This window comes from Arthrobacter sp. E70 (assembly GCF_058266945.1).
This window is the reverse complement of sequence record NZ_JBYQFR010000002.1, coordinates 227,701-283,180: the sequence shown is the minus strand read 5'-3', so window position 1 is coordinate 283,180 and position 55,480 is coordinate 227,701. Positions and strand designations below refer to the sequence as shown.

The window sequence follows — 55,480 nt, the reverse complement described above, 5'->3', positions numbered from 1 at the left end:
AAACGACATCCCCGGCGGCGGCCGACCGGTTGTCACCCTCTCAGCAGGGCAGGACTTCAACTCAACCCGCTGCGGCAAATGGGAAAGACAGTAGCCACTGCTACTTCGCATCATCTAATCGAATCACTTGAAAGGCACCATCATGACCGACCAGAACTTCGCCCCTGTCCCGCCGGCTGCCCAGGCACCTGCCGCCCGGCCGTTCTACAAGAAGAAGCGCTTCGTTGTCCCCGCAGGCATCCTGCTGGTGGGCATTCTCATGGGCTCATGCTCCGGCGGAAGCAAGCAGGCTTCCGACTCCAGTTCGGTCGCCTCCGCCACAGCGTCCGTTGAAGCGGCTGCGCCGGCTGCAACTGCGCCTGCTGCCCCTGCGCCTGCCGCCCCGGCGGCGGCAGCACCGCCGTCGTCCGCTCCTGCCGCTCCCGCGGCGCCTGCGGTGGGCGTTCCCTTTTCCGCGAAGATGCGCAACGGCAATGTCGCCAGGATCACTGTCGTGTCCGCCGTACGCACCGACTCAGTCACCACCGGTGCGTTTGCTACACCGCCCAAGAACGGCACCTACCTGCTCCTGGATGTGCTCTGGGAAACGGAATCCGGCAAGACGAGCTCCAACCCGCTCTACTTCTCGGCGAAGGATGCCAACGGGCGTAAGGCAGACATGAGCATGTTCGCCGATAACCAGCTGGGCTCAGGCGAGGTTCTGCCCGGCGACAAGGCGCGGGGCAACGTTGCCTTCGATATTGCTCCGGGTGCTGCCACCGTCATGATTTCTGATCCGCTGCTCCAGGAAGCTGCACGGATACAAATTCCGGGATAAGTTCACTTCCGCCCGTGCGGTCTGATCGGCGGAGGTCCGTGCAGCGTGGCGAGCAGGATCCTGCCGGGTCATGCGGGACACTGATGACGGCGCGGTTGGGGAGCCCTGGGCTCCTCTGCCGCGAACCGAATTGCAGCGTTTATAGAAAGGCTCAGGGTTGAGCCTGTGGTTTAGAGGGGGACAACGTAAATGACCGAAAGCGAAGCTGTCACGCTGGAGACCCAGTTGGATGATGAGGAAGCCAACGCAGACATCGCGAAGGCGGTCAGTGCGCGTCACTCAATCGCACGCAAGTACGTCATGCGGATTCGGCGCCGGCGTCCTGAGGCGACCCCCGCAGAAGTTATCAGGCTGCTCGAACGTCACTACAGCACGTCAATTACGGCTGCAGGGGCTGCGATCACCGCCGGGTCGATCGCGGCTGAGGTAGGAATCTCGTTGATCCCGGGTGGCAGCGTCGCGGCAACCGGTCTGAAGACAGCTGGGAAACAGGCGGCTAAGAAGACCGTCCAGGTAACGGCCAAGGAGGCGGCCAAAGTGGCCGCGAAGAACATGGCCATGGGGGCTGCGAAAACGGGTGCCCACCGAGTGGCCGCCCTCCTCCCTGCCGGTGATCAGCAGCTCCAGTTCGAGCTCACGGCAATTTTTGGGCTTGCCTTGGCCGACATCCACGGGAAGGCCCTTGACCAGGACCAGGCCCACGCGTTGGTCTACGGGCTGACCAATGAGCGGGTAAGCCAGGAGCAAATTGCCATCATGGCCAAGGATGTCGCGGAGACTTCCCCCGACGGTGTGGTGGGCGTTGGCCACAAATTTGCCGCCGCGAGCGGGGACTGGTCCCATTGGGCGACTACCCTGGCTGATACCCTGCCCAGCGGTGCCGCGCAAAGCCTCGTCCGGACAATGCAAACGGGTCAGCTGGACACCGTGCGGGAGACCTTGAACGGAAAACATCAGACGGCGATCGAATACGGCGTGGGTGCGTTGACTGGAGGCGTGAGCCGTTTCGTGTTTGGTCGGGACGTCGTTGAGTCCGCCCGTAAAGCATTCCCTGAGGCTCCGGCGGAGTTCCCGGCCCACCTTGCCCTGCAGATCGAATTGTCCGACGCCAACGACCAGGAATCCGAACCCAACCGGGCGCTTGCAGCCTTAGAGGATGCCGCGAAGTCCACGGGAAGCTGGATCACTGGGACGGCCAGCACAGTTGGAGAAGGGGTGGCAACCGGTGCCTCCGCCGTGGGCTCGGGGGTGGCAAGCGCTGCCGCTGCGGTGTCCCGCCCGTTCCGTGCCGTGGATGTTGACGGCGACGGGATCCCGGATGAGCCCCAGGCACTCGCCGCGGTCAAGGGCCTCGGCGGTGCCCTTGCTGGCGCCACTGGCGCAGCGAGTGGAAAAGTGGCAGGTTTGTTCAAGTCCCGGAAGCGGGATACGGCTGATGCACCGGAGAAGGCGCCTGAGGAATGAACTCAGAGGCTTACAGTGCCGAACTCGCTGCGGCCATGGAGGCTGGCTTTATAAAGAACCCCAACACAGGCGAGCACTGCCACAGCCTTGCCGACGCCTACATGGCTTCCCTGGCCGGGAGTTCCCTCCCAGAGGACATAGAGGGGCGCAAAGAGTACGACCAGCTCGTTGCGTGGTCCCTTGAGAGGAGCAACGCGTCGCCCGGAGAAGTTGTAAGGACGTTCAACTACATCCGGGTTAAAGCGGTTCGAGTGGCCATGAAGGTCGCCCAGCGGCGCGGCGAGGTCGGTCACCACGAGGACCTTTACTGAGCCTGAGGTCCTCAAGAAGTATGTACTGTGACAATTCAGTCCGTGTACAGGCGACTGCCTGGCAGCTCAACCAGCGGGCGCCTGCGCCGCAAACTTCCAAATGAGCTGGACGTGGTCGCCCCCTCGGGAGCTATCGCCTCGGCCTGATCGGGTCGTTCCATGCGGCAAGTTCTTCCAAATCGACCTGCAACTCACATTTCCTTGTGCGACCGGAAGCTCCTTGGCGTTACCACCAGGAGGCAGATTCAGGGCAGATCGACTCGTCATTCGGTGGGATTCGATGGACAAGCGCTATCTAGTTGCTGGACGCGCTACCAACTAGATGGTGCTTGTTCAGGAACTCTGTCCTCGGTCAGCCTCGGTACGATCTTCTTCAAGGACGGAGACCCTGCCGCAGCAGTCCCACGGGGGCAGTTGACCGGATCATCGAGGTCGTCAAGGTCTCCGCGTCCTGCCGGGCCTGACACGCCCCGGCGCCTCCCTCAGGATGTCGGTGCCCGGGAGCACCATGGAGGTATGACGGCTCCAACAGTGGAGGCGGCGATCCACGAACTGATGGATCTCGCCTGGAATGTTGTCTACGACCTGCTTCAGGAGCGGGGACTGCTCGGCGACGGGTTGTTCGTCGAGGAGTACACCGGCAGTCACTCCTGGCTGGACGGGCCCACCCGCTACACCGTCGTCCACTCCCGCGAGGTTGCCGTGCTGTTCCTGGACACCCGGCCGGTGGACGCCATCCCGTTCCACCACGATCTGCTGGGCGCCGACGACCCGGCCAGTTTCTTCACCGTCCCGGGCTGAAGCGCCAGTAATAGCTGGTTTCGCCGTGCCTGGACGAGGGCGAGAATTGAATGGCCGAGTGGCTGCTGCAGCGATTGGAGAAGGCCATGCGCAAGGCACTGCTGTGCAAGCTGAACATTCAACACGACTGGCATGTCGAACACGCGGAAGACGGCAGCCCCTATAGCCGCTGCTGGCGGTCCGGCAAGGACGACGATGGCCGCGCCGGTGGGCGTCGGGGTGAGTTCAGTAGATGGCTGGGGTTCAGTGGATGGCTGGGGCCGACCGGAGGAGGCGGACTGGGCTAGCCAATGCTTTCCTCAGTGATCGGGCGTGCAGAGTCTGTCGAGGGTCTCGTTGAGCGTTGACTCAATTTGGCCGTTGAGGAGATCACGCTTGTCCGCGGTGGACGGGTCCTCGAATTCGGTGGGCATTGGTGGAGTTGTGACTGTCATTGCTGCCTGGTACCGCCCGTCTGCGCTGCTCACTGCTACCGTCTGGTAGTCATCGAACGAGCCCCGGCCCTCGTGTCTTGACTCTTTCGAGCATCCGTCCGCGTGCTCCCAGACGCCCAGCCCGTACGGGCCAAAGCCGGGGCTGGTTTTCATCTCCTTTAGCGAGGTCGGGGAGACCGCGCGCCCCTGGAAGATGCCGGCCATGAGGAGGTTCAGGTCTTCCATGGTCGATACCGCGCCGGCGGCCGGGTTGCCGACTGTGAAGGTGTTATCTGTGGTGTCGACGCGTTCTCCGCGGAGGGTCACGTAGCCATGCACCAGCCCGGTCTCGTGCGGGTCGAGGTGGTCGAGGCTGGTGTGCTTGAGGCCGAGGGGGTCAAAAACCTCCTCTTGCATGACCTTGACGAAGGGTTTGTGCCGTAGGGTCTGGACGAGGAGGCCAAGGGCGAGGTAATTGGTGTTCGAATACTTGAAGGTCCCGACACTGGTCGGGGTCCAGGGGAGGGTGCCTGCCAGTTGCAGGCCCCGTTCCATCGTGAGTGTCTGGGAAACCAGGGGGCGGAAGTCGACGTCCTTGGGCAAGGCATCGTTGACCTCGGGGATCCCGGATGTGTGGCTGAGCAGTTGCTTCAGGGTGATGAGCCTCGGGGGCTTGAGTGCGGATGTGAACCCGGGAATGATGTCGTTGACGGGATCGTCGAGGCCGATGAGGTGGTCGTCTACGAGTTTCAGCACGGTCACGGCTGTCATCGTTTTGGTGAGACTGGCGACCTGCGCGCGGTCCGTGGGTTGCGCCGGGGTCCTGGATTCGAGGTCGCGCACGCCGTAGGCCCTGGACCACTCGCCCTCGGGCCAGCGGACCTGTACGAGGGTGGCCACGGCGCCCTCATCCATGAACAGCTGGACCTGATTTTCCAGGGAAGCGAAGGGACTGGGCGAGCTTGGTGACGGCGCGGGCTCATCAGGTGGATAGGTGCAGGTGGAGAGAGCGAGGACCAGTCCGAGGGCCGCTGGCATCCAAACGTGATTCTTCTTGCGCATTTTCCGCATCCGGTCGGGACGAGGTCAGAGGTCGGGGCCGGCTGCGGCACCGCGTCCGGCCAGACCCACGAAGGCACCGCCGTTCCAGCACCCTCATTTTAGGACTGGCCGTCATCGTGGGGAAGTCACCACCATGCCGGCTAAGGCTGTCTTTTGCTGATCCTCGCTGCTGAGAAGCGCGAGCGTTTGTTGGTTTCACTCCGGCTGCGCGAGGGCCACTGTTGGATTGCCGGAGTGGCTGCTGCAGCGATTGGAGAAGGCCATGCTCAAGGCACTGCTATGCAAGCTGAACATTCGGCACCAATGGCACGTCGAACACACCCAAGACGGCAGCCTGTACAAGCGCTGTCTTCGCTGCGGCAAAGACGACGATGAGCGCCAGAGGGGAGGAGGAGAGTTCAGCGGCTGGGCAGGACCAGTCGGAGGAGGCCGAATCTGAGCCGCCCTGCGAACCTGGCCTGCCGGCAAGCGCTGTGGTTATAGTGCTCTCTTGCCCATTTTCAGGAGGAGACTGCGATGGCCGCTGAGGACTACTTCGTGCACCGGCACCGGGACACGGTCATTCCCGAAGACCACCTCGATGTGTGGCGGCCCATCCACACCTCGGATGCTTCCATCCAGATCGTCCAGGCCAACGGCGTCAGCGCATCGGTGGAGTACCGGGCCGAGCACGCGCCGGCCCTGGCACGGGCGATTCTTGAAGCGGTCGGCTTGGACCCGCGGACCGTCTTCAACGGAAATATGCCCGAGTTGACGACGCCCTATGCTTCGGGCTCATGAACACTGCTTCCGCGGCCCCGTGCGCTGACTGCCAGGGCCGGCATATGAGCTGACTCCACCATGAAGGGTCTTCCGCGGCACGGCCGGCCGGGGGTGGGCGGCAGGTCCTAGCTCAGGGCCTCACAGACGTCTATAGAAGTGCCCGAGACACTCTGCACTTCGAACACGCCCTCCGGGTCGATGGTAAAGACGACGGTCCCTATGTATTGAGTTGTGGACGGTCCGGCAGGGATGTCGGAGGGAAAGAGAATCAGGCCGGTGTGGCCGCTGATTCTGACGGTTGCTACGCCAGATTCGGGGTCAATATTGGTCTTTGAAACACTCCCGTTGGACCTAAAGGTCACAGATTCCTCTGTGTCCAGATTGGTGTACGTCAGGGTGTATCCCTTGCCGGCTTCGATGACGAGGGCGACTTCGCCGTCAGGGCCCTTGATTTTATGTGTTTGGGCCATGGATCCCGTTCCTTCAACACCAAGCGGAAAAGCGCAGGCGACTCCTGCATCAAATTCCATGGACAGATCCGCGGCGGCTGTTGCTGCGGGGGCCGCAACAACAGCCAGCGGTGCGGCACCGAAGAGAGACATAAGGGCGGGAACAAAGCGTTTCATTGCAGTATCTCCAAATCTCGGGAAGCAGAACTTCCGGTGAAGGGCACAGTCGTCGTGCGGGGTGGTCAGTGACGTACGGGGCGGAAAAATAAACGTGACCAGGTAGCTAGGTGAAACCGGAATTCATGATCCTCGCGACGGCCGTGAAGAGCGCGTCGAGGTGGGTGTACAGCAGGAAGGCAACGAGCACCACGGCGAGGATTATCACCCCGAACCACAAGAGGACGCTGAGAGTATGAGGCCGGCTCAGGATTTCGGGATGAGTGTCAGCTCTGCGCATTGCCCTCAGCCGCATTCGTAACAGCGCCGTTTTCAGTCATCGAGAACCTCAAGCGCGTACGGTTCATTGCGCATAGTGCGCCAATTCCGGGTAGAGCTTGGGCGAGTGTAACGTTCTGTTGCTGCTACGGGAATCGGAATACTGCTCGGGAATCCAGAAAGGCGCACGAGCCCCTGCCCCTGTGAGGTTGTCGCAGCGCACTAACTGGTCGCCGATACGTTCAAGAGGACAGTCAACGTAGGTGGTGATGGCGGTGTCGGAAATGTCTGAGCCTGATTCAGCAGGGCCTCCGGTAAGGAGAATAGTGACGACAGCCGCAGCGAGAATAGTGGAGATTTGCTGGAGCACTTTGTCTCCTGAATCGAGACGAAAAAGCTGAAGCGCCGTTCCTAAGATGGCGCTGTAGGCGGGTCCCAGCGAGCCCTCACAAAGAGACGTTGCCCAATGCCTATACGCTTGGGAGGCCGAGCTTACCCTCCATATCCCGGGCCGAAAAAGGTGATCGCCTACCCAATCGGAAGCAGGACCTGCAATCAGGGAATAGGGGTTTTAACCAATGTGATTGAGTACCTGCGTATCCGGATGGAGAACGGCAAGGCCAGGCCCGCAGCCGTTCGACAAAAGCCTTTACGCGGGGCGTCGATCAAGGGCAAGCTTTCCTCTACGTGGAAAGCTTCAGGGCGGCACGTGGGGGTTGGGGCTTACGCATGAAGCGTGAAAAGAAAGGACGGTCAGTCTGCGCCGCAGCAACCCAACCATCTGCGACCCGAGGTAGGCAACCACATGCTTGGCATCACGAAGAAGCCCCTTGCTGCACTTTCCGCACTCATCCCATTACTGATCTTCCCTGCAGTACCAGCCACCGCCGCCAGCCCAGGCCCAGCCAGTAGCGGCGCCGAATTGGCGTCCTACAGCGAGTGCTACCCGAGCGGTTCCGGGTCGCTCTGCTGGGAGCAGGTCTGGTTCGAGAATTCAGCGCAGACTCCCACAGGGGGAGTGGCTGTCACCTGGTCCATCACAACGACTTCCACGACCTACGACTCATCGGGGGCCATCACTGATGATCGGTCGAGCGTGGACAGGTACGTGGCCGTCATTCAACAGGGTCACCGGACCGACAAGCTTCGCGAGACCCGCACGATCACCGATGCCACAGGAATGACCTGCACCTATTCCTACGATTGGCTCGTGACCAACTACGAAGTCCGGGTCGACAATATCGTCAGCCACTGCACCCTCTGAACTGCCGGATCAAATACATCCGGCCGTCTTGGACTAGCGATGCGGTCACCGCGGAATCTCCACGTCGCTGCTCCTTGCCTAAGGTTGGCGCGCTTGCTGTTCGCCCCGCGTCGCGGCCGGCCCCGCCGCCACCCGGGAACGACGTAGTTCAGCTGCTTCTCTTTGCCTGCGCTGAGTTTTCCGGCCCGGTAGTCGATCCGCTGCGTGAGCAGCCACGCACCGAGGGTGCGTTCCTCCTGGTCGTCGGTCTTGTTGTGCCGGGGCAGCTCGTTGCCGGCCGCCAGATATGCCGCCACCTCGCCCAGGCGCTGGCTCGACCGGGCAGCGTCAACATCCCGCTTCGACGGCTGCTCCCGCCAGCCGGGGACGGCTTCAAGTGCCTGGGCGTAGGCGGGGGAGAGGGTGCCGTCGGCTGCCTGGCTCCTGCGCCGGGCCAGCCACCCGGCGAGGGCGGACTCGCGGGCGGACCGGCCGTGGACCGGCAGCCGGCCTTCAGCCTCGTAGAACGCCAGGAGATCGTCCAGGTTGCGCTGGCCGGCAGGGGTGGCCGGCAGGGGTGGCTCGCGGTGTAGTCGGCGGCAAGGCGGCCCGGTGCCGGGCCCGAAGCTCGGGGTCCTGTCTGGCGGCTGGGGCCACATGATAACGGACCGTAGTCTCGGGCACGCGGGCGACTGCCGCGATCTTCGTCGCGGGGATGCCCTGCCTGTACATCTGCACCCACTCGGGGTGCGGGGCCCTGCGCTTCGTCTGCGTCATCCGCTACCCCCAGGAGTCAAGCCGTTGCTCCAGCCTTGGTCAATAATCGGCATCGGCGAACTGTTTCACGCTACCCGTTGCTCTCCAACAGTTTGCCGTTAACCTCTGATCAATCTCGCGGGCACCTGAGCGTTGTCCACGGCTTTCCTTGTCTCCCTAGGCTCTCACCGGTGCCTCCCCAGCACCATTCACACGCACCTGGGAGAACTTCCACATGAAACGCACTCTTTCCGTGTCGGCATCCGCGACGCTGCTGGCAGTGGCCGCCGTAGCGGGCCTGGTCAGCGCCGGCACCCCGGCTACGGCGGCTGACACCAACGGCAGTAACGGCCGCGTCAAGAACGTCATCTACCTTTTGGGCGACGGCATGGGCCGAACCCATGTCACCGCCGGCCGGGAGCGCTTTTACGGCGCTGACGGCAAGCTGAACATGGAGACCCTGCCCTCGCAGGGTTATGTCAGCACCTACTCGGTGGAGAAGAATTCCGGCCAGCCGGGTCAGGCCGATTTCCACCCCAACTACGTCACGGATTCCGCTTCGTCCGCGACTGCGTGGGCTTCAGGGGTCAAGACCTATAACGCCGCTCTCGGCGTGGACGCCAAAGGCAATGCGGTTCCGACCATCATGGAGCAGGCCAAGCAGGCAGGCTACCGCACCGGAAACGTCTCCACGGCTGAAATTACCGACGCCACCCCGGCCGGTCAGATCAGCCACGCGCTCCTGCGCGGTTGCCAGGGACCGGTGTACTCCGCCAGTGCCTGCCAGGACACCTCCATCACCGGCACCACGCTGCCAACCAGCGATGTCCGCGTGACCCCGATCGCAGACCAGATTGCACGCAACGGCACCGCGGACGTCATCCTCGGCGGTGGACTCGCCCGCTTCGACACCGAGGACGAAAAAGCCCTGCGCGACCAGGGCTACAGTGTCCTCGGCTCCCCGGCCAGCCAGACCGTCGCCACCAAGACTGATCTTGCAAAGGCCGACGGCGAGAAGGTCTTCGGCCTGTTCAACAAGGGCAACCTGACGATCGAGAAGGCCAAGCAGGCCAACCCGTCCGCGCCCCAGGCGCAGGAGCCCACCCTGGCCGAAATGACGAAGAAGTCCATCGAATTGCTCGGCTCCGGCACCAAGGGCAACGGCTTCTACCTCCAGATTGAAGGTGCTCTGATCGACAAGCGCTCCCATGCGAACGACGCGGCCCAGACCCTTGAGGAAATCAAGGCCTTCGATGACGCCGTCGCCGCCGCCATGGACTTCGCCAAGAAAGACGGCAACACCTTGGTCATCGTCACCGCCGACCACGAATGTGCCGGGTTCAACATCATCGAAAAGGGCTCCTTCACCAACGCCGAAGCCACTAACCCGCCTGTGAACGTTGACTCGGGCAACACTGCCAACAACTCCGCCCCCACCCGGCCGGGCGGCAATACCAAGGACGCCTCCCGCTCCACCGGGCTGGTTAACGGCGCCGGGTCGACCGACCCGCACAACTTCGCACCGGCCAGCTTCCGCACCCCTGATGACGCCCCCGGTGTCCTGGACGGGACCCCTGAGGCGAGCCTGTGGCTGACCTACCTTTCCGGGAACCACACCGGAGCCGACGTTCCGATCTACTCCTATGGCGCAGGTTCGGAAAAGATGCAGGGCAGCATCGATAACACCGACCTGTTCGACATCGTCGGCGACGCCCTGCGTCTTCACTGACACCATCCCAAGGGTGGCCGGGAAGCAATGACAAGCTTCCCGGCCACCCACTCATCCCTTACAAGCACAGGACTATCCTGATGAAATTCAGCATGAAAGCAGCCGTCCTCAGTGGAGCAGCCCTTGTTGCTGCCGCCGCCATGGGCGCCGGCACACTAGGCCAGGCGACCGTCCCGAACGCCGCAGAAACTCCCCGCCCTGCCGCTACCGTGCAGACATCCTTCCCCGGTCTCGCCGCCGCACACGGTGAGCCCGTCCTTCCGGGGCTGCAGGAAGCTCACCCCGCACCGGGGCAGGTCATCCAGGCCAAGGGCCCCTTTGACGACCGCTTCGTCCTCGAAAACACCGCCTTCACGGGAACTGCCGCCACCGGAACCATCCGCATCACCAGTGATGTCAGCGACCTGCTCGAGCTGCAGATCCTCGCCGGCTTCTACGACGACAAGGGCGCGCTTCTCGGCACCGGCCGGTTCGAACACCACGCCGGGGCAGAAGGTCACAACCACGAAGGCCCTCCCTCCGAGACCGAGGAGTTCACCATCGACGTTCCCGCCGACATGGCCGGCAAGGCCGTATCAGCCGCCTTGGGTGTTCCCGTCCTCGTCAACGAGTAGACAGGGTCGGCCCGGCCGGCCGGAGATGAGCACGCTACGTCCCCTGCCAAGGCTTGACCCCTTGGCGGCGGCAGGTCACGATGGGCCGATGGGAATCAGTGAAGAGTTGCGGGCCCTGGATGGCGTTGTTGACCGGCGCACCGCGCGGTGCGCTCAACCTGCGCGAACAGAACATCCCGTAGACACCTCCCAGTAACCTTGTGGTGCGACGCTTGCAGCATGGACAACCCTGACCTGATCGATTCCCGCCACGGCGGCACTGTCAGCACCAACAGCGAGCTCGCCTCGGGCGACTGGATCGAGGCCTATTACAAGGGCACGCTCGTTCACCGCGGTGAGGTGACCGAGATTGCGCCGAACCACGAGCTCTTCTGGATCCACGATGTCCTCACCGGCGTCCGACGGCTCCTGGACACCACAGAGTTCGAGATCCGTAAAAGGTCCCGGGTGCAGTCCCCTTCCCAGTTCAACTGAGCCGGCGCCCTGGCAGGAACGAGATCTAGACAAGCGGGTGGGCGGCGCTTATCTTCAGACCAGCAACAGCAGGTGCCTTTCCAACCTACCCCTGGAGCACAAGTTGTGGACTTTTGGACGACGACAGAATGCGCGGAATCACCTCCATTTCGATGCGTTCCTGCGCGAGGCCGTCAACGCCGACCCGGGCAGTGACACCGGTCTAGACCGTGAGGAACTGTTCGGGCTTTACACCAGCTTGTGCCTGCTCGCGGAGCGCCAACCGCGGGCCCCGAAGGAGCTATGGCATGCTCTCCGGGACAGGGGCATCAGTCCGGGAAAGAACACTCTGGCGATGGCGGGAGCCGCAGCGCGCGACTATATCGTCTCCAGCGCCCCGAGCCTGACCTGAAGCAACGGCAGGATCCAGTTTCCTGCGGCCTCCACCTGGGCAACTGCCGCATCCGTGTCCCCGCCGCGCGTAAGGGGCCGCCTTCGGTCAACTTAGTCAGGGCAGCCAGCAGGGGCAAACCGGTGCCCTCCCAGCCAACCCCAGTCAGGAACGCCAAGCCGATGGCCGCTAAGGGGTGCATGGCTAAAGTGCAGGACGCACTGGGGGAGGCCAGGAAGCAACCACGGGCTGAGCCCTCTTGTCGTCTAAATGTCATCGGAAAATTGTCCTTAGGACACGTTGAGGCAACCCGGTGCGGCAAAACTTGATCCGAGGGGAGAGTCCGGGATTGGAAGGGCGTAGCCATGACAATCAGCGACCGCAGTCTTGTCGGATCCTGCCACGAACTCGCCCCAGGCGATGCCATCGAAGCGTTCCAGAAGAACAGACTCCTCCACCGCGGTCCCGTCACGGAGGTAGCCCCGGAACACGGACTTTTCTGGATCCTTGACACTTTGACAGGGAGCCGCCGTCTGCTCGACCTCTCTGAACTCGAGGTCATGCGTATGCCGCCGCGTTACCGGGAAGTTCACGTGGGGACCACAAGTCGTTGACCTTCCCGGCGCCCCGGTCACGCTGTAAGAGATCTGAGCCTGGCCGTCGAAAAAAGTCAGCCCGCTCCGTTCGACAGAACGCACAGGGGGGCCTTCGAATTTGAAAGGAAAGGCATATGAGCAGTGAAATCCTCACGCAGACCACCGCGGCAGCCCTGATCGCCGTCTTAGTCGCTGTACCGCCAATGGTTGTCATGTTTCTCGCGGCAATCCGCGCCACCCCACACCAGCTGGTGGACATGATCACGCGAATGGACTGCGACTGACGGTACAGCCGTCTCGTCCCCTGCTGTCGGGCTCCGCCCCACGACCAGCACCACAAGGACGCGAAAGGGCGCGCCCGTCTGAGCGCGCCCTCCCCGTGATGCTTTCATGGCTCTCCAGAGTTGATGGGCTTGTGGCGACGGCCGCGATCTCCGGCGCCCGGACGCGGGAAAGGGTGCGCCCCGTTCGCTGAGCGCACCCTTTTCGCATTCCCATGCACCGGATCCCCATCCGTTTGAAACCCATAATAAGCATACTTAGTAGTAGGCGGTCAAGGCGTATCGGCCGATGTAGCGAAAGCGCTACGGGGGCGAGAGTAAGTCCACCACATCTGTACCAATACCTACTGCCGCTGCTCTGCGCCAGCGTCCTCTTGAGGTATCCCGCGCCTGAACAACAGAGCAAGGAGAGTGCCGGCGGCGATGAGCGTCACCCAGACAATGCTGATGATGATGACCTCAAAAATGTCTTCCCGGTATATTCCGCGCAGGGCCACGACGACGGCGAGGGAAATAGCCGCTGCAGCGAAGCTGAGCAGGAACAGCCATCGGATAGCCCTCTCAAGGCCGGTTCTCCTGGAGAACACAGGGACAAGGCAGAGGAATGCCAGGGTCATCAACAAATACCCGAGCTCCTCGAGTGCGAGAAAGACGCCGTTCGGGTTGTACTGCGTGAGCATGGCCCAGCCATCAAGTTGTCCCTTCTCGAGGCTGGGCTGCATGACCATGGCCTGGATGTAGTAATTGATCAGGAGGACAGCTGCCGCCAGGACCGCGAAGCAAAGCGCCAGCAAGCTGTACGTCTTCCTTGCTTGGGGGGCAGACTCATGGAGCGCTGCAACCAACGCCACGAAGAGCACCATCAGAACCATGGCCGGGAACAACCAGTAGTAGTCTCCGGGCCACTGGTCAGAAATGAGTTGCTCCGTGAACGGGTACGGAACCTTGTCCGGGAGTGCCGTCAGGGCAAGTGCAAAAGACACTACCGTCATGGCAGCGGTTGCAACGGCAGCCCAGAACCCGAACCGGTTAACTGCCAAGTCGGTACGCGCTGGATTTATCGGATAGCTGTCAGGCCTGGCTTCCCTTTTTGTTCGCATGGCACGCCTCCTTGCTTCAGCCCGGCCGTTCTGTCTGCAGGAGGTAGCTCCTGCGCCGGCGGTACTCCCACGACCGAGGGGAGCAAGTCGCCTTACTGATAACGATCCGTTTTGCTTATGAGGAAGAACTAGGGGCCAATGTCCCGGCTCTCTGCGGCATCAAAGCGGCAGGACCGCATACCCCGCAAGCCTTCGCGCGTTCCGGGGCCGGTTATAACGGGCGTGGGGGCGTCAGGACTAGACGATGGCCCCGTTGTTGACTTCCGTGAATCGGGAGCGGCGGGGGAGGCCCCTGGCCCAGTACGCGATCATGAGGCCGGCGGTGGCGGCGCCGCCGGCAAGGGTCCAGGGCGAGGACCAGGATCCTTCCGGGGTCGGAATCGCGAAAGCGAGGGGGACTGTGGCGACGCCCAGGAGAACCTCCACGACGGCCTGGAGCGGCCGGGCCCGGTACTCCGGGTAGCCCAGCCGGATGAAGGGGATGATGGGCAGCACGAACAAGCCCAGGCTGGGGATCGGGTAGACGGCGTTGAAGGTGAAGATCGCCAAGCCGAGGACCAGCAGGCCGAGGAACTTCAGGACCAGCAGCACACGGAGAGGATCCTCCGGCGTCCACCGGCCCAGCAGCAGTCCCCACGCCGGCAGGCCGAGCAGCCAGCCGCCGGCCCAGAAGCCCAGATGCAGCAGCGCGAAGGGGGCGAGCAGAATCCCGGGCAGCAGGAACGCTGCGGCCTGCCGCAGCGACACCTTCCCGATTGGGCCAAAGATGCAGGCCCCGACCAGCAGGTAGGCAGCCGCATAGCCTGGCAGCAGCTGGATCGGCGGAACCTGGGACAGGCCGTAGAGCAGTAGGGCCATCGCGACGACCATGACGCACACGGCCGCGAACGTCCATGGATGGCGGCTTTGCCCGCTCATCGTCCCTGCCGGCGTTCCAACCATCGTCGGTACAGCTGGCTGCTGTTCCGGAAGAGCCACCCTGAGCGGGCCATGCCCGCGGCGAGGCTGAGGATTGCCGCGGCGACCAGACCGGTGTAGGGAAGAGTTTCGGGGGAGGTGCCGCGGGGCGTCAAGACGATCATGGCGGCGGCGATCAGCACCGTGGCGATCACGAGGAACCTGACCACGCCGGGGTTGATCCGGATGCCCTGCTCCACCCGCGGCACATCCTTGGCCGGTTTCGGCAGCTTCTTCGAAAACCGGGCTCCCAGAGTCAGGAGCCAGCCGAGGGCGGAAATCGGTGCACCCAGGAGGACCATCCCAACGCCCCGGCTAGTGTCCTGCCCGACCAGACCGGAAAGGATTGCATCGACAGCTCCCGTTATCGCCAGTGCCACCCCGTACCACCAGGCCCAAAAGATCCAGGACCGGCGCTGCGCGTAGCCAAGTTCCAGAGCCCGTTCGTCAGCAGCCACCGCAGTGGCATCCCCCAATGTCATGAACCGCACTCTACCGGGATTAGGGCGGTGTGCCGGCCAGAAGCGAAGAGGGGCACGGCATACTGCCCCGTTTCCCCCTGCCACACCTTCATTACTCGGCAAAGCTTCGCCGAGAGTGGGATGGATCAGTACCCCTTCAGGCGTAGGCAGTCCGCCACAGCTATGCCTTGTCTAGTTGACACGAACGAAGTGAGGGTGGATGCGCAGTGGCGGGCTGCCGGTACCGACAAGGACTGTGTTGCCGTCTCGGGATCCTTCCATGTTCAAAACGTCTACGCGGGTAGAGCGGCCGTTGGGGTGTTGGATGAGATGAGTGACTCTTTGATGCCAGTGTCCGCAGAAGACATGGGGTGGCTGGAGAGTGTCCACGACATGACGAAGTAGTGACCTTGTGCGCTCTGCTTCTTCTGTCAGTTCGTGTGGCAATTTGAATTCGCTTCGCAACGGCACGCCGGCTGGGGCGTCATGGCTGATCAGGACGTCGATGGGCCCTCCAGCGATGAGTTGTTCGGCCTCGGCAACTGTTGGTTCTTCATTGCCCACCAGTCTTTGAGTTCTGTCCGCCACGCTTTGTCGACGGACAGGGCTCCGCCCAGTCCTCCGAGCTTTAAGTCGCCAATTTGCGTTCGCCCGCCCTTCGGCAAGATCTTGATATTGGATTGGAAAGTGGCCAGGCCGTCCTGGCCGATTCTTAGCTTGCCGATGGTCTCATGGTTGTCGTGGTTCCCGGGCGAAACGATAAGGGCCATTCCCGCCTCCGCCAGGAACCTGTTCGGTCGTGTTTCGTAGCGGTTGCGCTCGGCTCCGGGCCAGTCGAAGCCGAAGTCACCAACGTGTATGACGCGGCTGATGCCCTCCTGAGCGAGTGACCGCAGCACGTTGAGAGCGCATCCTTGGTGTCCGTGCCAGTCGCCCACGACGGCGAGGGTCATTCCGCAGTTTTCCTCGTTCATACGTTTGCCTCGGGCAGGGCTTGGATGCATACGACGGGGGAGGTGGTCCGCAGGGTCGGTAGGTTATCCTCGCGGACGTTAATCCAGAAGGATGCACTCGTACCGACGTCGCACGTCTCAAGGACCAGTAGCTTCAGCCCTTCGCCATCACGGCGCAACCGGGAGATCGCTGCTGCACCCCGGCGGCAAAGTTAGCCCCCGAATGCCGCTGTTGCATTCGGGGGCCATTTTGTTGGGGGCGGCCACGGCCACTATTGAGGTAGCTGCATGTCCGGCGACGGATCGTCCTGCCACAGGTACGCTGAATCAATGACGTTGGGGGACTCGGCCTGGATGTCTGCAGCGGCGCGCCGGCGTGCTGGAACCATCGCCTGGGTCCTGCTCGTCCTCGCATCTATGGCCCTGATCGCGTACGGCATCTTCCGCGCCGGTTGGTCGGTCTGGCTGCCGGTCCCCTCCGAGATGGAACGGTCCAGGGTGGGCAACCTATACGTCTACGGTGGCTGCGCGCTGTCCCTTGCGGCCGCCGTGTGGTCGCATACCCGGGGCAACCCGGTGTGGGTGAGTGTCTGCGTAGGGCTGCCGGGGATCCTCTTGGCATGGGCGACAATGAACGACCCCTACCACCTGACGCGCCACCTGGCCGCGGTAGTGACGTTCCCGCTGGCGTTGGGCGGTGTTGCAGAGGTTATCTGGGCGCGCGGGTACCGGCAGCGGCGCTAGGCCCGATACACCCTCCGCCACCTCGGCCCGGTCAGGCAATTCTTTCGGGATTGTCCTTCCACAGCAGCGGTCCTAGCATGAATGCACCGTTTTCTCCCTGCACCCCTGCAGGGACGGCTCTGAAGGTCGCGAGTGCCATGGCGAACAATCCTTTCAGGCATCGGAGGCACGATCAGCGCGAACCTGAGCCCCCGGAGAAAGCGCACCACGCCCCACATTTGGGGGAGTGGCTGAAGCACGAGGACAAACGGATGGAAGACGCGTACAGCAGTATCTTCCTGCACCAACATGGGAGACCGCTCCCGCCCGAGCGCACCTGCATTCAGGGGCACGAGATCCTGCCTGGAGCGGATCACTGCTCGCACGGGCATCCCGTGGGATAAGGCGGCTCCCGCTCCCGGACTGTTCGTTCCCGGGCAACTGAGGGCTGCGGCAGCAGGAACGGGAGATTGGGGTCCCCTAATACCGGTCAGTAACGGCTCCGGCCGGTGGCGTGGGATTTAAAATACCGGCGTGGGGCGCCGTCTTGACGCGGCGTGAACCTTGGCGCAGGGGCCTGGCTGGGGAACCCAGTCTCCATCCGCCCGAACCCATCAGGCGGTTTAGCTAAACCTCGTGTCCTTTCCAGGAGACAACAATGTTCAAGCGCATCCTCATCATTTTTGCTGCCGTTTTCACGGCGTTCTTTGTCATGAGCAGCCCTGCCCAGGCAGCACCACCAAACGGAAATCCGCACTTCATCAAGAACGCGACCAGTGCTTCGCTGTCCGGCTCCAACCTTGTCGTTTCGTTCAAGGAGACCGGGCTGCCTTCAGGGCAGACTGAGTTCGTCACTGCCTCGGCTGACTTCAGTGGGACCTACCAGTGCCTCACCAAGTCCGGGCACAACCCGTCTGACATCAAGAAGACGGTCACGGATGTTCCCGTTTACGCGTCCGGGTATTTCACGGCCGACAAGAACGGCAACATCGTCGGTTCGCTGACGTTGACTCCCCAGGACCCTGCTGCCGCTCTGGATTGCCCCTCAGGACAGACGGCAACCCTCACGGCATGGTCCTACACGGACGTTGTCGTCACTGATAACACCAGCGGCGCGACCCTGGCCATCCCGGGCACCTACAGCGGTGGAACCCGCGTAGTCCGCTAGCGGTAACAGGAGAAGTTATTCGAAAAGGTCCGGGCCTCACACCGGGCCTTTTCGTTGCTTATGTCGTCGGCACCCAAGATGGCTGTAAGTGCGAGGGGCATAGGTCTTGGGCGCCGTTCGCCGATGCCACCTGCGCAGCCCCGGCACAGGCACCCGAAAGCAGCCAAGAGTTGATCAAGAAGTTTGTACAGGCCCGTTCCGAGCTGGAACCCGACGGACCCGAAGAAGACGACCAGCGAGACGCCTGTCCAACGGCGGCGAATTCCCCTCGGACAAGAACGGCAACGCCGTGGGGTCGCTGACGCTCTTTCTTGATGTCCCTTCCCGCCTCGTCCTGCTTGCGGTTTGCTGTATCAGGGGACGAACCCCGAGGTCCTGGCAACGCCGTCATATCCGCCCCTGGGTGCCTCGAGGCCATAGAGTGCACCGATGGTGGGAGCCACATCCACTGTGCGTGCCGGTTCGGAGGACGTGCGGCCGCGGGCTACCTTGGGGCTGCCCCCGGAGATGAAGAACGGGATGGGCTCGGTGGCCGGATGGCCGTGGTTGCCCGGAATGGGGTTCGAGACGACGTACGGGTCCGAGAACCGCCAGCCGGCGCGGCAAAAGACCACCATGTCCCCGGCCTCCACCCCCAGCCGCAGTTCGGCAGGATCGTGAATTGACAGCACACCAGGGTGTGACTGGACCAGGGAGCGCACGGACTCGAGCCCGGCAGCCTTCTGGTCAGAAGGTCCGGTCCAGTACAAGAGGTCGGCACCACCGTTTTGTGCGAGGGTGACCGAGTTCTGCAGATCCGGCCGGCCCTGGAGGATCAGGTCTATCGAAATTACATTGCTGGGCAATGACCAGTCCATGGAATGGTCCGCCAGCACCATCAGGACGCTGGAGTCCCACTTGCCGGTGTCCACAAGATGGTCCACGAGCCGGCCCACCTCCAGGTCAGTATCGGCAAGGGCGGCGTTGCGGGCCGCCTGCAGGGTGGTGCCGGTCAGGTCGGAGTGACCCAGGCGGTCCACATCGCCAAGATTGGTGAACGTAAAGTCCGGGTCGGGGCCGCTGATGATGGCCAGCAGGGCATCCATCGTGGCGGCGTCCGGCGCATGGCCCGTCACCGGCAGCAAGGGGGAGGGCTCCCAGCGGTAGCTCGCCCGGGTCCCGAAGATTCCGTACAGATACTTCTTGCTGAGCACGGAGGCCGTGGTGAGGCCGGACGTACCCAGGCGCTCCAGCAGCGTGGGAAAGCGAAGATCGGTGCTGCGGTCCATGTCCCGGACTGCCCCCTCGGCAGGGTCGAAGACCGAGTTGGCCGGAACCCCGGACCGGTCCGGCCGCACGCCGGTCATCATCATGACGTGATTCGGAATAGTCTCCATCACCGGCAGTGACCGTGCGGCAGGAAAGTTGGTGCCCTCCGCCCGGAGGGCGGCGAGCCGCGGGGTCAGCGCCGGGGTGATCTCGTCGGGCCGGCAGCCGTCAACGACCAGGACATACGTGCGGGTCCGCCCGGTGCCCGGATTCGTTGCTTGGCCGGCCCAGGCGGTTCCCGGCGCTGCTGAAAGGACGACGGCGGCACTTCCGGCGCCAGCCAGGCGCAGGAACTGGCGGCGGTCCGGGTTCACAGCACGCCGCCGGTTGCCGGGACTGCCTTGCCGGTGCCGGCACCGACTGTGAAGGACGTGGCCAGCGTGGCCGCTGACGCTTGCACGGTCCGGTCGGCAAGGACGTACCAGTCCATCCGCACTCCTGCCGGGGTGACGTCCAGGACGGAGTAGCCGTGCGAGTCGAAGTCGAGGTACTTCACGTGCGGGTTGGCCGTCCTGATGGATGCCTCCACCGCCAGGGAGGATGTCCGCGGCGGAGCATTCAAGATGTCGTCCAGGTTGTCGCTGGTCACCGACGTGCAGACCAGTTCCGCCGCCACCGAATCGCCGGTTGTGGGATAGGTCAGCGGGTCGGCGGGGAGGTCGCAGGCCCACCCGGAGTGGATGTCGCCGGTGAGGAAGACGGTGTCCTTGATTCCCTGGTCCCGCAGGTGCCGGACCACCCGGCTCCGGTCCGCCTCGTAGCCGTCCCACTGGTCCACGTTGTAGGGGACTCCGTCGATGGTGGTGCCGCCCATGAGCTTCTGGACCCCCGCGACTTCGGCCAGGCTGAGTGTGGATGGAATGCGGACGGGGGCAATCATCACGGGGTTGCCCACCAGCTTCCATTGGGGGCCGCCGGAGGTGAGGTTGCCAAGCAGCCAGTCCATTTGTGCCGCTCCCGTGATGGTCCGTTCCGGGCTGTCCACCGCGGGGTCGACCCCGTTTGCCGCCTGCTGGCTCCGATAGGAGCGCAGATCCAGCATGGACAGGCTGGCCAAGGCGCCGAAATCCAGCCGGCGGTACAGCGGCGCACCGGGCTCGTAGCGCACGGGCATCCACTCCGCATAGGCCTGATTGGCAGCTGCCCGGCGTTCGCTCCAAAGGCCCTCTGCGCCCTCGGTATGGTTCTCTGCACCTCCGCTCCACGCGTCATTGGCCGCCTCATGGTCGTCCCAGGTGACGATGAACGGGGCAGCCAAGTGCAGGGCCTGCAGGTCAGGATCGGTCTTGTACTGGGCGTGCCGGCGACGGTAATGGGCCAGGGTGGTCATTTCGACGGCGGGATCGTGCGGACGTACGACGACGTCCCTCGCCTGGTATTCCCCGGGTGCGTACTCGTACAGGTAATCGCCCAGGTGGAGCACGGCGTCGAGGTCCCCGCGTTCTGCCAGGTGGCGGTAAGAGCTGAAGTAGCCGGCCTGGTAGTTGGTGCAGGAGACGACGCCGAAGCGGAGGTGATCCACCGGAGCGCCGGTGGCCGGCGCGGTCCTGGTCCGGCCGACGCCGGACACCGCGCGTCCCACGGAGAAGCGGTACCAGTAAGGCGTGCCCGGCGCCAACCGGCCGGCGATCACCTTCACGGTATGGTCACGTTCCGGACCGGTCTTCGCAGAGCCCTTTGAGACAACTCTGCTGAAGGCGGGGTCAGTCGCCACCTCCCAATTCACTGTCACCGCCGGGCCGAGTCCGGAGCCGGGCGTGGCTTCAGCGCTCGGGGTCACACGGGTCCAGAGCAGCACACTGTCCGGATAGGGATCACCGGAGGCAACGCCGTGGGCAAACACTGGATCTGCTGCGTGCGCCGGATAGGCGGCAAGAGTTGCGGCCCCAGTGGCAACAGCGGCAATTCCGGCAGATCGAAGGACTTGGCGCCTCGTGGGCGAGGAAACGTACTGGTGGGTAACAAAACGCATGCTTTCCAGTATCCGCACCGTCCAGCCTCGACAGGCGCGAGTTTGCCGAACATTCACGCGCTGGGCGGTGAATGTTTCCACTGGACCTGGTTCTGCCGAAATGTCCCTGCACTGGTGTTCCTGTTGATACGGCAGTGCTCCGGCAAGGTTCGGGGTCCGTTCACGTCAGGTTCATCCCTCCCACGGTTTCCCTTGGCTGAATGGCCGGTGACATCACACCTACCTTCAGGAGACACCATGTCACGTTCCCCCGGCACATCCCGCCGCAGCTTCCTCGCGCTGACCGGAGGTGCAGCCGCCACCGCTGCCATCTACGGCTTCTCCGCTGCACCCGCGTGGGCAGAACCCCGTTTTCCCCGGAACCCGTTCACCTTGGGCGTTGCGTCTGGTGATCCCACCGGGGATGGCGTCGTGTTGTGGACGCGCCTCGCGCCGGAACCCCAGGCAGCGGACGGACTCGGTGGCATGCCGCCCTACCAGGTCCAGGTCGTCTGGCAGGTCGCCACCGACCCCGATTTCCGCACCGTCGTCAAGGCTGGAACGGAGACCGCGGCACCTGAGCTCGCCCACTCCGTGCACGCAGAAGTCGCAGGGCTCAACCCCTCCTCGGACTACTGGTACCGATTCCGGGTCGGGAGCGAGGAAAGCCCCGCCGGACACACCCGGACCGCGCCGGCCCCCGGATCGGATCCCGGGAAGATCACCTTCGGCCTGGCGTCCTGCCAGTCATGGGCAGGTGGCCGATACGCCGCCTACCGCACCATGGCGCAGGAAGACCTCGACCTTGTTGTGCACGTCGGCGACTACATCTACGAGGGCCGGAACCACGAAACCCTCGCCGACTTCCGCAACAACCACGCCAAATACAAGAGCTCACCCGACCTGCAGGCAGCGCATGCCCGGTTCCCTTTCGTCGTGACGTTCGACGACCACGAAATCGAAAACAACTGGGCGGGCGGTATATCCCAGCCCGACAACGAGGCTTCCAACGAACCCCAGCGGTTCCTGCAGTTGCGCGCCAATGCGTTCCAGGCCTACTACGAGCACCTTCCGCTGCGCCGGCCGCAGCGCCCCACCGGTCCCGACATGGTCCTGTACCGCGGACTGGACTACGGCAGCCTGGCAAAGTTCCATGTCCTGGACACCCGCCAGTACCGTTCCGACCAGCTGACCGAGAACTTTCCCGGCGGTCCGCAGCATCCCGATGTTTATGACCCTTCGCGCACCCTCATGGGCGACGCGCAGGAACAATGGCTCTTCAACGGTCTCTCATCCTCGACTGCACGCTGGAACGTCATCGCCCAGCAGACGATGATGGCCCAGTACGACTACGATCCCACGGAGACTCTCTCCGTGAACCACGACCAGTGGGACGGCTACGTCGTGTCCCGCAACCGCCTGACCAACTTCATCAACCAGCAGAACCCTGCCAATCCCGTGATCTTGAGCGGAGATTGGCACGCAGCCTTCGTCAACGATGTCCTGCTCGACCACTCAGATCCGGCATCGAGGGTCGTCACCACTGAATTCGTTGGGACCTCCATCAGTTCCGGCTGCGGCTGGGCCCAGGCCATCAAGGATGGGCTGCCAGCGAACCCACACACCCGCTACATCAACCCCGATAAGCGCGGCTGGACCCGCTGCACCGTGACCGCTGACGAGTTCCGCAGCGACTACCTCGTCGTGCCCTCAGCTGCAGACACCACTTCACCGGCCGTCGTGGATGCTTCCTTCGCCGTCAAGAACGGGCGACCGGGGGCCGTGCGCGTCTGACCCCCAGCCGAAGGGGCGTTGGCCGCGCGTGGAGGGGCCGGGCCGGCGGCGGTTGGGGGGCGGCATCCGGTCTCACGGGGATGCCACGGCCGCCGGCCCTGTCCCTTCTTCCAGGCCCCTCCCACCAGCAGTGGGGCCATGCGTCTACGCTAGGGGCTCATCCTGAACGCCAGCCCACGTTCCCCGCAGGTTTTCCTCAAGAGTTCCGCCGAGGCCTTTGCCGAGGTGAAGTGGCTTGCAACGGTTGGTTCCGGCCGCGGTTTCAGCGGTGCAGGTGCTCACGCCAGTCCGCCGGTACCTTGTCCTCCGGTGCCGGTGAGGGTTGCTCCGGTGGCCTGGACTGCGGATCGGGAAGCAGCGGACCGTGGAAGAACTTCTGCGTGGTGATGTCGTAGAACCATTCCTCGCCGGGTTCAAAGGACCTCATGACGGGGTGCCCCGCCGTTCGCGAGTGGGCGCTGGCATGTTGGGATGGCGATGAATCGCAGCACCCAATGTGGCCGCACTCCGCGCAGCGGCGGAGATGGAACCACCATCCGGGGCCGTCTCCGCTGAGGCACTCCTGGCACCCGGTTCCACTGGGGGTGGCGGAGAGATTGATACCCGGAGTAGGTCGCTCGTCCATGCGTCCTCGATTCACACTGCTCAGGCCATCCCGCTTGCCCACGTCGGGAGTTATTGTGGCAGAATCTTCACGCCCGGGCACCCCTTGTCCCCGATGTTCCAGCGCGAGTATCGTGAGCGCCACCGAACCCTTGATCCGGAAAGACGGCGGCCATGGATGACTCGGTTCCGGTCATGCTGATTGCTACCACAGACCCGACCTCCCGGCGCGTTCTCGGAGACGAGTTACGCCGGCGGTACGGCGCCGACTACGAAGTGGTGGTGTGCTCCGGCCACGCCCATGGCCGGGCGGTGTTGGAAGGGCTGCGGCGATGGGACCGCCCGGTAGCACTCATCCTTGGCTGTTATGGGCCTGCCGACCGCGGGGGACTCGATTTCCTGCGGCGCGCCTACGGCTTCCACCCGGCCGCCAAGCGCGCTGTTGTGGTGACCTGGGGTGACTTCGCCAGCGCTCCCACAGTATTCCGGGCGATCGCGCAGGGATACGCCGAACTGCTGATCATACGTCCCGAACGCCCGCGGGACGAGGAATTCCACGGAGCGATCACCGACGCCCTGGACGACTGGCACCTGGCCCAGGGGGTCGGTTTCGAAGCGGTCCGGCTGATCGGGGACGTCGGCGACGAAAGGACCCATTCCCTGCGTGACTCCCTGAGCCGCAACCACATCCCTGTGGGCTTTTACGCTGTTGGTTCCGAAACGGCGGACCGGACGCTTCAGAGCCTGGGCCTGCGCGGCCCCAGGCTGCCGGTCATGGTGCTGCAATTCACCGCCCCACCCATTGTCCTCGAGAACCCCAGCGACCTGGACATCGCCGAAGCGATAGGGGTGACGCGGCCTCCACCGGTGGACAAAATCTTCGATGTGCTCGTCGTGGGAGCCGGTCCGTCCGGTCTGGCGACGGCCGTCTATGCCTCCTCCGAAGGCCTCTCCACGATGGTGGTGGAGGGGGAAGCCGTGGGAGGCCAGGCCGGCACCAGTTCGTTGATCCGCAACTACCCTGGCTTCTCCCGCGGTGTAAGCGGCGCCCACCTGGCCTACCGCTCATTCCACCAGGCCTGGACTTTGGGGACCGATTTCCTGTTCCTGCGGAAGGTGAACGGCCTCGAAGTGGATGGGGACCTGTATGCTGCATCGATCTCCGACGGCAGTATCGTACGGTGCCGCACAGTAGTGGTGGCCACCGGCGTGGACTACCGGCGCCTCGACATACCTCAACTGGAGGCCCTGGTGGGCAGGGGCGTCTTCTACGGTGCCACGGTGTCCGAGGCGCCATCGATGGCCGGAAAGCAGGTCTGCGTGGTAGGTGGCGGAAACTCGGCCGGCCAAGCTGTTCTCCACCTTGCGAAGTACTCGAAGAAAGTGACGCTGCTGGTGCGCGGCCGAACACTGTCGGCCAGCATGTCGGATTACCTTATCTCCCAACTCGAGGCCACCCGGAACGTTGCGATCCGCTGCAGCACCACCATAGTGGGAGCCCGCGACCGGGATGGGTTCCTTGCCGCCGTCACGGTCGCGGCATCCGACGCGTCAGGGCCGTCCTCCAGCGAGGAGATCGAAGCGGGCGGCCTGTTCGTGCTGATCGGCTCCGTGCCGCGGACCTCCTGGCTGCCGGGGACGGTAGAGCGTGACCCCGCCGGGTTTCTGCGCACGGGCACCAGCCGGGACGCTGACGGGCCGGGATCCATGAGGGCGGGCAGGCCGCCATTGGCACTGGAAACCAGCATGCCGGGCATCTTCGCGATCGGCGACGTGCGGGCCGGTTCGATCAAGAGAGTGGCGACCGCTGTGGGGGACGGCGCCACCGTGGTCTCGATGCTGCACACCTACCTGGCCGAGAACCCACTGCCTCAACCGGCCCCTGCTGCTGGTGAGGCAGCCGTACCCGAGGAGCTGTCCCGGGATGTCCGCTTCAACTGAGGCCGCACCCTTGATACCGCCGATGCGGTGGCTGCTCTACTTGGCTGCCTTCCTCGTGTTCCTTGCCGGGCTCGTGCTGTTCGTGTTTCCGCTCCGGACCGCGGAATGGTTCGCGTGGACAGTCAATCCGCCCACGACCGCGGTCTTCCTCGGGGCAGCATACTGGGCCAGTGCCGGCCTGGAGGTGACGGGAGCCCGCTCGACAAGCTGGGGTTCAGCGAGGCTGGCGGTCATCCCGGTGTTCATCTTCACGACGCTGACCCTGGCAGTCACCCTGGTCCATCTCGATCGCTTCCACCTGTCGCCGGCCAACGGTCCCGTTGCCCGGGCAGCCACCTGGGCGTGGCTGGCAATCTATGCTGTGGTGCCCATCGCCATGCTCCTCATCAGCTGGATGCAGATACGGTCCCCGCATCATGTTCCCACGTCCGTGGCGCGTGGGGCACCGGTGCTGCCCCCTGCCCTCCGGCTGCTCTTGCTGGGCATCGCCGCGGTCCTGCTGCTGTACGGCGCCGCGCTCCTGGCAATACCCATGACTGCCGCGACGTGGTGGCCGTGGCCACTCTCCGAGCTCACGGCGAGGGCCGTGGGAGCGTGGCTGGTGGGTCTTGGGTGGTCGGCCGCGCAGGGCCAGTACAGCCGCGACGCCCATACCGTCCGCCCCGTGGCACTGACCTCCGTCGCTTTCTTCGTTCTGCAGGCGCTTGCCCTGCTGCGGTATGGCGACGCGCTGGCTTGGCCAAGTGCACCGGCCATCGGCTTCGTAATCGTCCTCCTCGCCATTGGTGTGGCCGGGGGCTGGGCGCTCGCACTTTCACGGGAGGCCCGGGCTACAACTGCCTGAGCTCGCCGTCCTGCCGCTCTCCCTGGCCGAGCGCGTAGGAGGAGCCCGAGGGCGTCCGCTCAAGGAGCCCGAAGTCCACCATGTAACGGCGCAGGAGCACCACGTCGTCCGTGTAGCTGAGGAGCCGCTCGTTGACCTGCCGTTCGGAGAGCCGCTCACCGGGTGCGGCGATCTCACCGGCAATCCTGGCAAGGAGCTCGCGACGTTCGGCCTGGTTCGCCGGGTAGCTCTCAATCCGCCCCAGGTGCAGGAACCTGTCCAGCCCGGTCTTGGGCCGCCGCGGCTGCTGTTCGAGCAGATCCCGGAAGACCAGGTCAGATGCCGCCAGTCCACCGGAGGGTCGCTGTTCCACCAGCCCGGACTTCAGGAGGTTGGAGATTGCCCGGTTGCGCCGTTGTTCCTTTACGCCGGGAAGCACATCGGGCAGATCCGTGCCGAGCACGATCTGCGCATAGGCCGTGCGGGCGTCGCTGTTCCCCAGTGCCGCAATGACGCGCCGCCAGTGCAGGCCGCCCATCCCTCTGTCTCCAGCCACGTCAACCGCCTTTCCGCCGCTGCCCCGGCTTCCTGCCCAACATCTGCTGGCTGATCGTAGCCCCGCCCCTGCCTTCCGCCTACCCCACGTGGATGCCGGGCCGGCGCTCCGGGTCGGGCTCGTTTTCGCGGATGATTTCGCGGACCACCGGGGCGGTATCACCGCGCCCGAGGAGCAGGTACCGCATGAGGTGCGCCACGGGGTTGCCCTCGGACCATTCGAAATAGGCGTGCGGCTTGACGCCGGTGGCATCGCGCAGCCCCAGCAGGATGGCTGCAATGGCGTTCGGCGCGGCGGGGCTTTCGGCGCGCAGGACACGGTGCCGCCCCACTTCGACCCCATTCACGTGCAGCACATCGCTGAATCCGGAAGGATCGGTGACATCGATTTCAAGGAAGATGACGTCTGCCGTGCCGGGCACGGGGTTGTTTTCCCGCTGGTCAACCTCCTTGCCAAGGTATTCTGCCTCGTCACGTGCCTGGGGCCGGTTGGCGATGAGGTTCAGCCGCCCGTCGTAGGCGAGGGAATCGCTGATGAACTGGCGCGCGGCGTCGTCGAACTCGATGCTGTGGACGCGCAGCTCAGTGGTCCGGCTTACCCGGGACACGAGGGAGATGGCGATGATGCCGAGGACAAAGAAGCCGGAGATCGTGATGCCGTCCGGTTTTTCGACGACGTTCGCCACCAGGGCGTAAAGGATGACCAGTGACAGGACCGTGAAACCGATGGCCGCCCCGCGCTGTTTCTTGGCAATCGCGGAAATGGTGACTGCGATGGCGCCGGAAACCATCATCGCCAGGATCCCCGTAGCGTAGGCGCCGGCCTGGGCGTTCACGTCCGCCCTGAACGCGATGGTGATCAGGACGCTGATGGCCGTATACACCAGGACCACCGGCCGGACCGCGCGAGCCCAGTCCGGGGCCATGCCGTAGGACGGCAGGTACCGTGGCACGATGTTGATCAGCCCCGCCATGGCTGATGCGCCGGCAAACCACAGGATCAGGATGCTGCTGATGTCGTAGACGGAACCGAAGGCGCTGCCAAGGTGTTCGTGGGCCAGGTACGCCAGGGCCCGCCCGTTGGCCTGGCCGCCTTCCTGGAATTCCTCGCCAGGAATCAAAACGGTGGTGACAAAACTGCTGCCCATGAGATACACGCTCATGATCAGCGCGGCAACGGTGAGGAGTTTGCGGGTGTTTCGGATCTTGTTCTCCAGCTTTTCCTCCGGCGTATTGCCGTTGGCGGCGACCAGCGGCATCATGCTGACGCCCGTCTCGAATCCGGACAGGCCCAACACCAGCAGCGGGAAGGCGATGAGCGCCGGTCCGACAATGCCGCCCAGGCCCGCTCCCGGACTTACCAGGGCCGAGGTCCAATGGGTGATCAGGTCCGGGGAGGAAAACGCCTCCACGAGTCCGGCCCCGATGATGATGGCGTTCAGGACCAGGAACACCGCCACCAGCGGAATGGCAACGGCCACCGCTTCGGAGAAGCCGAGGAGGAACACTCCGCCCAGGATCAGCAGCAGGACCACGGTGATGGGCACCGCTTGTCCGCTCAAAGCCGGCGGAAGGTAGGGGTTTTCGAGCAGGTGCACTGTGGCGTCCGCGGCAGAGAGCGTGATGGTGATGATCCAGGAGGTGGCGACGAAGCCCAGCAGGACCAGGACGAAGACCTTGCCCCGCCAGAACGGGAGCAACCGTTCCAGCATGGCCACCGAGCCCTGCCCGTGCGGGCTTTCGCGGGCCACGCGGCGGTACATCGGCAGCATACCCAGGAGCGTCAGGGCGACGATCAGCAGCGTGGCCAGCGGTGACAGGGCCCCCGCGGCCAGGGCGGCGATACCTGGCAGATAGGACAGAGTGGAGAAGTAGTCCACACCTGTCAGGCACATGACCTTCCACCAGCTCTGCTGCGGGCCATGGTCCTCCACCGTCTCCGGCCCCACGGGTTGGTGGACGCGGTGTTCGAGCAGCCAACGGACGAAGGCGTTGTGCGGCGGCGCCTCCTTCTCGGGGTTGGGGACGATGGTGGGGACCGGGAATTGTTCGGAAGCCGTCAAGGACGCTCCTTCTCTGGCGGGCCGCGCCGGTGCGTTGGCTTCACATCCGGGCCGGTATCTTTTCGGAGCGTACCACCGGGCCACCCCTGCGAGGGCGATTTGCGCACCCATTCATCTGGCAAGGCCGTCCGGGTGCGTGGCCGCACCCTCATGGTCGCCGGGAAGGAGACCCGGCACCTCTGACGGGCGCCTCAGGTCATTCGCCACTGGCCGGGGCGGGTCGCGGGCCGCCACACTGTGGGGATGCCTTTACGTCCGATTCTGCTCTTCGTCCCCGTCGTTGCCATTGCGGCGGAGACCAGGTTTCGCCGAATGAATAGTTGCCCCTAGAAGCTGGTCACCAGTTCCCCGAGCACCTCTTCGAGCCTGCTCGGATCGGTGGCGTCATAGTAGTGCGCACCGCTGGCCTTGGCGATCTCCACCAGGGTGGGGACATCGGCGTCCGGCCCGTAGGCGAGCGTGAAGACGAGTACCGGCGTCGAGTGGTTCTGGTGGCTCAACTGTCCCGACAGCCCGCCGAGGTCTCCCGGGTGCCTTGTATCGTTCTTGCCGTCACTCAAAAGCACGATGGTGTTGATGAACGAGTCTTTGTAGTCCTTGGCCTGGTCCGCCGCGAAGCGGCTCACCGCCTCGAACAGCGGGGTGGCTTCCACGGCCTGAAGCCCGTTGAGCTTGCCAATAAGGTCCTCCTTGTTGCTTTTCAGTGGAGCCACCGGACTGACGATGCCCGGCTGCAATGGACCGTCGCCGACGTGGGAGAAAGCGGCAAGCCCGATCTCGTCGTCACCGACAAAATGGTCCAGCGCTTTGACCACCGCATCCTTTGCCCGCTGCAGCTTGGTGACACCCGGTTCCTGGACCATCGATTCCGAGACGTCCAGCAGGAACAAGGCCCGGGCGCGCTTTCGAACATCCGGGAAGCTGTTCCGCACTGCAGCAAGTGACTCCGCCTTTGGCAGCGGCAGCGCCTGGAGCGTTTCGGCATACCGCCCCGTTTCCGCCACCCCCGGATCCAATGCGCCTTGGATGGACCGGTATCCGGAGGCCTTGACGACGTCCTGGCCCTGTTCGGTCACCGCGAACCCGATGAAATCCTGGGCCGCAGAGCGCTGCCCGCTGTCCACTCAGTCGCCGTCGAGGACCACCGCAGGGTTGTCCGCAACGTGTACCCCGTCGCTCGGATAGATGGCCCTGAGCGGCTCCCGGGGCGGGGGACCGGAGTGCTTCGTCCTGCCATCCTCGCTGACAACTCCGCGGTTGTAGTCCCACACGGATTTCTCATCGACGATGACGGCGGACAGGAACTCCGAGACCTTCCCGGCGTCGTCAGCCTGCCTGGCGTGCCACAGGAAATGTTCCGGGGTGGCCATGTAGTGGCTGGTGCCCAACTCCACGGCTCGCACTTTCTCCACCAGGGACGGTGCGCCCAGGTCCATCCCGTCCAAACCGCCCGGGCTCCCGCCGGCGGCACCATAGGAAGCGGCGAGAGCCATCAGGCCCGACGTCGAGACGAGCGGACTCGCCTTGCCGAACTTGAACTTTCCCCAGTCACCATGGCCGAGGCGTTCCCAGACGTCCTGCTTCCCGGCCAAGCCAAAAACTTCGGACCACGACGGCGGCTTGCTGTCCCAGCCGAGGGCGGCCGTCATGGTTTCCGGCATGGCCACGACGATCGCGCTGCGGGCCACGCTGGTCCCCTCCTGACCGACCGGGGAACCATCGGCACCCGCCCCGCCAATCCGATACCACGCGGAGGAGTCCGGCAACCAGATGGTGGGTTTCTCTGCGGCGGCAACGCCGGGGAACCGCGCAGCGACCTTGGCGGCGGCGACTCCCGACTTTTCCTGAGTGACTTTCGGGGTCACGCATTTACCGTCCACGCTGCGCGGTTTGGCCACGTACGCGTCTGCCAGTGCCCGGACCATCTCCGCGTTCTCCAGTGATGTGAGGATGTTCAATGAAACGCAGGGTGGGCTCCCGGCGGCTGCGGCAGGAGTGTCCTGCGGCAGCGGCCCGCCCGCAGCAGCAGTGTTGCCGCCGCCCCCCGTGCCCCCGCCTCCTCCAGAAGCGGCCGGGAAGATCAGCATCCTTAGCACGAACGCTCCGCCCACAATGAGCAGCGCCACCGTGGCTGCCGCCGCAACCCAGATCCAGCGCGGATATCTAACGTCACCTGCTGCGTGTCGGCGGCCCATGCTCGTTTCCTTTGACAATCCGCCGGGTTCCCCCGGTGTGACTACAAATATGAAACCGACTCGCGGTGGCTACACCGCGGGTGCGCCTTGCCCCCCGCCCGGATGCCCCAACAACTGGATACGCCCTCTGAGGATAACCCGGCCGACCGGAATGTGAGTGTCCTGGCTCACATTTTGTTGGGGAAATCGAGGGAAGTGCCCCGGATGTCGTCCGGGGCGCTTCCCCGTGACACTCCCCGGGGCTCAGAGGCCGGCGACGTCGAGCGCCACGAGGTGCGCACCCTCACCTTCGGCGAAGACCGCCATCGCCGTGCTGGCCTCTGCGGGGAACAACAGGTCAGTGATGGTGGCGAGCCCGTCCTGGGCGAAGACCTCCACGGAGCACCGGTCCAGGTAGATCCGGAGCCGAAGACGGCCCTCCCGCAACGGCGCGGCCACGGATTCCACGGACGGGAAGGTTTCGTGGAAGTCCACGTGCCCAGACTTCCGCCGGTCCAGCCGCAGCATGCCGTCGGCCGTGTCGTAACGGATGAGCGTGTATTCGTCACCGCCGGAGCGAAGGACCAGCCCGACGCCGGCCGCGGTACCAGGCACGAACTCAACATCGATGCGGGCCACGGACGCCGCCATGGGAAGGTCCTCCGCGCCCGGTGCCAGTGGCTGCGCTTCAAGCCGGAAGACCCCCGCGTCCAGCCCGGACAACGGATCGATGGCGTCCTGCCGCAGCACCACCTGGCCGCCGGAGCGGGTCAGCGACACTTCCCGCGGCAGGGACATTGCGCTGCGCCAGGCCCCGGTGGGCGTCTCGCGGGCATAATCCCAGTTGTTCATCCAGCCGATCATGATCCGGCGGCCGTCCGGCATGTTGCTGAACGAAACCGCGGCATAGTAGTCGCGCCCCCAGTCCAGCCAGCGGTAGTCCCGCATCCGGCTGTCGTCCTGCTGGAGGCCCTCGGTGACGGTCGTTTCGGGCCGGAACGCCACGCCGTCGAACTCTCCCAGGAAGTACTGCCCGGCTGAGCCGCCGGCGATGCCGCCCGGGTTGATGTTCACGATGAGGACCCACCGGGTGTCCCGCGGATCCCCGTCCACGGGCAGCTCGAACAAGTCGGGGCACTCCCAGACGCCGCCGGTGGCGTTGGCGGGCCCGAAGGTGCTCAGGTGTTCCCACTCCTTGAGGTCGGCGGACTTGTAGAGCACCACCTGGCGCTGCACCGCCTCAACCGCGACCATCACCCAGTAACTGCCGGCGTCGCCGTCGTACCAGAAGACCTTGGGGTCCCGGAAGTCGGCTGACGCACGGTCCAGCACGGGATTGCCCTGGTACTTGGTCCACGTCCGGCCCTCGTCCAGGCTGTAGGCGAGGGACTGGGCCTGCCGGCCGGCCAGCGGTGATGCGTCAGTGTAGGCGCTGGTGTAGATGGCCACCAGCGGAGAATTTGAAGCAGTGCCGAATCCGGTGGTGTTGCGCTCGTCGAACACTGCAGACCCGGAGAAGATGGCCTCCTGCCCGTCGCAGGGGATGGCCACCGGCTGCTCCTCCCAGTGGAGCAGGTCGAGTGACGTGGCGTGGCCCCAGGACATGTTGCCCCAGTCCGGGCCAAAGGGGTTGTGCTGGTAGAAGAGGTGGTAGGTGCCGTTGAGGTACACCAGTCCGTTGGGGTCGTTGAGCCAGTTGCGGTCGGCAGTGTAATGGAACTCCGGCCTGTAACGGTCCGTGGCGGCCACAGTGGGAAGCGCCGTCGTTATGGTTTTCATGCTCAGCCCTTCACGCCGCTGGAGGCGATGCTGTTGACGAAGGAACGCTGGAAGGCGATGAACAGCACCACCACGGGAACGGTGATGAGGGAGGCGTACGCCATCACCTCACCCCAGGAGACGTTGAGCTGGAAGAAGTACTGGATGCCGATCATTACCGGCCGCAGCTCCTCGGACTGGACCACCATGAGCGGCCACAGGTAGGAATTCCAGGCCGGCAGGAACGTCAGGATCGCCACGGTGGCCGTGGCGGGTCCTGCCAGGGGCATCACCACCTGGCGGTAGATCTTGAACCAGCCGGCGCCGTCGATCCGCGCTGCCTCGTCCAGTTCCTTGGGGATGGATTCGAAGTACTGGTGGAACAGGTAGATGGAGAAGGCGTTGGCGATGAAGGGGATGATCTGCACCTGGTAGGTGTCCAGCCAGCCCTTGGAGAATTCGAGGCTGAAGCCGTTCAGCTCGAAGTAGGGGAGCTGGTTGACCCACCAGACCAGCGGCAGGGCCAGGGTCTGGAAGGGCACGATCAGGGTGGCGAGGATGGCGGTGAAGACGATCTTTTTGCCCCGGACCTGCATGCGGGACAGGGCGAAGGCGCAGAGGCTGTTCACGAAGATGCCCAGGATCACGGTCACGGCGGAGACGCCCACCGAGTTGAGCAGGAACCGCGCGGCGGGGACGCGGTCAAAGACAGCCGTGTAGTTGTCGAAGGAGATGTTTCCCACGGGCAGGAACGCGGCCAGTGAGGACATGTCGCCGAAGATCTGCTGGTCCGGCTTCAGCGAGGACACCAGCATGAACACGATGGGGAAGGCGGCGACGACGGCGAAGAGGATGCGCACCAGCATGGTGCCGGCATTTCTGAGGAGGAGTTGGTTTTTCATGTCAGTCTTTCTCCCGGGTGAGGTGGCGCTGCACCGCGGAGACGATCAGTACCAGGACGAAGAACACCAGCGAGATGGCGGAGGCGTAGGAGGTTTCCTGCTGCCGGTAGCCGGACTGGACCGCCTCGTAAATGATGGTGGTGGTGGAATCCATGGGCCCGCCCTGGGTCATCACGCTGATCTGGTCGAACAGGCCAAGCGCTTGGATGGTGATGGTGACGAGCACCAGGCTGCGGGTGTGGAACAGGCCCGGCCAGGTGACGTAGCGGAACTGCTGCCAGCGGCTGGTGCCGTCCAGTTGGGATGCCTCGTACAGCTCGCCCGAGATGCCCTGCAGCCCGGCGAGCCAGATGATCATGTGGAAGCCGGCCGCCTGCCAGATGGACAGGATGATGATGGCGGGCATCGCGGTGTTGGGGTCGCCCAGCCAGTCCGGGCCGTTGATCAGGCCGAAGCTGACGGCGGAGAGGATCTCGTTGATCAGGCCGTCCTTGCGGTACATGAACAGCCACAACAGCGAGACCACCACCATGGAGGTGACCACTGGCAGGAAGTACACGGTCCGGAAAAAGTTCACTCCGCGGAACTTCTTATTGATCAGCAGCGCCATCACCAGGGCAAGGCCGGACTGCACCGGAACGATCACCACGGTGAAGTAGGCGACGTTGAGCAGCGCGCGGTAGAACGTGGGGTCCGTGAACAGGCGGGCGAAGTTGTCCACGCCGACGAACTCGATGGGTCGCGGCGAGATGAGGCGCGCATTCGTGAAGGCCAGGCCGAAGCCCAGGATGGCCGGGATGAAGATGAAGGCCAGCAGCAGCACCGCTGCCGGGGCGATCATGCCCCAGCCGCTGAGCTGCTCCCGGCGGAAGCCGGGCCGGCGCCGTGCGGCACCTTTAACGGTCGACGGCGGCTGGGCGGCTTCCGCGGCGGCGGAAGCACGCGGGCGGGTGGGAAGGTGGGCAGTTGCCATGGGGGAGTCTTTCGTGGATCAGGCTGCCGGAGGGCCTGCCGTGCCGTTCGGCGAGGCAGGCCTCCAGCGGCTCCGGCTAGTTCTTGTAGCCGCCGTTGGACTTGATGTTGGCGTCGATCGCCTTCACGGCGTTGTCCAGGGTGGACTTGGCATCGGCGCCGTTGAGGATGTCCTGCACTGCCTTGCCGTACTCGGTGGCGATGAAGGGGTAGGCGGGGGTCTCCGGCCGCATCACGGCATATTCGCGGGAGAAGTCCATGAAGATCCGGTTGGCGCCGCCTTCGGCGAACGCCGGGATCTGGGCTGCCGCCTCATTGCTGGCGGGGATGGCGCCGGTGGCCTTGGCTACCGCTGCGACGTTCTCCGGCTTCAGGGAGTAGGAGAGGTAGTCCATGGCAGCCTCGGTGTTGCTGCACTTGCTGGTGACGCCCCACTGCCAGGAGGCGCCGCCGATCTTGGGGCCTTCGCCAAGGTCGACCGGCGGCATGACCGCCAGGTCCTCCCCGAGCGCGGCCTTGGCCTTGTCCGCGGCCCATGAACCCGTGTAGACGATGGCGCTCTTGTTGTTCAGGAAGTCCTGTGTGGAGTCCTTGCCGCTCTTCTTGGCCATGAAGCCCTGGTCGGCCAGGCCGCGGAACCACTCCGCCCACTGGACTGCCTTGTCTCCGTTCAGCGCACCGTCCGCGCTCTGGAAGCCGTCCCTGTTGACCAGGTCTCCGCCGAAGGACTGCAGGAAGGGGGAGTAGGCGTACGGAAGCCACTCGCCGGTGCCGGCGGTGCCCAGGTCCAGCGGGTACTCCCACTTCCCCAGGGCCTTGAGCTTGGTGAGGGCGTCCTGGAACTCCTCCTTGGTCCAGGGCTTTTCCATGGTGGCAACCCGCACGCCCGCTGCCTTCAGGTCAGAGGTGCGCGCCATCATGGCCAGGGCGACGTCGTAATAGCCCACCGCGTAGGGCTTTCCGTCCCATTCGGCCACTGTGCTGGGCAGTCGCTTGGAGAGGTCTGCCTTCAGTTCGAGCGGCTTGAGGTAGCCGGCCCAGGCCCAGTTGGGCACGTTGGGGCCGTCGATGTCCACGATGCAGGGGAGGTTGCCTGCGGCTGCGGCGGAAACTACCGAGTCGTTGTAGGAGTCCTGGGGGAAGGCCTGGACTTTGATTTTCACTTTGTCCTGGCTGCTGTTGTAGGAGTCCACGATCTTCTGGACCGCGGCCAGTTCGTCCGGGTTGCCGGCGTTGTGGGTCCAGAGGGCAATCTCGCCGGACCCTTCAGTGGAGGAGGAGGCGCTGCCCTTGCCGCAGCCGGCGAGGGTGGCAGTGAGGGCGACGGCGGCTATGCTGGTCGCCAGGACCTTGGTGAGCAACTTGTTCATGGATTGGTCTTCCTTCTTTGGACAGAGGGGATTGATGCGGGTCCTGCCGGGAACGCGGCCGCTGCAACGGCTGCGTTCCCGTTTTTGGGGGGTTTGAGTGGCGTGACGGCTGGTCAGGCCGGCGTTGCCTTCAGTTGGTGGGTGGAGCGACGGAGTGCCGCTCGACGGGCGGGCAGGGTATCTTTTCGTGCACCCGCGGCGCGGAGGGGTCCTCGAGTTCGTTGAGGAGTTTCAGGACAGCCCAGCGGCCCATCTCGTAGTGCGGGAGCGCCAGGGTGGACAGCCCCGGCCAGAGCGCGTCGGCGATGAGTTCGAGGTTGTCCACGCCCACGATCGAGAGATCGGCCGGGATGTCCAGGCCCAGGTGGCCGGCCGCCTGGTAGGCGCCCATGGCCATCTGGTCGTTGAAGCAGAACAGCCCCGTGGGGCGCTCCTGGGCGGAGAGCAGTTTCAGTGCCGCTTCCCGGCCCCCGGCGGTGCTGGGGTGTGCGGTGACCAGGCGGTGTGCCGGCAGCTCCAGGCCATGGCGGGCCAGGGCTGCGCGGAACCCCTCGAGGCGTCCGTGCGCGGCGGGGATATCGTCTTCGTTGTTGATCATGGCGATCCTGCGATGGCCTGCAGCGACCAGGAGGTCGGCTGCGGACGCGCCGGCACCGGACTCATCCGGCACCACGGAGGACAAGCCGGCGTTGTCCGACGTCGCGTCCAGGACAATGGTGGGCATTGCGCCGAGTTCTTCCGGTACGGACACGAGCTGGTTGTACATGCGGGCATAGATCACCCCGTCCACCTGGTGCTGCTGGAGTGCACGGATTTCCTGCCGCTCCAGTTCATTGTCGAGGCCGGAGTTGACCACCATCAACAGGTGACCGTGTTCGGAGGCGGCGTCCTGGGCGCCCTGGATCATGGCACCGGCAAAAGGGGTGGTGGTGATTTCGTCGCTGACCAGCCCGAGGATTTGGGAGCGCTGGTTGCGCAGGCCGCTGGCCAGCCGGTTGGGTGCGTAGCCGAGATCGCCGGCTACGGCTTTGATGTGCTCCACCGTGCGGGCGTTCACCCGCGAGCTGTGCGCTTCGCTCAGGGCGTGCGACACGGTGGTCACGGAGACGCCTGCGGCTTTTGCCACGTCCCGGATGTTTACCTTGGTCGCCATTGACACTGCTCCTTTGCAAAACGTTTTGTATGTTGCCTGCATCACTATATGCAAAACGTTTTGTGGGCGTCAAGGGGCGGGCTCGACCATTTGTCACCGGCCAGCGCGGGTAGGCTCTGGCTATGGAAGCTGTGTCCTCTGTCTCGGTGGTCATCCCCACACGCGATGACGCCCCGCAGCTGAGGACATGCCTGGCCTTGCTTGCCCGGCAGACCAGGCCTGCCGACGAGATCATCGTGGTGGACAACTCGAGCACCGATGACACCGCTGGCGTGTGCGCCGCGGCTGGTGTCCGGCGGATTGTGGTGGACCTGCCGGGCATCCCGGCCACCGCGGCCGCCGGTTTCGATACCGCTTCAGGTGGGATCATCGCCCGGCTGGACACCGATTCGCGTCCGCCGCAGGACTGGCTCGAACGCATAGAGCGCATCCTCAGCGCTGCCGGCCCGCTGACCGCCGTCACCGGGCCGGGCGATTTCTACGGCGGCAACCGGTTTGCCGGCTGGGCTGGAAGGCACCTGCTCCTGGACGGCTACTTCAGGATCGTTGCGTTCCTGCTGGGCCACCGTCCGGTTTACGGCTCCAACTTCGCCCTCCGCAGCGAGGTCTGGGCCGGCATCCGCGACGCCGTCGTCCGGGACAACGCCCTGGTCCACGATGACCTGGACATCTCCTACCGCCTGCGGCCTGACATGGAGGTCATCTACGACCCCGCACTGAGGGTAGGGGTCTCCGCCCGGCCCTTCGCCAGCTGGGCGGCATTCCGGCGGCGCGTTGTGATGTCCGTGGTGACGTTCGGCGTCGAGTTCCGCCATGAGCCGCCGCTGCGGCGGAGGCTGGAGCGCATGCGCTGGCGCCGCTCCCATCGGCAGGACTCCCGCTAGGAGGGTCGGTCCGCCTTGGCATAGAGCGCCAGGAGGCCCCGGCTGAACTCGTGGGGCGAGGTCTCGCACGGGCTATGGCCACCCCGGTAGACCCCGATGCGCGCCTGGATTGCCTGTGCGAACAGACGGTGGAGCCTGAGCGGCCACAGGTCGTGTTCTCCCACCGCCACAAACTTCGGCAGGGACGCCTCAGCCAAGGTCTGCCGAAGATCCGGGGCGTTCTGCATCAGTGTGTAGATGTCGCGCACGGAGGCCCGCCGGGTAAAGCGGAACCGGTAGCTGACGAACCGGCGCCTGCCCGGCGGAACCCGCACCACCCGGCTGCTGCGGATGCCCCAGATCAGCAGGGCGGCGCCGACCCGGCCGTTCACCCAGGTGCTGAAGCGGCCGACCCGGCTCACCCCCCGGAAACTGGCACCCGGTTCAGGCGGGCAGCTGAGCAGGGTCAGCGACCGGAACAGTTCGGGGCGCTGGGCGTAGGCGAGCTGGGCGACAATGCCGGCGAAGGAATACCCCACCACGTGGGCGGGCGTAGCTGTTGTTTGCAGGACCGCCAGGAAGTCGTCGACGAACAGGGCGTAGTCGTAGTGCTTCCTGGGCGGAACGAGGTTTTCCGGGCCTGCCCCTGCGGATTCATACTGGCCGGCGAGGTCATAGCTGAGCACAAAATACCCGGCGGCGGCGAGGCTGGGCATCATGAGCGAGAAGTCCTCCTTGGAGCCGGTGGCGCCTGGCACCAGCACGACCGCGGGATCCCCGGGATTGCCCAGGGCAAGGCCTGCAAGGGTGCCGCTGGGGGCGGTGATGCTGCAGCGGACCGATCCCGGGGGAAGGACGGACCAATCGACATCGCCCAGTTCCGCGTCCAACAGGGCGGCCGCATCCACCCGGGCGGAACCGAATTCCTCCGGGTCGATTCCGTAGTCCCGTGGCTCCGGCTCCAGCATGCTTCAAAAATAGCCCAGCGGAGGGGGCTTAGTCAGCCGCCGGGGCCGGAGCCTGCCGCGTCACCTTCCGCACGAAGGCGTGCAGGCGCCGGTACACTTCCTGCGATTCCGGGTAACGGTAGTCCTGCTGCCAGGTGTGTTCGGTGTTGGTGCTGCTCCAGCCGTAGACCAGGGTATCCACCGGCACGGCATGCTGCCGGAGCCGCTCGATGAAATTGAGGTTCGCCCGGTAGAAGAAGTCACGCTCCGACGTACTGACGAACACCGGCGGGTGCCCGGCGTCGAGCCATTCGATCGGGGACATGAACGCGGCAGCGGCCTTCAGCCGTTCAACGGCAAAGCCGGACGTCGCCGGCCTTTGGAAACGGCGCGCCGGCGCAGCAGCGGACGGCAGCAGCATCCGGACAAAGTTCAGGCTCAGCACGAAGCCGCGCTCGAAAAACACGGAGAAGTCGACCGCGCTGCAATGCTGCACCAGCCCCTTGAGGTGCTCCCGGGCGAGGGCGGGCCGGAGCGCGTAGTGGGCGGCCAGTTCCGGCCGCAGGCTTGCGGCGGCCAGCAGCGCTGCGATCTGGCCGCCGGCGGAATCACCGCCCAGGACCAGACGCTGCGGATCGCCCCCAAACCCGCCGATATTTTCAGCCACCCAGGCCAGCGCAGCATTCGCGTCATGAAGGACATGGCCCAGATGGAAGCGGGGTGACAGGCGGTAGTTGACGTTGACCACCACCATCCCGCCCAGCGCCTGGCTGGCACAGTATTTCGTCACCGCCGCCTTGTCCCCGGACGTCCAGCCCCCGCCGTGGAAATAGACGTAGACGGGAAGGGGCCCTCCCGTTCCCGTCTCCCCGGCGCAGGAACCCGCTGCGTCCAAGGGAGTGAGCACATCCAGCTGCTGGGCGCGCAGGCCCTTCCCCGCGTAGTCGACGTCGTGCGTGTATCCGACCTCGGTGATTGGATCCGTGTTGAATCTTGCGCGTTCCCGTGGGCCCACAGCCAGCATCAGCAGGCGCCATGTCCACACAGGAACACGGCGCAATACTCCCCGGGCACTGCGGGCAAAGGAAAAGGCGCTGCCGGAAGGCGGGGCCACCGCGGTCATTCCCCAATATTACCGGGCCGTAAGCGTCAGTCGCGGCCGGCCTCAAGGATGCGCCGCGCATCCTCCTGCGCTTCGAGGGCTTTGTCGCTGACCGGCTCGCCCTTCAGGTGGCCGGCGGCGGCGATCATGCTTCGCAGTTCCGGGACGGTCCGCGGTACTGCCACCTGGTGGTGCGCCATGGCGTGGCAATTGGGGCACAGCGGTACGAGATCGGTGATGGGATCGAGCTGGTACCCGCTTCCCACTATCTCCGGCGGCACCACGTGGTGAACGTCCAGCGCATCGCTGCCGGCTTCACCGTAGGCGGTTTCGAGCGACAGGCCGCAGGCCGCGCAGGAGGTCCCGTGGAAGGCCAGGCACACCCGGCGCGCGTCGGCGTCCCGCTCGTACCGGTTCACCACGGTCCGGCTGACTGCTTCCGGCGGAAAGGTGCCGGAAACCAGCTCTTCCCAGCCGGCCGCCGTCGGGCCCTGCTCCCGCCACAAGCGGCGAAGGCCAGGCTCGGCTGACGGGGTCAGGGCCATGGCGGCCCCGCCGCTTGCGTTGTCCCACGGCACACCGGGCACAACTGCGCGGAGCGTATCGGCACCTATCTGTTCGCCAAGGGGGAGCAGCGCGTCGAAAACGACCGTGACACACCAATCCCCGGCGCCGGACGTGCTGTCGGCGACGGGCCGGAACGGTTCGGACATCACCATTCCATGCCCTATGAGCCCGGTATCCGTGTCACTGGTGCCCTGCAGCAGGAGCCACGCTTCCGTCCCGGGCCCGGCGTTCCAGCGCGGACCGATGCTCCAGCGGTCCAGGTATTGCCCGGTCACCGCAACGTGCTCGACGACGGCGTCATAGTTCCAGCGGTTCCATGCCTTGATGTCCCACCCAAGAATCAGTGCAGACACCTGCTCACCTTGCGCGTTCGGGACTCAGATGGGTTCCTTGGCCAGCGCTTTGGTCTTGGCCGGTGTCTCACGTCCGAGGCGCTCATCAAGCGTGACGCGCAGCCGGGCCGCAGCCACCTGGACCCGGTGCTCGGCGGGGGTCGTGGTCTTCTTCGCCGGCTTGGCGGCGGAGTTCCGGGGAGCATACACAAACCGGTGCTCAGGAGATGCCGCACTCATGGTCCAACCTCCCTGGTGTTGTTTTCATCCGTCGTTCCATTCTCGCCCAAGTTCGCATCGCCGTCCATGAAGGCCGGCCCGCCCTCCTGGTCAAGCCCCTCCCCGTTGTCTTCGCCGGCGACGCTCTGCCAGGCAATGTCGAACAACTCCAGCTCCTCAGTGCGGGCGAGCTCGCTGCGGGCCAGGACTTCCAGGGTGGCCAGGCCTAAAGCCTTGGTTCCTTCATCGCCGTCCAGCGCGCGGTCCAGGGCCCACTGCGTCCGCCGCCACCATTCCGCCCGGCTGTCTGCCTCGGTCTTTTGCGCCAGGGCCGTCCTGTCCGCAGTGGTGCGTTGCTTCAGCGTGCGCCAGTTGATGTAGAAGGCAAGCAGGGCAGCGGTGAGCACCGCCAAAGGGCCAAGCCCGGCGAGGATCACCCACCAGTCGGCAGGGCCTGAGTGGACCATAACGTCCAGCGGTGTGGGGGAGGGGGCAGGGGTCACCCAGCCAGCTTAGGCACGGCTCCGGCCGCAAGCCGGCGGACACCCCGCAACCGCTCAGGCGGAGATGGAGACCTTCAGTGCCTTCGTCTTATCAGCCGTCTTATCAGCGGCCGCGGCGGGAGACGAGGACAGGCCCGCGGGCGTGGTGGAGGACGGCGTGGGCGGTGGACCCCAGGGTTTCCTTGACCGTCCCGTAGCCTTTGGTTCCCACAACCAGCACGGCGGCGCCTTCAGACGCCTCGAGAATGGCTGCGGCCACGGAATCGCCGGACAGGAGCTTCCCCTGCACGTCGACTGCGGGCGCGAGGGCGGCTGCGGCCCGGACCGCAGCCTGCAGCACGTTGTCCCCGGGGGCTTCCTTTTCCGGTCCTGCAAGTTTGGGCCGTGCGTGGCTTTGACGTACATGGACAACGATGAGATGTGCCCCTGTACTGGCGGCCAGGTGGCTGGCGTCCTCCAGCGCGGCCGGGGATCCTGACCCATTGACTGCGACGACGACGGGACCGGCCGGGTGCAGATCCTCCCGGATGACGGCAACCGGGCAGGCGGCAGTTGCGGCCAGTTCCAGGCTGACGGACCCGACGAGCAGGCCCAGGAATCCGCCCAGGCCGCGGCTGCCGACCACCAGCATCCTCCCGCCGGCTGCGGCCTCGGCGAGGAGCTGGGCAGGAAGCCCGTGCAGCAGCGTGCCCCTGATGTCCAGGCCCGGCCCCTCCGCCCTGGCGCACGCAATGCCCTCCTCGAGGATGGACCGGGCAGACTGCTCCAGGCCGCTGCCGGAAACTCCCGGGACTGGTCCCAGGTGCCTGGTCAGGAGTGGCCACAGCGAACAGTGCACCACGTGGAGGGGACTGCGGGCAGCCTGGGCCTGGCGGACCGCCCACCGGACAGCAGCCGCCGCCTCGGCCGAACCGTCAAAGCCGGCGACTATGGTTCTGGGATCCTGCATCCGGCACCGCGCTCCTCATCAGGGGACCTTAGGCCCTGTGGCGGGCCCGTTTCCTGGCTCCATCCTGATTCTACGTAGTGAGGAGCAGCGCATGTCCGCCTGGCAGGAAGTCATCACCCCTGGCCGGTTTGACGGCCAGACAGTCATCGTCACCGGGGCAGCCTCCGGCATTGGATTAGCGACGGCGATGCGCGTCGCCCGGGAAGGCGGCCGGGTGGTTGCCAGCGACCTCAGCCGCGAGGGCCTGGACAAACTGGTGGCAGGGAACAGGGAGCTGGACTTCGTGCCGGTCGCCGGAGACATCAGCCAGGAAGACGTGGTGCAGCAGGTGGTTGCGGCTGCCGGCACCAGGATAGACGCGCTCGCCAACGTTGCCGGCATCATGGACAGCTTCCAGCCGGTGCACGAGGTCGACGACGACACCTGGGAACGGGTATTGAACATCAACCTGACATCGATGATGCGATTGATGCGTGCGGTGGTGCCGGCGATGCTGACGGCAGGCTACGGCTCCATCGTGAACGTCTCCTCCGAGGCGGGGCTGCGGGGGTCCGCCGCAGGCGCCGCGTACACCGTGTCAAAGCATGCTGTCATTGGCCTCACCCGCAGTTCCGCAGTGATGTACGCACGCAGGGGAATCCGTGTCAACGCGGTGGCCCCCGGCGGCACCAGGACCAACATCCACGCGGAATTCAAATCCCAGCTGGCCACCGAGGTGCTGGGACCCTTCATGCAGGTAAACGTGCCTCCCATCGCCGAAGCGGGTGAACTCGCTGCCGGAATCACGTTCCTTCTCAGCAGGGACGGAACGAACATCAACGGCGTGGTGCTGGCCTCCGACAACGGGTGGAACGCGGTGTGAGGTTCCGCAGCACGGTAGCCGGAGTTGCTGCCATTTTCATGGCGCTGACGGCATTCCTGCTGGGCGGCGCCGCCGTCGCGCTCGCCGTTCCGCCGGTCGGCGTGGACATCCAGGACACCGCAGGGGTACTTGACCGGAACTTACTGCTGCCCGCCCTTGAAGGGCTGGACTTCTATGAGCCAACCAAGGTTGTCGTCTACACCTACAACGGCCGGGAAGCAGACAACCTCAACGAGGAGGTGCTGAGGTTCGCCAGGACCCAACACCCGGAATGGATCAGTCCGGACGGGCAGAAGTGGGCCGACGGGCTGTTCATCTTCGCGCTCGATCCTGTCGGCCGCCACGTGGGCACCTACATGGGCGAAGACCGGAAAGTGTCCCTCGAACAGCGCAGCGACATCCAGAACGCGGCAAAGGACTTGCTGCGCGACGCCCAATGGACGGACGGAACCATAGCCGGGGTGCGGCGTGCAGCCGAACTGATCAACCAGCCGTGGTACCGCTCCGCTGCCTTGGTTGTCACGGCCTGGGTGGCGGGGGGCCTCGCCGCCCTCGGCGCCGCAGCCTGGTTGATTGTCCGGGCCGTGACCAGGGCGTCTTGCCACAAGCAGCTGGAACGCGGAGACCGCAGCTACGCCAACGTCAGCATGGACCTGGAGGTTACGGAGCTGAACGCCGGCACCATCCCCGCATCGTCGAAGTACGGCAGCCAGGTCCTCGAGAAGCACCGCTCATTCCTGAACCGCTACAACACCGCCAGCGAGCTGTCCAGCCGGGTACACGCACTAAGCAGGCGCTCGCTGGGCAGCCGCAGGAACCTGAAACTCGTCCGGGAATACGCCGATGCGGCGGCCGAGCTTGACGCCCTCGACGATGTCATCGCCGACAGCAACGCCCTGCTGAACCGGGCCGGGACCTGGCCGACGGCGTGGGACCGGCAGCTCGCGCCGTTCCGGAGCGACCTGGCCGGCCTGGAACAGCTGCTGGCGAAGCGGCATGGGCAGGGCGAATCGGCTACGGCGGCCGCGCTGCGTTCCTTCCGGGATCACAGCCTGCGGGACATCGAACGCTGGACGGGCGAGCTGGCGGAGGGGCGGATGACACCGGAAAATGCCCTCGACCATTTGTATGACGCCCGTTCCCGGCTGTCTGTGCTGTTACAGGAACACGCCGAAACCGTTATTCACGCGTTCGCGAAAAACGATCGGGAGGAGCGCCTGATGCGCGAACAGATGGAGGGCGCCCAGGAAGGCGCGGACCACCGCCGGCGGCGGACCTACGAGCCGAGCATCCTGGGCACGGTCTATCCGTCCTACTACTTCTTCTCGGTGGCCACTTTTAACTCGGGCCTCAATTCCGGGGTCAGCAGCGTCAACTCGGCGCGGGGCGGGGGCGGAAGCACTACCGGGTACGGGAGCAGCGGAGGAAGTTTCTCGGGCTCAGGCAGTTCCTCGGGCTTCTAGCGCTGCCCTCCGGCATGCAGCACGGGCACAATCCTTCCGGTACCGCGCCCGGAAACGGAGGTTAGGCAGCACCCCGGGATCCGAGGGTGCCCGGGCGTGCGCGCCGGACGTCGCGCCCTGGTGCCGCGGCGAGGACGAGGCTTGGCGGTGTGGCGGCACGCGGTGCGGCGACGTCCTTGATAAGGCCCATTCCCGCGCACTCCCTGACATCTTCGATGGCAGCGGCAGCCGCCCGTTTATCGCTGAATTGTCCTGACACCGCCAGTACCTTGCCGTTGGCTGCAACCAGCCGGAAACGGATCTGCGCGTCTTCATCGACAAACAGTTCGAACGTACCCGCCATAAGCCTTTGTTCTCCTCAACGTCCCGCCTCCCCTGAATGTGGAGGCTCCAGTGGTCCGCAAGCGGTCCAGCAGGCCACGCAAGTCCCAGCCACTGTGCGTTTTTCGGCCTCCATCCACCGTCCCAGAGGACAGTCCCGCGGATTAGGGACCAAAGTCCCTGATCCTCCGGCCGGCCGGTGCTAGGGGAGCTGACCGGGACAGCCGGACCAGGGCGATTCCGGTTGCGGCGAACCACGCCCAGAGGAGGACGCCGTAGCCCCCGTAGAATTCCGGCAGCACATGCCGCAGGACTTCGGCAGCCGCGACGTACCGGTCGCTGAGGTAGACGAGGTTCAGGGAGCCCCGGCTGCTGACCGGGAGTGCGAGCAGCAGAGCCGAGGGCAGGCCGCCGAAGACCAGCGCTGTGAGGGCGAGGCTCTTCCGGACGGTAAACAGAGCGACGAAAAGCGCCGCGAAGACCAGTACCGGAAGGATATCGGGCAGGATCCACAGGATTTGCTCGGCCACGTAGCCCGGCTTGTTGGCGGCTATGAAAAGGAGGGTGGCTTCCCCGCCATGGACCGGGGGAGGGGCAAGAAGGTCAAGCCCCAGCGCCGCCACCAGGAGGAAGACAAAGAGAAGCGCTCCCACGCCTGCGAGGAGGTAGAGAGGCTGCCAGCCCTGTGCGCCATGGTGGGCTGAGGGGCCGGAAGCCGTCGTGCCTGGGCCGGTCATGCCTGCACTGTTCCATCCCGGCACCGCACCCGGTAGTGCCCTTTGTCACGTGCTCCTTCCTGCTTCTGCTCCTTTCGCACGGTGCACCGGTGGCGACCTTCGGCCCTGGTGGGGACCGGTTCGGCGATCCTACTCTTGGCAGTGCAGTGGGCGGTGACAAAGCGCCTCCGTCCAGGAACCGCACTCCGGAGGTAGACACATGGCGGCAGAGGAACGACTCCGCATAGAACTTGAGGATGCCGCCTCCAGCAAATGGTGGGCCCGCATCCTGTACACCCTGGGCTCGCAGTACGGCAGGACGCAGCTGCGCTTTGTTGGCAGGACTCCGGAGGGGCGCAGGCTTTATGCCAGCGACACCTTTCCCGGGCCACCGCTGAACGCGACCCCGCCTGAGGAGAAGTGGGCGCCGGGCCTGGAGGCAAGCCTGGCGCAGTTGCGCGGGGACATAGCGCGTGACGGGTGGCTTGAGACAGGCCACGGCACACAGCCCTGGGAGCTGACATTCACCCGCCGCCCCGCCCGATAGGGCCGGGACGGTTAGGGTCGGGGGAAGCCCGGGTCGGGGGGATAGCAGGCCGGGTAGATGCCACTCATGGAATGGCGTGGATTGAATGGCGGGGCAGGGGCCTCAAGCGACGGGCCAGACCACCCTGGTCTGCCACGTTGCCGGGTCAGGCTGCTCCCGCGGATCACTGAGGTAGTACTCCCACATCACATCCGCTGGGACGGCGCCGTCGGCTTCCATGCGCTGCCTGATCGCGTCGTAGGTAGCGGTCAGCGTGTCATAGGGGCCGGTGTGGATCGCTTCGAACGCATCGGTTTCCGGAAGCGCCGCGGCCACCACGTCATCCGTCCCCGTGAAGTGCCCGGCGACCGGAAAACCCGCTTCCACGTCGACAGTTTCGGTGGGCATGCCGCGGTACAGCGCAAAGGGCGGACCGGCCGGGCTGGCGCCCTGTGTCTGGACGGCGGCCATGACGGCGCCGAAGGCCCGCTCGAAGAAGCCGGGGAGTGAGTCCATGCGGACTTTTTCACGCACCACGGCGACGGGCTGGCCGGTCAGGTGGATCCTTCGGGGCTCTTGGCTGTTCCCATTCATCCCACAAGGCTCAGCCATGACTCCGTCCTGCGACAGGGCACTAGGACTCTAATTTCCAGAGGGCAGAGGGCAGAGGGCAGAGGGCAGTGGACAGCGCTCGGTGGACAGCTCCGGTCGGAAGCGGTCACAGGTCAGCCGGCTGCTTCGTAGGCTTCACGCATCCACTGCAACACCTCGTCGTCCAGTTGGGAACTGTCCCGGAGCTCCAGGTGGTGCATCCAGGTTCCCGGGGACGGCTGGACTATTTCCTTGAAGCGGGGTGACCCGGTGTTCCTCGGCAGCGCCAGCGACAGGACAAGCGGGACCGTGGACTTGACGTACATGCCGGGGCGCCAAAGATACGCGAAGCCCCGGCGGCGCCGGAGCACTACCTGGCTCTTGGAAACACGGACTTCCATCGGCCCCAGGCTGTCCGCCATCCGCTGCACCGCCTGGTAGAGCGCATAGGCGGGGGCTGCGCCCTCGAAGAACCGCTCCAGAGTCCACGGCTGCGTGCCGGGAGGCGGGCTGTCGGGGCGGGTCATCAAGGTTCGGGTTCCCGGCGCACCCCAGCCGCGAGCCCTGCGTCGAGGCCGGCGGCCCAGGCAGGGGCGCGCTCCACCTCACCGCTGAGCAGCGGGCCCTCGCTGCCCTTGACGTAGAAGGCTATCGGGTCGCCCACGATGCTGGCGCCGGCACTCTTGAGGGCCTTGGTCATCTTCCCCGCGGCGTCACCGTGGATGAAGAGCTTGACCCTGGTATCGAAGGCGGCCGCCTTCACACCCGCCAGCCCCCGCCCCGCCAGGTCATCCAGCACCTTGCTGATCTTCGGGGTCGGCCGCCAACCGTTGATGGGACTGCCGACGACGAGGAGGTCACCGGGATGCAGCGCGCCGGCGTCGAATCCGTCCACAGGAACAGCGGCCCCGCCGCCCAGGTGCGATGCCACCGCCTCCGCGATGGTCCGGGTGTTGCCGTAGGCGGAATCGTACAAGACAATCGCGTTCATGCCGGTCCTTTCCCGGAAATCGACTTCCCGGAAATCGACGCTGTCCAGGGAGCTCCCCTCCACGATGGGCCCTGCCGCGACTTGTCGGGAGGGCCGAAAGTCATGACCGCCCGTCCACGTTAGCGCGCAGGCGGGGCGAAGTGCCCTACCGCAGGCAACGGCAGGGCCGTAGGCTCGCTTTATGCGTCGTGACCGCTCCCGGCCCGGGTACCCGGGATGAGGAAACAGGCGCCCCATCCGGGGGTGTCTCCCGGAAAGACAGCCCCGGCTGCTGGAACCGGTGACCCGGGGCTCCCCGCCGGGAACCGGCTGGTTCGCTTCATCCGGCTGTATCCCGTCGTCGCCCTCACCTGCCTGGTGTTGCTGGCCGCGCTGCTGTTGCTGCAGGCCGGCCTCGAACCGCAGGTGAGGGTGCTCGGTTCGGCGTACGCCGGCGTGGTGGTGCTGGCCCGCGTGCCGAAAATGGTCCGCGCCCTGCGGGAGGGGCACTGGGGGATTGACCTGCTGGCCCTCATGGCCGTTGCCAGCACGATCGCGGTGGGCGAGTACCTTGCCGCGCTGGTGGTCATCCTGATGCTGACCGGCGGGGAAGCGCTGGAAAACTTCGCGCAGGGCCGTGCCGCCCGCGAGCTAAGGTCACTGCTGGACAGGGCCCCGCGGTTCGCACACCGCGAAGGCGCGGCCGCAATCCTCGACGATGTCCCCATCGGCGATGTGGCCCCGGGGGATGTGCTGGTGGTCCGCCCCTCCGAACTGGTGCCTGTTGACGGCGACCTCCTGTCTGCTTCCGCCAGCCTGGACGAATCATCCTTGACGGGGGAGAGCCTGCCCGTGGAGCGGTCCCGGGGAGAGCTTCTGCTCAGCGGCTCGGTGAACGGCGAAGCGGCCATCCGGATGCGGGCCACGGCCACGGCGGCCGAGTCCCAGTACAGCCGCATCATCGCCCTGGTGGAGGAAGCCTCCAGCAGCCGCGCCCCGGTTGTCCGCCTCGCTGACCGCTATGCCGTTCCCTTCACCTTCCTCGCCTTCGCGATGGCAGGCACCGCCTGGTTCCTGGCCGGCGATCCACTGCGCTTTGCCCAGGTGCTGGTAGTCGCCACCCCCTGCCCGCTCCTGATCGCGGCGCCCGTGGCGTTCCTCGCCGGAACCAGCCAGGCCGCCCACAAAGGCATCATCATCAAGAACACCAAGACGCTGGAACAACTGGCCAAGGCCCGCACCGCGGTGTTCGACAAGACCGGAACCCTCACTTCAGGGCGGCCCGTCCTGGACCACATCCGGGTACGCGACGACGGCGCGGATGCCCCCGCCAGCCCCGAACGGATCCTGCAACTGGCGGCATCCGCGGAACAGTATTCCTCGCACGTCCTGGCAGCCTCCGTCATCGAGGCCGCCAGGACAGCCAGGCTTGAACTGTTGCCCGTCCAGAACGCCACCGAATCGGCGACGCAGGGCGTGGAGGCCGTGTGCGCCGGCCGGCGGGTGGTGGTGGGCAAAGCGGGCCTGGTGCGCAGCGTTTCGACGGGGTTCCGGGAAACGGCGCTCCAGAGTGGACAGCTGGCCGTGCACGTTGCCATCGACGGCATGTACGCCGGTGCCCTGGTGATGAAGGATCCGCTGCGCCACGACGCCGTCGCCACACTGGCGCGGCTGCAGGGGCTTGGCGTGCAGAACACGATGCTGCTGACCGGGGATGCCCACGCGACCGCTGCCCACATCGCGGAAGAGGCCGGCATCGGGAGCGTCCAGGCGGAGTGCCTTCCGGAGGACAAAGTCCACGCGGTGGCGGCCATTGCGGACCGCCCGGTGCTGATGGTGGGTGACGGGGTGAACGATGCGCCCGTCCTGGCCGCAGCGGACGTGGGTATCGCGATGGGAGCCAAGGGCGCCACAGCGGCCAGTGAATCGGCGGACGTGGTGGTGATGCTGGATGATCTTTCCAAGGTTGCCCAGGCGGTTGCCATCGGGAAGCGGACCGTGGCGGTGGCGCTGGTGAGCATCTGGACCGGCATTGGACTGAGCATCGGGCTGATGGCCGTGGCCATGACGGGCTACATCCCCGCCGTCACCGGGGCCCTGTTGCAGGAACTGGTGGACCTGGCAACAATCCTGAATGGCCTTCGGGCACTCCACGGCGGCGAACGGAAACCCTGACACAGCCGGCCGGGAATGACTTTAGGCCCTTCCCGCAGCCCACACGAGCCGGGAACGTGGTGTGTATGAATGCAGAAACAGCGCCCAGACCCGTGATCGTCGGCGTCGATGGTTCCGAATACTCCTCCGCCGCCCTGCGCTACGCAGGCACGCTGGCGGCGCGGCTGGACACCCGGCTGGAGGTGATCACCTGCGTTGGCATGCCGGACTACCTGGTGCTGTCCCACCTTGAGGGCGCCGACCGGCAGTTCACGGCGAGGCTGGAGGACGCCGCACGCCGCCTCGTCGAGGAAGCCCTGGGCCGGGCATTCTCCGGGGAGCGGCCCGGAGACATCGAGGTGGCGGTCAAATTCGGGCCACCGGCGAAGGTGCTGGTGGAGGAAAGCAAACGGGCCCAGATGCTGGTGGTTGGCAGGCACGGCGAGGGCGGGTTGCTGGGAACCTCCATGGGCTCCGTCAGCAAGGCATGCGCCGCGCATGCGGCCTGCCCCGTGCTGTTGGTGGGGCAGGAGGCGGACGCCGTGTGAGGACCGCCGAGGGCCTGACCTCGGAGCGGGCGGCCGCACTCCTGAAGGAGTCGGGACCCAACCTGCTTCCGGCGGAGAAACCGGTCCCGCAGTGGCGAAAGCTCTGGGGGGAGATGACGCACTTCTTCGCGCTGATGCTGTGGTGCGCCGCCGGGCTGGCTTTCCTCGCAAACATGCCCGAGCTCGCTGTGGCGATCATCGTCGTCGTGATTGTCAACGGCGTTTTCGCCCATATCCAGCAGGAGCGGGCCCAGCATGCAGCCGCCCGCCTGCGCGGACTGCTGCCTGCCGACGTCGTGGTGCGCCGGGACGGCCGCGTCCGCAAAGTGCACGCCAGTGAACTGGTGGCCGGCGACGTAGTGCTCCTCACCGCCGGTGACCGGATCCCCGCCGATGTGCTCCTGCTCTCCGCCTCGGCCTGTGCCGTGGACGAATCGATGCTCACCGGAGAAAGCGAACCGGTGTCGAAAACTGAGGGCGACTCCGGTTGGGGCGGCACGTTCCTGGTCAATGGCGAGGCCGAAGCCGCCGTCACCGGGACCGGCGCCGGGACCCGGCTGGCCGGCATCGCGGCCCTGACCAGCGGCGCGGTGCCGCCTCCCACACCGCTGTCCCTGGAACTCCGCCGGATCGTCAGGGTCATAGCGGGGGTGGCCCTGGCGATTGCCGCCCTCTTTTTCCTGGTGTCGCTGCTCGTGGGCTTCCAGTGGCGGGATTCTTTCCTCTTCGCCATTGGCGTTGCTGTTGCGCTGGTGCCTGAGGGGCTCCTGCCCACCGTCACCCTGTCACTGGCGATGGGCGCCCAGCGGATGGCCTCCCGGGACGCCCTGGTGCGCAACCTGGAAGCGGTGGAAACCCTGGGATCCACCACTTTCATCTGCACGGATAAAACAGGGACCCTGACGCAAAACCGGATGAACGCGGTCGAGGTCTACACGGCGGAAGGCTCCGTCCAGGTCATGGGGGAGGGATATGCCCCCGAGGCCACGGTCCACGGGCAGGGGCGGGAAAAGGCCGCTGAGGCCGCGGTGGCGGCGCGGGCAGCGTCCCAGGGCCGGGCCGAGCTGCGCGGCGGGCAATGGCACGCCCAGGGTGATCCAATGGAAGCGGCCATGGATGTCCTCGCCCGCAGGCTCACCGGTACCGAAGCCACCGGGCTGCCTGCCCGGCGGCTGCCCTTCGACCCGGTGCGGCGCCGCGAGTCGGTGGTCATGGGAGCGGAGCTCTTCTGCAAGGGAGCCCCCGAGACAGTGCTTCCACTGTGCGGGTCCGTGCCCGGGCACGTTAAGGAACAGGTGGAGGTGATGGCATCGCGGGGCCTGCGGGTCATCGCGGTGGCACGACGGCGGCTGGCCGGCCCGTCAGCGGCGTGGCAGTCAAGCCCCGCGGGAGACCTGGAAACCGGTCTCGAGCTGCTGGGGTTGATCGGGCTGCAGGATCCGCCCCGGCCGGACGTGGGCGAGGTGATCCGGACGGCCCGGCACGCCGGCCTGAAGATCGCAATGATCACCGGCGACCACCCCGCGACGGCGGCAGCGATCGCCCGCCAGATTGGGCTGATCGGTTCACCCGAGCGCATTTACGAGGGATCGGACCTGCCCGACGACGACCAGCTGCTGGGTGCGCTCCTTGACCGTGATGGAGTGGTGGTCAGCCGGGTGTCCCCGGAGCAGAAGCTCCGGGTGGCCAAGGCGCTGCAGGCCCGGGGACACGTGGTGGCCATGACCGGCGACGGCGTCAACGACGGTCCGGCCCTGCGCGAAGCGGACATCGGCGTGGCCATGGGGCGGAGCGGAACCGACGTTGCGCGCGAAGCCGCGGACCTCGTCCTGCTGGACGACCATTTCGGCACCATTGTTTCGGCCATTGAACAGGGCCGCGCTACCTATTCGAACATCCACCGCTTCCTGACCTACCACCTCACCGACAATGTCGCGGAATTGACTCCCTTCGTCATCTGGGCGCTGTCCGGCGGCAGGTTCCCGCTGGCCCTCGGTGTCCTGCAGATCCTGGCGCTGGACATCGGCACCGACCTGCTACCCGCCCTGGCTCTGGGCGCTGAACCGCCCGCCAAACACGTCCTGGCCCGTCCGCCCGAGCGGCGGCACCTCATGGACCGGCAGCTGATCGTCAGGGTGTTTTGCGTGCTTGGACCGGTGGAGGCGGCAATAGAGATGGCGGTATTCTCCGCCGTCCTTGCTGAGGGCGGCTGGACCCGCGGCACCGACCCGGAGGCAGCCCTGCTGATGGCTGCATCAGGTGCGGCCTTCACCGCCGTGGTGCTGGGACAACTGGCCAATGCCTACGCCTGCCGAAGCGCCACGGTCCCGCCCTGGCGGCTGGGCTGGGGCACGAACAGGCTCCTCGCCTGGGCTGTGCTGGCAGAGCTGGCGATCCTCGCCATATGCCTGTACGTGCCATACCTCGCAGCCCTGCTTGGCCAGGCTCCACCGCCGCCCTTGGGCCTGCTGCTGGCACTGCTGGCCGTGCCGGCGGTGTTACTGGCCGACTGGACCCACAAAGCCATCCGTGGGCGTGCGCGGCGAAGCCACGGCGCGGCCGGGACCTAAGACTCTGCCGTCTCCGGACCGGAGAACGCCAGAATCGAGCCATGACCTCAGCCGCCGAAACATCGCTGGCCGGCGTCCACGTCGCGTGGATCGAACAGACCGGAATCGCTGACATACCCTCCGTTGGCGGGAAGAACGCCTCCCTGGGCGAGCTAAGCCGCGCCCTGCGGTCCGCCGGAGTGCGGGTTCCGGAGGGATTCGCCACCACCGCCACCGCCTACCGGGCCTTCCTTGACGCCAACAACCTGGAGCCGGGCATCAGGAGCCACGTTGAGGACTATCGGGCGGGACGTTCCACGCTGCGGCAGGCGGGTGCCGCCATCCGCGAACTGTTCCTGCAGGCCAGTTTTCCCGAAGACACCGCAAAGGACATCCAGGAGCATTACCGGGCACTGTGCCAACGCGCAGGCCAGGACCAGGCAGCCGTGGCCGTCCGCAGCAGCGCCACGGCCGAGGACCTGCCGGACGCCAGCTTCGCCGGACAGCAGGAAACCTACCTCAATGTTGCCGGCGGGCGGGCCGTTTTGGACGCCTGCCGGCGCTGTTACGCCTCGCTCTTCACCGACCGGGCCATCAGCTACCGGGAGATGAAGGGGTTCGACCACCTGGACGTTGCATTGTCCGTGGGCGTGCAGCGGATGGTGCGCTCGGACGTGGGCGCTTCGGGCGTCATGTTCTCGATCGACACGGAGTCCGGCTTTCCCGAGGTGGTGGTGATCAGCGCGGCCTGGGGGCTCGGCGAAACGGTGGTCCAGGGAACCATCAACCCGGACAAGTACCAGGTGTTCAAGCCCCTGCTGGCGGACCAGCGGTTCAGCCCCATCATCGAGCGGGAGCTGGGTGCCAAGGAGCGCAAGATGGTCTACAGCCAGGGCGGGGATGCGCGCACCCGGACTGTTGAGACCAGCGAACGGGAACGGCGCTCGCTGGTGCTCGCGGACCAGGAGATTATCCTCCTGGCGCGCTGGGCGGCGGCCGTGGAGGACCACTACGGGCGGCCCATGGACATGGAATGGGCCAAGGACGGGCTGACAGGTGAACTGTTCATGGTCCAGGCGAGGCCGGAAACGGTGCAGGCCCGGCGGGACATTTCCACCTTCCGCACCTACCGCCTTGCCGGGCCGGGGCCTGTATTGGCAACCGGTGCCGCCATCGGCGACTCCATCGCCCGCGGGCAGGCGTGCGTGATCCGGGATGCGAAGGACATCGAGTCCTTTGTCGACGGTTCCGTGCTGGTGACGCGGATGACGGATCCTGACTGGGTCCCGGTGATGAAACGTGCCGCCGGCATCGTCACGGACCACGGCGGCCCCACCAGCCACGCGGCGATTGTCAGCAGGGAACTCGGGGTGCCGGCCGTCGTCGGGACGCGCAACGCGACAGAAGTCCTGCCCGACGGCGGCCCGGTCACCCTGTCCTGCGCCGAAGGGGAAGAAGGGCACGTCTACGAGGGGCTGCTGGACTTCTCGGTGGACGAGGTGGACATGCAGGCACTCCCATCCCCGCGTACCGGCGTCATGGTCAACATCGCCAGCCCGGCCGCTGCCTTCAAGTGGTGGCGGCTTCCGGCGGCCGGGGTAGGCCTGGCCCGGATGGAGTTCATCATCAACAACCTGATCCGCATCCACCCCATGGCCCTGGTCCACCCGGAACGGGTCACGGACCCCGGCGAGGCCGCGCAGATCCGGGAACTCACCAGCGGCTACGCCGACCCGCAGGAATACTTTGTCGACGTCCTCGCCACCGGCATCGCGAAGATCGCGGCACCCTTCCACCCGAAGCCGGTGATCGTCCGGCTCAGCGATTTCAAGAGCAACGAGTACAGCCACCTGGTGGGCGGCAGCTACTTTGAGCGTCCTGAAGAAAACCCCATGCTCGGGTTCCGTGGCGCTTCACGGTACTACAGCGGCCGTTACCGGGAAGGGTTCGCACTGGAGTGCCGGGCCCTCAAACGGGTACGCGAGCAGATCG

56 protein-coding genes (2 of these 56 running past the window's edge) are annotated in these 55,480 nt (G+C 65.5%); 25 read left to right on the top strand and 31 right to left on the bottom strand.

The genetic code is table 11. The annotated features are described in order from the left end of the window. The 6 genes from AC3IMC_RS03335 to AC3IMC_RS03310 form a co-directional block, all read left to right on the top strand. Positions 1-94, top strand: the final stretch of a protein-coding gene (locus AC3IMC_RS03335; RefSeq protein WP_490917019.1) for an Rv1352/Rv1906c domain-containing protein. Its footprint begins 569 nt before the window's first position; the window shows 94 of its 663 coding nt (coding positions 570-663); the start codon falls outside the window, past its left edge; its stop codon occupies positions 92-94. 48 nt (positions 95-142) lie between these two features. After that, positions 143-817 carry a DUF4352 domain-containing protein gene (locus tag AC3IMC_RS03330; protein ID WP_490917018.1) on the top strand — a complete coding sequence of 225 codons (675 nt, stop codon included), beginning with the start codon at positions 143-145 and terminating at the stop codon, positions 815-817. A 189-nt stretch (positions 818-1,006) separates the two neighbouring features. Next, positions 1,007-2,281 carry a hypothetical protein gene (locus AC3IMC_RS03325; protein WP_490917017.1) on the top strand — a complete coding sequence of 425 codons (1,275 nt, stop codon included), beginning with the start codon at positions 1,007-1,009 and terminating at the stop codon, positions 2,279-2,281. Beyond that, positions 2,278-2,592, top strand: a complete 315-nt coding sequence (locus tag AC3IMC_RS03320; RefSeq protein WP_490917016.1) for a hypothetical protein — start codon at positions 2,278-2,280, stop codon at positions 2,590-2,592. Before AC3IMC_RS03325 ends, AC3IMC_RS03320 begins: the two co-directional genes overlap by 4 nt. Positions 2,593-3,108: 516 nt before the next feature. After that, entirely contained in the window at positions 3,109-3,393 is a 285-nt protein-coding gene (locus AC3IMC_RS03315; RefSeq protein WP_490917015.1) for a hypothetical protein, read from the top strand. Between the two features lie 50 nt (positions 3,394-3,443). Beyond that, positions 3,444-3,680 carry a hypothetical protein gene (locus AC3IMC_RS03310; RefSeq protein ID WP_490917014.1) on the top strand — a complete coding sequence of 79 codons (237 nt, stop codon included), beginning with the start codon at positions 3,444-3,446 and terminating at the stop codon, positions 3,678-3,680. Between the two features lie 12 nt (positions 3,681-3,692). Here the strand turns inward: AC3IMC_RS03310 and AC3IMC_RS03305 are convergent, their stop codons facing one another. Then, positions 3,693-4,844 carry a serine hydrolase domain-containing protein gene (locus AC3IMC_RS03305; RefSeq protein WP_490917013.1) on the bottom strand — a complete coding sequence of 384 codons (1,152 nt, stop codon included), beginning with the start codon at positions 4,842-4,844 and terminating at the stop codon, positions 3,693-3,695. Positions 4,845-5,384: 540 nt separating this feature from the next. On the opposite strand from AC3IMC_RS03305, the gene AC3IMC_RS03300 reads away from it, so the two are divergent. Continuing rightward, complete coding sequence (locus tag AC3IMC_RS03300) at positions 5,385-5,648, top strand: hypothetical protein (RefSeq protein ID WP_490917012.1); 264 nt, start codon at positions 5,385-5,387, stop codon at positions 5,646-5,648. A 107-nt stretch (positions 5,649-5,755) separates the two neighbouring features. On the opposite strand, the gene AC3IMC_RS03295 is transcribed toward AC3IMC_RS03300, so the two are convergent. Both AC3IMC_RS03295 and AC3IMC_RS03290 read right to left on the bottom strand, forming a co-directional pair. Next, positions 5,756-6,256, bottom strand: coding sequence for a hypothetical protein (locus AC3IMC_RS03295; protein WP_490917011.1), 501 nt, complete (start codon positions 6,254-6,256; stop codon positions 5,756-5,758). A gap of 343 nt (positions 6,257-6,599) precedes the next feature. Further along, positions 6,600-6,884 (bottom strand): hypothetical protein, encoded by a 285-nt coding sequence (locus tag AC3IMC_RS03290; protein WP_490917010.1) that lies wholly within the window; start codon positions 6,882-6,884, stop codon positions 6,600-6,602. A 366-nt stretch (positions 6,885-7,250) separates the two neighbouring features. Here AC3IMC_RS03290 and AC3IMC_RS03285 point away from each other — a divergent pair, with 366 nt between their 5' ends. After that, positions 7,251-7,778, top strand: coding sequence for a hypothetical protein (locus tag AC3IMC_RS03285; RefSeq protein ID WP_490917009.1), 528 nt, complete (start codon positions 7,251-7,253; stop codon positions 7,776-7,778). Here the strand turns inward: AC3IMC_RS03285 and AC3IMC_RS03280 are convergent. Next, positions 7,733-8,416 carry a helicase associated domain-containing protein gene (locus tag AC3IMC_RS03280; protein WP_490917008.1) on the bottom strand — a complete coding sequence of 228 codons (684 nt, stop codon included), beginning with the start codon at positions 8,414-8,416 and terminating at the stop codon, positions 7,733-7,735. The two genes, AC3IMC_RS03285 and AC3IMC_RS03280, sit on opposite strands and share 46 nt — an antisense overlap. A gap of 332 nt (positions 8,417-8,748) precedes the next feature. Here AC3IMC_RS03280 and AC3IMC_RS03275 point away from each other — a divergent pair, with 332 nt between their 5' ends. The 4 genes from AC3IMC_RS03275 to AC3IMC_RS03260 all read left to right on the top strand — a co-directional run bounded on the left by AC3IMC_RS03275 (position 8,749) and on the right by AC3IMC_RS03260 (position 12,580). Then, positions 8,749-10,242 carry an alkaline phosphatase gene (locus tag AC3IMC_RS03275; RefSeq protein WP_490917007.1) on the top strand — a complete coding sequence of 498 codons (1,494 nt, stop codon included), beginning with the start codon at positions 8,749-8,751 and terminating at the stop codon, positions 10,240-10,242. Between the two features lie 80 nt (positions 10,243-10,322). Then, positions 10,323-10,856 carry a hypothetical protein gene (locus AC3IMC_RS03270; RefSeq protein ID WP_490917006.1) on the top strand — a complete coding sequence of 178 codons (534 nt, stop codon included), beginning with the start codon at positions 10,323-10,325 and terminating at the stop codon, positions 10,854-10,856. A 219-nt stretch (positions 10,857-11,075) separates the two neighbouring features. Then, positions 11,076-11,330, top strand: coding sequence for a hypothetical protein (locus AC3IMC_RS03265; RefSeq protein ID WP_490917005.1), 255 nt, complete (start codon positions 11,076-11,078; stop codon positions 11,328-11,330). Between the two features lie 1,100 nt (positions 11,331-12,430). Beyond that, a complete protein-coding gene (locus tag AC3IMC_RS03260; protein WP_490917004.1) occupies positions 12,431-12,580 on the top strand; it encodes a hypothetical protein in 150 nt (49 codons plus the stop codon). A gap of 341 nt (positions 12,581-12,921) precedes the next feature. Here the strand turns inward: AC3IMC_RS03260 and AC3IMC_RS03255 are convergent, their stop codons facing one another. The 4 genes from AC3IMC_RS03255 to AC3IMC_RS03240 form a co-directional block, all read right to left on the bottom strand. After that, on the bottom strand, positions 12,922-13,677 hold the full coding sequence (locus AC3IMC_RS03255) for a hypothetical protein (protein WP_490917003.1): 756 nt from the start codon (positions 13,675-13,677) through the stop codon (positions 12,922-12,924). Between the two features lie 237 nt (positions 13,678-13,914). Next, complete coding sequence (locus AC3IMC_RS03250) at positions 13,915-14,595, bottom strand: hypothetical protein (RefSeq protein WP_490917002.1); 681 nt, start codon at positions 14,593-14,595, stop codon at positions 13,915-13,917. Beyond that, the gene (locus AC3IMC_RS03245; protein ID WP_490917001.1) at positions 14,592-15,116 is read right to left on the bottom strand and encodes a hypothetical protein; all 525 of its coding nucleotides are present in this window, start codon (positions 15,114-15,116) and stop codon (positions 14,592-14,594) included. Before AC3IMC_RS03245 ends, AC3IMC_RS03250 begins: the two co-directional genes overlap by 4 nt. Before the next feature lie 473 nt (positions 15,117-15,589). After that, on the bottom strand, positions 15,590-16,069 hold the full coding sequence (locus AC3IMC_RS03240) for a metallophosphoesterase family protein (protein WP_490917000.1): 480 nt from the start codon (positions 16,067-16,069) through the stop codon (positions 15,590-15,592). Between the two features lie 309 nt (positions 16,070-16,378). Between AC3IMC_RS03240 and AC3IMC_RS03235 the strand changes: the two genes are divergently transcribed. Beyond that, the gene (locus tag AC3IMC_RS03235; protein ID WP_490916999.1) at positions 16,379-16,792 is read left to right on the top strand and encodes a hypothetical protein; all 414 of its coding nucleotides are present in this window, start codon (positions 16,379-16,381) and stop codon (positions 16,790-16,792) included. 637 nt (positions 16,793-17,429) lie between these two features. Further along, entirely contained in the window at positions 17,430-17,939 is a 510-nt protein-coding gene (locus AC3IMC_RS03230) for a hypothetical protein (RefSeq protein WP_490916998.1), read from the top strand. A gap of 353 nt (positions 17,940-18,292) precedes the next feature. Here the strand turns inward: AC3IMC_RS03230 and AC3IMC_RS03225 are convergent, their stop codons facing one another. Together AC3IMC_RS03225 and AC3IMC_RS03220 are read right to left on the bottom strand one after the other, a co-directional pair. Beyond that, positions 18,293-19,561, bottom strand: coding sequence for an alkaline phosphatase family protein (locus AC3IMC_RS03225; protein WP_490916997.1), 1,269 nt, complete (start codon positions 19,559-19,561; stop codon positions 18,293-18,295). Next, positions 19,558-21,219 (bottom strand): alkaline phosphatase D family protein, encoded by a 1,662-nt coding sequence (locus AC3IMC_RS03220; RefSeq protein WP_490916996.1) that lies wholly within the window; start codon positions 21,217-21,219, stop codon positions 19,558-19,560. Before AC3IMC_RS03220 ends, AC3IMC_RS03225 begins: the two co-directional genes overlap by 4 nt. A gap of 237 nt (positions 21,220-21,456) precedes the next feature. On the opposite strand from AC3IMC_RS03220, the gene AC3IMC_RS03215 reads away from it, so the two are divergent. Then, complete coding sequence (locus AC3IMC_RS03215) at positions 21,457-22,992, top strand: alkaline phosphatase D family protein (protein WP_490916995.1); 1,536 nt, start codon at positions 21,457-21,459, stop codon at positions 22,990-22,992. Positions 22,993-23,254: 262 nt separating this feature from the next. On the opposite strand, the gene AC3IMC_RS03210 is transcribed toward AC3IMC_RS03215, so the two are convergent. After that, the gene (locus tag AC3IMC_RS03210; protein WP_490916994.1) at positions 23,255-23,617 is read right to left on the bottom strand and encodes a UBP-type zinc finger domain-containing protein; all 363 of its coding nucleotides are present in this window, start codon (positions 23,615-23,617) and stop codon (positions 23,255-23,257) included. A gap of 152 nt (positions 23,618-23,769) precedes the next feature. Here AC3IMC_RS03210 and AC3IMC_RS03205 point away from each other — a divergent pair, with 152 nt between their 5' ends. Both AC3IMC_RS03205 and AC3IMC_RS03200 read left to right on the top strand, forming a co-directional pair. Next, positions 23,770-25,536 carry an NAD(P)/FAD-dependent oxidoreductase gene (locus AC3IMC_RS03205; RefSeq protein WP_490916993.1) on the top strand — a complete coding sequence of 589 codons (1,767 nt, stop codon included), beginning with the start codon at positions 23,770-23,772 and terminating at the stop codon, positions 25,534-25,536. After that, positions 25,520-26,380: a hypothetical protein gene (locus tag AC3IMC_RS03200; protein WP_490916992.1), complete on the top strand. Its 861-nt coding sequence runs from the start codon at positions 25,520-25,522 to the stop codon at positions 26,378-26,380. The genes AC3IMC_RS03205 and AC3IMC_RS03200 overlap by 17 nt, the downstream gene beginning before the upstream one ends. On the opposite strand, the gene AC3IMC_RS03195 is transcribed toward AC3IMC_RS03200, so the two are convergent. The 9 genes from AC3IMC_RS03195 to AC3IMC_RS03155 form a co-directional block, all read right to left on the bottom strand. After that, positions 26,367-26,915: a DUF2087 domain-containing protein gene (locus AC3IMC_RS03195; RefSeq protein ID WP_490916991.1), complete on the bottom strand. Its 549-nt coding sequence runs from the start codon at positions 26,913-26,915 to the stop codon at positions 26,367-26,369. The genes AC3IMC_RS03200 and AC3IMC_RS03195 overlap by 14 nt on opposite strands. Before the next feature lie 79 nt (positions 26,916-26,994). Beyond that, complete coding sequence (locus AC3IMC_RS03190) at positions 26,995-28,977, bottom strand: APC family permease (RefSeq protein ID WP_490916990.1); 1,983 nt, start codon at positions 28,975-28,977, stop codon at positions 26,995-26,997. A gap of 326 nt (positions 28,978-29,303) precedes the next feature. Beyond that, complete coding sequence (locus AC3IMC_RS03185) at positions 29,304-30,101, bottom strand: vWA domain-containing protein (RefSeq protein ID WP_490916989.1); 798 nt, start codon at positions 30,099-30,101, stop codon at positions 29,304-29,306. Next, positions 30,102-31,172 (bottom strand): hypothetical protein, encoded by a 1,071-nt coding sequence (locus AC3IMC_RS03180; protein ID WP_490916988.1) that lies wholly within the window; start codon positions 31,170-31,172, stop codon positions 30,102-30,104. It abuts the gene before it with no gap. Positions 31,173-31,415: 243 nt separating this feature from the next. Continuing rightward, a complete protein-coding gene (locus tag AC3IMC_RS03175) occupies positions 31,416-32,930 on the bottom strand; it encodes a glycoside hydrolase family 32 protein (RefSeq protein ID WP_490916987.1) in 1,515 nt (504 codons plus the stop codon). A gap of 2 nt (positions 32,931-32,932) precedes the next feature. Then, the gene (locus tag AC3IMC_RS03170; protein WP_490916986.1) at positions 32,933-33,811 is read right to left on the bottom strand and encodes a carbohydrate ABC transporter permease; all 879 of its coding nucleotides are present in this window, start codon (positions 33,809-33,811) and stop codon (positions 32,933-32,935) included. Between the two features lies 1 nt (position 33,812). Next, on the bottom strand, positions 33,813-34,784 hold the full coding sequence (locus AC3IMC_RS03165; protein WP_490916985.1) for a carbohydrate ABC transporter permease: 972 nt from the start codon (positions 34,782-34,784) through the stop codon (positions 33,813-33,815). Between the two features lie 76 nt (positions 34,785-34,860). After that, positions 34,861-36,153 carry an ABC transporter substrate-binding protein gene (locus tag AC3IMC_RS03160; protein WP_490916984.1) on the bottom strand — a complete coding sequence of 431 codons (1,293 nt, stop codon included), beginning with the start codon at positions 36,151-36,153 and terminating at the stop codon, positions 34,861-34,863. A gap of 130 nt (positions 36,154-36,283) precedes the next feature. Beyond that, positions 36,284-37,306: a LacI family DNA-binding transcriptional regulator gene (locus AC3IMC_RS03155; protein WP_490916983.1), complete on the bottom strand. Its 1,023-nt coding sequence runs from the start codon at positions 37,304-37,306 to the stop codon at positions 36,284-36,286. A 122-nt stretch (positions 37,307-37,428) separates the two neighbouring features. Between AC3IMC_RS03155 and AC3IMC_RS03150 the strand changes: the two genes are divergently transcribed. Further along, positions 37,429-38,190, top strand: coding sequence for a glycosyltransferase (locus AC3IMC_RS03150; protein ID WP_490916982.1), 762 nt, complete (start codon positions 37,429-37,431; stop codon positions 38,188-38,190). Here AC3IMC_RS03150 and AC3IMC_RS03145 read toward each other — a convergent pair. The 6 genes from AC3IMC_RS03145 to AC3IMC_RS03120 all read right to left on the bottom strand — a co-directional run bounded on the left by AC3IMC_RS03145 (position 38,187) and on the right by AC3IMC_RS03120 (position 42,788). Then, entirely contained in the window at positions 38,187-39,137 is a 951-nt protein-coding gene (locus tag AC3IMC_RS03145; RefSeq protein ID WP_490916981.1) for an alpha/beta fold hydrolase, read from the bottom strand. The two genes, AC3IMC_RS03150 and AC3IMC_RS03145, sit on opposite strands and share 4 nt — an antisense overlap. Positions 39,138-39,165: 28 nt before the next feature. Beyond that, positions 39,166-40,239 (bottom strand): alpha/beta hydrolase, encoded by a 1,074-nt coding sequence (locus AC3IMC_RS03140; RefSeq protein WP_490916980.1) that lies wholly within the window; start codon positions 40,237-40,239, stop codon positions 39,166-39,168. 26 nt (positions 40,240-40,265) lie between these two features. Beyond that, on the bottom strand, positions 40,266-41,138 hold the full coding sequence (locus tag AC3IMC_RS03135; protein WP_490916979.1) for an HNH endonuclease: 873 nt from the start codon (positions 41,136-41,138) through the stop codon (positions 40,266-40,268). A gap of 24 nt (positions 41,139-41,162) precedes the next feature. Further along, entirely contained in the window at positions 41,163-41,357 is a 195-nt protein-coding gene (locus tag AC3IMC_RS03130; RefSeq protein ID WP_490916978.1) for a hypothetical protein, read from the bottom strand. Next, entirely contained in the window at positions 41,354-41,839 is a 486-nt protein-coding gene (locus tag AC3IMC_RS03125) for a hypothetical protein (protein ID WP_490916977.1), read from the bottom strand. The genes AC3IMC_RS03130 and AC3IMC_RS03125 overlap by 4 nt, the downstream gene beginning before the upstream one ends. Positions 41,840-41,942: 103 nt before the next feature. After that, entirely contained in the window at positions 41,943-42,788 is an 846-nt protein-coding gene (locus AC3IMC_RS03120) for a universal stress protein (protein WP_490916976.1), read from the bottom strand. Positions 42,789-42,879: 91 nt separating this feature from the next. Here AC3IMC_RS03120 and AC3IMC_RS03115 point away from each other — a divergent pair, with 91 nt between their 5' ends. Beyond that, the gene (locus AC3IMC_RS03115) at positions 42,880-43,650 is read left to right on the top strand and encodes an SDR family NAD(P)-dependent oxidoreductase (RefSeq protein WP_490916975.1); all 771 of its coding nucleotides are present in this window, start codon (positions 42,880-42,882) and stop codon (positions 43,648-43,650) included. A 38-nt stretch (positions 43,651-43,688) separates the two neighbouring features. After that, positions 43,689-45,113 carry a DUF5129 domain-containing protein gene (locus tag AC3IMC_RS03110; protein ID WP_490917111.1) on the top strand — a complete coding sequence of 475 codons (1,425 nt, stop codon included), beginning with the start codon at positions 43,689-43,691 and terminating at the stop codon, positions 45,111-45,113. 61 nt (positions 45,114-45,174) lie between these two features. Here the strand turns inward: AC3IMC_RS03110 and AC3IMC_RS03105 are convergent, their stop codons facing one another. Continuing rightward, positions 45,175-45,456 (bottom strand): YegP family protein, encoded by a 282-nt coding sequence (locus tag AC3IMC_RS03105; protein WP_490916974.1) that lies wholly within the window; start codon positions 45,454-45,456, stop codon positions 45,175-45,177. 142 nt (positions 45,457-45,598) lie between these two features. Further along, positions 45,599-46,171 (bottom strand): hypothetical protein, encoded by a 573-nt coding sequence (locus tag AC3IMC_RS03100; RefSeq protein ID WP_490916973.1) that lies wholly within the window; start codon positions 46,169-46,171, stop codon positions 45,599-45,601. Between the two features lie 199 nt (positions 46,172-46,370). On the opposite strand from AC3IMC_RS03100, the gene AC3IMC_RS03095 reads away from it, so the two are divergent. Beyond that, positions 46,371-46,697 (top strand): hypothetical protein, encoded by a 327-nt coding sequence (locus AC3IMC_RS03095; protein WP_490916972.1) that lies wholly within the window; start codon positions 46,371-46,373, stop codon positions 46,695-46,697. A gap of 102 nt (positions 46,698-46,799) precedes the next feature. Here the strand turns inward: AC3IMC_RS03095 and AC3IMC_RS03090 are convergent, their stop codons facing one another. The 3 genes from AC3IMC_RS03090 to AC3IMC_RS03080 all read right to left on the bottom strand — a co-directional run bounded on the left by AC3IMC_RS03090 (position 46,800) and on the right by AC3IMC_RS03080 (position 48,258). Then, positions 46,800-47,270 carry a GyrI-like domain-containing protein gene (locus AC3IMC_RS03090; RefSeq protein WP_221385899.1) on the bottom strand — a complete coding sequence of 157 codons (471 nt, stop codon included), beginning with the start codon at positions 47,268-47,270 and terminating at the stop codon, positions 46,800-46,802. Between the two features lie 131 nt (positions 47,271-47,401). Then, on the bottom strand, positions 47,402-47,794 hold the full coding sequence (locus tag AC3IMC_RS03085) for a DUF5655 domain-containing protein (protein ID WP_490916971.1): 393 nt from the start codon (positions 47,792-47,794) through the stop codon (positions 47,402-47,404). Beyond that, the gene (locus tag AC3IMC_RS03080; RefSeq protein ID WP_490916970.1) at positions 47,794-48,258 is read right to left on the bottom strand and encodes a flavodoxin family protein; all 465 of its coding nucleotides are present in this window, start codon (positions 48,256-48,258) and stop codon (positions 47,794-47,796) included. The genes AC3IMC_RS03085 and AC3IMC_RS03080 overlap by 1 nt, the downstream gene beginning before the upstream one ends. Before the next feature lie 216 nt (positions 48,259-48,474). On the opposite strand from AC3IMC_RS03080, the gene AC3IMC_RS03075 reads away from it, so the two are divergent. From AC3IMC_RS03075 to ppsA, 4 genes are all read left to right on the top strand, one after another. Further along, complete coding sequence (locus AC3IMC_RS03075) at positions 48,475-50,412, top strand: heavy metal translocating P-type ATPase (RefSeq protein WP_490916969.1); 1,938 nt, start codon at positions 48,475-48,477, stop codon at positions 50,410-50,412. A gap of 65 nt (positions 50,413-50,477) precedes the next feature. Continuing rightward, the gene (locus tag AC3IMC_RS03070) at positions 50,478-50,939 is read left to right on the top strand and encodes a universal stress protein (protein ID WP_490916968.1); all 462 of its coding nucleotides are present in this window, start codon (positions 50,478-50,480) and stop codon (positions 50,937-50,939) included. Continuing rightward, the gene (locus AC3IMC_RS03065) at positions 50,936-53,509 is read left to right on the top strand and encodes a cation-translocating P-type ATPase (protein WP_490916967.1); all 2,574 of its coding nucleotides are present in this window, start codon (positions 50,936-50,938) and stop codon (positions 53,507-53,509) included. Before AC3IMC_RS03070 ends, AC3IMC_RS03065 begins: the two co-directional genes overlap by 4 nt. Before the next feature lie 41 nt (positions 53,510-53,550). Further along, positions 53,551-55,480: the 5' portion of a phosphoenolpyruvate synthase gene (gene ppsA / locus AC3IMC_RS03060; protein WP_490916966.1), read on the top strand. The gene runs 485 nt beyond the window's last position; only the first 1,930 of its 2,415 coding nucleotides appear in the window; the start codon lies at positions 53,551-53,553; its stop codon lies off the right edge, out of view.

Bases quoted from the DNA above. Each gene is read 5' to 3' on its own strand.
- AC3IMC_RS03300 (WP_490917012.1), top strand. From the start codon at position 5,385: ATGGCCGCTGAGGACTACTTCGTGCACCGGCACCGGGACACGGTCATT.
- AC3IMC_RS03175 (WP_490916987.1), bottom strand. From the start codon at position 32,930: ATGAAAACCATAACGACGGCGCTTCCCACTGTGGCCGCCACGGACCGT.
- AC3IMC_RS03075 (WP_490916969.1), top strand. From the start codon at position 48,475: ATGAGGAAACAGGCGCCCCATCCGGGGGTGTCTCCCGGAAAGACAGCC.
- AC3IMC_RS03155 (WP_490916983.1), bottom strand. From the start codon at position 37,306: ATGGCGACCAAGGTAAACATCCGGGACGTGGCAAAAGCCGCAGGCGTC.
- AC3IMC_RS03315 (WP_490917015.1), top strand. From the start codon at position 3,109: ATGACGGCTCCAACAGTGGAGGCGGCGATCCACGAACTGATGGATCTC.
- AC3IMC_RS03100 (WP_490916973.1), bottom strand. From the start codon at position 46,171: ATGACCGGCCCAGGCACGACGGCTTCCGGCCCCTCAGCCCACCATGGC.
- AC3IMC_RS03110 (WP_490917111.1), top strand. From the start codon at position 43,689: ATGGCGCTGACGGCATTCCTGCTGGGCGGCGCCGCCGTCGCGCTCGCC.
- AC3IMC_RS03220 (WP_490916996.1), bottom strand. From the start codon at position 21,219: ATGCGTTTTGTTACCCACCAGTACGTTTCCTCGCCCACGAGGCGCCAA.
- AC3IMC_RS03325 (WP_490917017.1), top strand. From the start codon at position 1,007: ATGACCGAAAGCGAAGCTGTCACGCTGGAGACCCAGTTGGATGATGAG.
- AC3IMC_RS03330 (WP_490917018.1), top strand. From the start codon at position 143: ATGACCGACCAGAACTTCGCCCCTGTCCCGCCGGCTGCCCAGGCACCT.
- AC3IMC_RS03180 (WP_490916988.1), bottom strand. From the start codon at position 31,172: ATGGGCCGCCGACACGCAGCAGGTGACGTTAGATATCCGCGCTGGATC.
- AC3IMC_RS03080 (WP_490916970.1), bottom strand. From the start codon at position 48,258: ATGAACGCGATTGTCTTGTACGATTCCGCCTACGGCAACACCCGGACC.
- AC3IMC_RS03170 (WP_490916986.1), bottom strand. From the start codon at position 33,811: ATGAAAAACCAACTCCTCCTCAGAAATGCCGGCACCATGCTGGTGCGC.
- AC3IMC_RS03120 (WP_490916976.1), bottom strand. From the start codon at position 42,788: ATGCAGGATCCCAGAACCATAGTCGCCGGCTTTGACGGTTCGGCCGAG.
- AC3IMC_RS03235 (WP_490916999.1), top strand. From the start codon at position 16,379: ATGACGTTGGGGGACTCGGCCTGGATGTCTGCAGCGGCGCGCCGGCGT.
- AC3IMC_RS03140 (WP_490916980.1), bottom strand. From the start codon at position 40,239: ATGACCGCGGTGGCCCCGCCTTCCGGCAGCGCCTTTTCCTTTGCCCGC.
- AC3IMC_RS03210 (WP_490916994.1), bottom strand. From the start codon at position 23,617: ATGGACGAGCGACCTACTCCGGGTATCAATCTCTCCGCCACCCCCAGT.
- AC3IMC_RS03250 (WP_490917002.1), bottom strand. From the start codon at position 14,595: ATGAGCGGGCAAAGCCGCCATCCATGGACGTTCGCGGCCGTGTGCGTC.
- AC3IMC_RS03255 (WP_490917003.1), bottom strand. From the start codon at position 13,677: ATGCGAACAAAAAGGGAAGCCAGGCCTGACAGCTATCCGATAAATCCA.
- AC3IMC_RS03090 (WP_221385899.1), bottom strand. From the start codon at position 47,270: ATGAATGGGAACAGCCAAGAGCCCCGAAGGATCCACCTGACCGGCCAG.
- AC3IMC_RS03305 (WP_490917013.1), bottom strand. From the start codon at position 4,844: ATGCCAGCGGCCCTCGGACTGGTCCTCGCTCTCTCCACCTGCACCTAT.
- AC3IMC_RS03240 (WP_490917000.1), bottom strand. From the start codon at position 16,069: ATGAACGAGGAAAACTGCGGAATGACCCTCGCCGTCGTGGGCGACTGG.
- AC3IMC_RS03095 (WP_490916972.1), top strand. From the start codon at position 46,371: ATGGCGGCAGAGGAACGACTCCGCATAGAACTTGAGGATGCCGCCTCC.
- AC3IMC_RS03165 (WP_490916985.1), bottom strand. From the start codon at position 34,784: ATGGCAACTGCCCACCTTCCCACCCGCCCGCGTGCTTCCGCCGCCGCG.
- AC3IMC_RS03115 (WP_490916975.1), top strand. From the start codon at position 42,880: ATGTCCGCCTGGCAGGAAGTCATCACCCCTGGCCGGTTTGACGGCCAG.
- AC3IMC_RS03295 (WP_490917011.1), bottom strand. From the start codon at position 6,256: ATGAAACGCTTTGTTCCCGCCCTTATGTCTCTCTTCGGTGCCGCACCG.
- AC3IMC_RS03150 (WP_490916982.1), top strand. From the start codon at position 37,429: ATGGAAGCTGTGTCCTCTGTCTCGGTGGTCATCCCCACACGCGATGAC.
- AC3IMC_RS03260 (WP_490917004.1), top strand. From the start codon at position 12,431: ATGAGCAGTGAAATCCTCACGCAGACCACCGCGGCAGCCCTGATCGCC.
- AC3IMC_RS03270 (WP_490917006.1), top strand. From the start codon at position 10,323: ATGAAATTCAGCATGAAAGCAGCCGTCCTCAGTGGAGCAGCCCTTGTT.
- AC3IMC_RS03265 (WP_490917005.1), top strand. From the start codon at position 11,076: ATGGACAACCCTGACCTGATCGATTCCCGCCACGGCGGCACTGTCAGC.
- AC3IMC_RS03230 (WP_490916998.1), top strand. From the start codon at position 17,430: ATGTTCAAGCGCATCCTCATCATTTTTGCTGCCGTTTTCACGGCGTTC.
- AC3IMC_RS03245 (WP_490917001.1), bottom strand. From the start codon at position 15,116: ATGACATTGGGGGATGCCACTGCGGTGGCTGCTGACGAACGGGCTCTG.
- AC3IMC_RS03280 (WP_490917008.1), bottom strand. From the start codon at position 8,416: ATGTGGCCCCAGCCGCCAGACAGGACCCCGAGCTTCGGGCCCGGCACC.
- AC3IMC_RS03205 (WP_490916993.1), top strand. From the start codon at position 23,770: ATGGATGACTCGGTTCCGGTCATGCTGATTGCTACCACAGACCCGACC.
- AC3IMC_RS03320 (WP_490917016.1), top strand. From the start codon at position 2,278: ATGAACTCAGAGGCTTACAGTGCCGAACTCGCTGCGGCCATGGAGGCT.
- AC3IMC_RS03275 (WP_490917007.1), top strand. From the start codon at position 8,749: ATGAAACGCACTCTTTCCGTGTCGGCATCCGCGACGCTGCTGGCAGTG.
- AC3IMC_RS03130 (WP_490916978.1), bottom strand. From the start codon at position 41,357: ATGAGTGCGGCATCTCCTGAGCACCGGTTTGTGTATGCTCCCCGGAAC.
- AC3IMC_RS03160 (WP_490916984.1), bottom strand. From the start codon at position 36,153: ATGAACAAGTTGCTCACCAAGGTCCTGGCGACCAGCATAGCCGCCGTC.
- AC3IMC_RS03215 (WP_490916995.1), top strand. From the start codon at position 21,457: ATGTCACGTTCCCCCGGCACATCCCGCCGCAGCTTCCTCGCGCTGACC.
- AC3IMC_RS03070 (WP_490916968.1), top strand. From the start codon at position 50,478: ATGAATGCAGAAACAGCGCCCAGACCCGTGATCGTCGGCGTCGATGGT.
- AC3IMC_RS03085 (WP_490916971.1), bottom strand. From the start codon at position 47,794: ATGACCCGCCCCGACAGCCCGCCTCCCGGCACGCAGCCGTGGACTCTG.
- AC3IMC_RS03145 (WP_490916981.1), bottom strand. From the start codon at position 39,137: ATGCTGGAGCCGGAGCCACGGGACTACGGAATCGACCCGGAGGAATTC.
- AC3IMC_RS03105 (WP_490916974.1), bottom strand. From the start codon at position 45,456: ATGGCGGGTACGTTCGAACTGTTTGTCGATGAAGACGCGCAGATCCGT.
- AC3IMC_RS03200 (WP_490916992.1), top strand. From the start codon at position 25,520: ATGTCCGCTTCAACTGAGGCCGCACCCTTGATACCGCCGATGCGGTGG.
- AC3IMC_RS03310 (WP_490917014.1), top strand. From the start codon at position 3,444: ATGGCCGAGTGGCTGCTGCAGCGATTGGAGAAGGCCATGCGCAAGGCA.